This is a genomic window from Streptomyces albidus (ex Kaewkla and Franco 2022), assembly GCF_013870515.1.
GTDB lineage: Bacteria > Actinomycetota > Actinomycetes > Streptomycetales > Streptomycetaceae > Streptomyces > Streptomyces albidus.
This window is the reverse complement of sequence record NZ_JACBXA010000029.1, coordinates 1-41,663: the sequence shown is the minus strand read 5'-3', so window position 1 is coordinate 41,663 and position 41,663 is coordinate 1. Positions and strand designations below refer to the sequence as shown.

Genomic DNA, 41,663 nt, shown 5'->3' with positions numbered 1-41,663 from the left:
ACCTGCCTGACCGCATTTCAAGTGCACCCTCCAGCAGTACAGTTGAGGTGTGAGCGCGGTCGCTTCCCGCCACAGTCCACCCAAGGAAGGGAAGTCTGTGAGCAGTCTCAACAAGGGACTCAGAAAAGTCGAAGTCGCACTCAAGTGGGACCCCAGTCCCATAGGTGCGCCGGTGCATGATCTCGACCTCATCGCTGCCACGTACCAGGCGGAGGATCCGTACGGAGAGCCCGCGTACCTCGTCCACTTCGACAGCCGCTCACCGGACGGCACCATCACCCTCAACAGGGACAGCCGTACCGGCCAGGGCTTCGGTCCCGACGAGGCGATGACCCTCGAACTTGAGCGGCTCGCCCCCTCGTACGCGCGTGTCGTCGTGGGCGTCGTGATCCAGCAGAGCGGCGGGCGCATGACGTTCGGCGACATCGCGAACACGGCCGTCTCCGTCTCCGAGGGGTACACCTCCCTCGCGGACGACGACTTCGCGGGAGTCGCGGGCTCCACGGCGGCGACCGTCGCAGAGTTCACACGCTCCGAGGCGGGCGAATGGGAACTCCAGGAGGGCGTGGCCGGGTTCGACACCGAGCCGGAGTCCTTCACGGACGTCATGGGGAAGAAGAGGGCCTGAGCGCTCCCGGACGGCCCACCCGGGCCCGCCCGTCCCCCGGGGCCGCCCGCGCCGGTACGTGAGCACGCACTCGCGACGCACGACACGAGGTGCTGGGCCACGCCCCCGCCCCTGGGACAGACTTGCGAGATGACCGAGTCCCAGGGGCCCCGCACTCAGCTGACCGGCCGGACGCCCTGGGGGAATCTCCACGGGCCGCTGCGCCGGTTCCTCCGTACCGAGACCGGCAGCGCCGCGGTGCTCCTGTTCGCGACACTCGCCGCGCTGGCCTGGTCGAACATCGACTTCGCCTCGTACGAGCGCCTGTGGTCCACACAGCTCTACATCGGCGTCACCGACGACCGGATCTCGCTGGACCTCCACGACTGGCTCAACAGCGGCCTGATGACGTTCTTCTTCTTCGTCGTCGGCCTGGAGGCACGCCGCGAGTTCGACATGGGGGACCTGCGGGAACGCCGCCGGGTCACCCTGCCCGCGCTCGCCGGCGTCGGCGGGATGCTCGTCCCCGTCGCGATCTACCTCGCCTTCAACGCCGGCAGTTCCTCAGCTCAGGGCTGGGGGGCGGCGATGTCGACGGACACGGCGTTCGCACTGGGCATGCTCGCCCTCGTCGGGCCGCGCTTCCCGCGCCGGCTGCGCGCCTTCATGCTCACCTTCACGGTGGTCGACGACGTCATCGCCCTCGCCGTCATCGCGCTCGTCTACAGCGAACAGGTCTCCACCGTCCCGCTGTTGACGGCCTGCTCCCTCTTCGTGCTGGTCCTCGTGCTCCGCGGGTTCCGCGTCACCTCCGGGTTCGTCTACGCCGTCCTGGGCGTCGCCATCTGGGTGGCCATGCTCAAGTCGGGTGTCGACCCCGTGGTGACGGGACTGGCGCTGGGGCTCCTGACGTACGCCTATCCGGCGACCCGCGACGACCTCGAACGCGCCAGCGGCCTCTTCCGGCTCTTCCGTGAACAGCCCACCGGGGAACTGGCGCGCTCGGCGCGGGTCGGCCTGACGGCGGCGATCTCCCCCAACGAGCGTCTCCAGGAGCGGTTCCACCCGTGGACCAGCTATGTGATCGTGCCTCTCTTCGCGCTGGCCAACGTGGGACTGCCGATCACGGGTGAACTGCTCTCCCGTGCCTTCTCCTCACCCGTCACGCTGGGCATCCTCTGCGGATTCGTCCTGGGCAAGCCCGTCGGCATCGTCGGGGTCTCCTGGCTGGTGACGCGCCTCAGCCGTGGTCGGCTGAGCCCTCCGGTGGGGTGGGTGGCGGCCGCGGGCGGCGGAACGATCGCGGGCATCGGCTTCACCGTCTCCCTGCTGATCGCCGGAAAGGCCTTCCACGGCGAGCAGTTGGACGAGGCGAAGATCGGCGTGCTCAGCGCGGCGCTGTGCGCCTCAGCGCTCACCTGGGTGCTGTCCCGGGTGACGGGGATGCTGCCGCACCGCCTGAAGGTTCGCGCCCTGATGGGCGCGTCCGAGCCCGTCGTCGATCTCGTCGCCCTGGTCGACGACGAGCGGGACCACGTGCACGGCCCCGTCGACGCGATCGTCACGGTGCTGGAGTACGGCGACTACGAGTGCCCGTACTGCGGCAGGGCCGAACCCGTCATCCGTGAACTGCTGCGGACGATGGACGACGTCCGTCACGTCTGGCGGCATCTGCCCCTGACCGACGTGCATCCCAACGCGCAGCTCGCCGCCGAGGCGTCGGAAGCGGCAGCCGCGCAGGGCGCGTTCTGGGACATGCACGACCGGCTGCTGGACAACCAGGACGACCTGCGGGTGCCGGACCTCGTGGAGCAGGCGGAGTCGCTCGGTCTGGACACCGACCGGTTCCTGCGGGACCTGCAGGAGCACATGGGCGCCGACCGGATCGAGGAGGACCTCGCCACCGCCGAGGAGAGCGGCGCCTCCGGCACACCCACGTTCTTCATCAACGGGCGGCTGCACCGGGGCGGCTACGACAAGGAGAGCCTGCACGCGGCGGTACGGGCCGCGCGGGTACGGGCGAACCTCAACCCGTAGGCGTGTTCCACCGCGGGCGCCCCCGGACGCCTGCTTAACCTGCGAGGACATCAGCCCCGACGCAGGGAGAGACAGTGCGACGAGACGACCTGCCCGCCCCGGAGACCGGCATGCTCCTCACCCACTTCATCACCGTGCGGGACGTGGCTCGCTCACGAGCCTTCTACTCCGGCGTGCTGGGCGGAACGGTGGTGCTGGAAGAGAACCCGTGCATCGTGAAGCTCGCCAACGGCTGGATCATCATGAACCCCGGCGGCGGCCCCACTCCGGACAAGCCGGGTGTGACCCTGCACGCGCCCGAGGAGCCGGACGACGTCTCCAGCTTCCTCAACCTCCGCGTGGCCGACATCGAGAAGTGCCACCGCGAATGGAGCGCGAAGGGCGCCGAGTTCCTCACTCCGCCCATCGACCGCAAGGCGGAGGTGCGCTGTTACGTGCGGGACCCCGACGGATATCTCATCGAGGTGGGACAGGCCACGGGGATGCTGGAGGGGATCTTCGCCGACAGGCCGGGCGCGGCCGGTCAGTAGGGGCTGCCCGCCGGGGCCGTCAGTAGGGACGGCCAGCAGGCAGGTCAGCAGGGGCCGGACGGGCATCCTCCGGGGGGGGGATCGCCGTCACCCGCTGTCCAGGGGAATCTTCGGCGACCTCATCGAGGGCCGAGCCGTGTGCCCGTCCGCAGGTTCCAGCGTGCGGAGCGGCCGCTGAGCTCGGTCGCGGTCAGGGGTTCCACATCGGCCCGCCACAGGCTCCGCGCCGGGGCGCCCAGAGCGCAGACCACCGCCGCACGCACGACATCCGGCTCGACGACGGCCACCACCCGGCCCTGCTGCGCGGCCAGTTGGGCGAGCCAGGCCTCGATCCTCGCGCACAACTGCCGTACGGACTCCCCTCCATGGGGTGCGCTCGCGGCATCCGAGAGCCAGAGGCCTACGCCTTCCGGCTCGTCGGCCGTCACCTCTTCCAAGGACCTCCCCCGCCAGCGGCCCATGTCGCACCCGGCGGCCTGGTCCGCCGTGGTGACCGCCTCCAGACCGAGCGCTTCGGCCGTCTCGGCACAACGCGCGGAGGGCGAGACGAGGTTGCTTCCGGCGATCGGCAGCGACCCGGCCGCCGCTCGCGCCGCCCGCAGCCCCGCGTCGCTCAGGGAGTTCCCGGCGTCGAAGCGGATCCCGTCGGAGGCGTCGTTGCGGGCGGGCGAGATCAAAGTCACTCGCGTCGTCATGGGCCCCTCCTGCCCCGTGAACAGCTGCTTTCCGTACGGGAATTGATCACGCCGTCCCCTCTGTGCGCAGCTGTGCGGCCTTGGCCTGGAAGGCAGTATCGCGGTACGTTCCGCACGTATCGACGACGGCATGGCGGAAGCCGGTGAGATCCCGGCACGGTCGCGCCACTGTATGTCCCCTCCGATCCGCCGCCGCGTGCGGTGTACGGGCGGGGCGAGTCAGACCCGCAGTGCCGTCACGAGCTCCACCGACAGGGACGCGAGTTCCCAACAGGAGGTCCTGCCATGGCACAGTCCATCGCCCCGCCGAGCACCGGCACCGCAGTCCCGGCAACACTGCCCGTGAAGGCGATCCTGCCGTGGGCGTTCTTCTTCGGTCTTCTGATGCTGGTCCTGCTGTACTTCGTGGGTGCGGAGCAGGGGGCGACGTCCCTCATCTCCGGCACCGACGTCCACGAGTGGGTCCACGACGGGCGCCACCTTCTCGGCTTCCCCTGCCACTGACAGGGGAGGAACAAGCACCGATGAACTCCGCGACAGTTCGAAATCTGCTCGTGCGCGGCATGCTGGCCGGTCTCATCGCCGGCCTGTTCGCCCTGGTGGTCGCCTCGTTGCTCGGCGAACCGCAGGTCGATGCCGCCATCGCCTACGAGGAAGCCCATTCGCACGAGCACGGCGGCGTGGAGGTGGTCACTCGCTCCATGCAGGCGACCGCGGGTCTCGCCACGGGCGTCCTGGTCTACGGCGTGGCCATCGGCGGCATCGCCGCGCTCGCCTTCAGCTTCGCCCTGGGGCGGGTGGGCCGGTTCGGCCCCCGCGCCACTGCGGCGCTGCTCGCGGGCGCCGCCTTCGTGACCGTCTACCTCGTGCCGTTCCTGAAGTACCCGGCCAACCCGCCCTCCGTGGGCGACCCGGACAGTCTCGACAAGCGCACCGCTCTGTACTTCCTGATGGTGCTGCTCAGCGTGCTGCTCGCCGTCGCCGCGACGATCGTGGGCAAGCGCCTGGCACCCCGCCTGGGCAACTGGAACGCGAGCGTCGTTGCCGGTCTCGGCTTCGTCGTCGTCATCGGGCTGGCGTACGCGTTCCTGCCGTCGCTCAGTGAACTCCCCAAGCATTTCCCGGGGATGCTGCTGTGGCGGTTCCGGATCTCGACGCTCGCCGTTCAGCTCGTCCTGTGGACGGCCTTCGGTCTGACCTTCGGTCACCTCGCGGAGCGTGCGCTGGGGTCCGCCGTGCGCGGCGGCAGCAAGGAGGAGCCGGCGTCGACGGCGAGTCCCGCCGCCACCAGCTAGGCCGGTCCGAGCGCCGTACGGACAGAACGCCGTACGGCCAACAACACCGCCGCTGCCCCGGAGTCCTCGAAGGGACCCCGGGGCAGCGGCAGTTCGCGCGGGGCGCGTCACCGCCTGAGCGGCGTCAGCGCCCGGCCACCTCCGACCGTACGGTGACGGCCGCAGCAACCAGGTTCTCCAGCGCGGAGCGCACCTCCGGCCAGCCGCGGGTCTTCAGACCGCAGTCCGGGTTGACCCACAGCCGCTCGGCCGGGATGGCCGCGAGCCCCTTGCGCAGCAGTGACGCCACCTCGTCGGCGTCGGGCACGCGCGGCGAGTGGATGTCGTAGACGCCGGGCCCGACTTCGCGCGGATAGCCCGCGGCCGCCAGCTCGTCGGCCACCTGCATGTGCGAACGGGCGGCCTCCAGCGAGATGACGTCCGCGTCGATGTCGTTGATCGCCGAGATGATGTCGCCGAACTCCGCGTAGCACATGTGGGTGTGGATCTGGGTGTCCGCACGCACCGAGGCCGTGGCCAGCCGGAAGGACTCCGTCGCCCACCCCAGGTACTCCGCGTGGCCGTCGGCCCGCAGCGGAAGCGTCTCGCGCAGCGCGGGCTCGTCGACCTGGATGACCGCGGTGCCGGCCGACTCCAGATCACTCACCTCGTCGCGCAGGGCGAGAGCGACCTGCCGTGCCGTCTCCGCCTGCGGCTGGTCGTCCCTCACGAAGGACCACGCCAGCATGGTGACCGGTCCGGTGAGCATTCCCTTGACGGGCCGTGAGGTCTGCGACTGCGCGTAACGCGTCCACCCCACCGTCATCGGCTCGGGCCGCGAGATGTCACCCGCGAGGATCGGCGGACGCACGTAGCGGGTGCCGTAGGACTGGACCCAGCCGTGCTGCGTGGCGACGTAGCCGTCCAGGCGCTCCGCGAAGTACTGCACCATGTCGTTGCGTTCGGGCTCACCGTGCACCAGCACATCGATCCCGGCCTGCTCCTGGAAGGCGAGCACGTCGCGGATCTCCGCCGCGATGCGCTCGTCGTAGCCCTTCGGGTCGAGGCGTCCGGCACGCAGATCCGCGCGGGCGGTGCGCAGTTCGCCGGTCTGGGGGAACGAGCCGATGGTGGTGGTCGGCAGGAGCGGCAGGCCGAGCCGGGCGCGCTGCGCGGCGGCCCGCTCCTGATAGGGCTGCGAGCGCCGCGCGTCGGCGTCGGTCACCGCCTGGCTCCGAGCCCGTACGACCGGGTCACGGGTGAGCTGGGAGGACGAACGGGAGGTGAGGGCCGATGAGTTGGCCGAGAGCCCGCCCGCGATGACTTCGGTGCCCTCGCTCAGTCCCTTGGCCAGGGTGACGACCTCCTCCGCCTTCTGCCTGGCGAACGCGAGCCAGCGTCCGACCTCCGGGTTCACCTCTCGCTCGACGGCCGCGTTCAGCGGTACGTGCAGCAGCGAGCAGGACGGCGCGACGTCCACCCGGTCGGCGAAGCCGAGCAGGGAGGCCAGCGTCCCCAGCGACTTCTTCAGGTCGTTGATCCACACGTTGCGTCCGTCCACCACACCGGCGACGAGCCGCTTGCCGGGCAGGCCGCCCACACCGGCCAGGTCGTCCAGGTTGGATGCGGCGGGACCGGTGAAGTCCATCGCCAGGCCCTCCACGGGCGCCTTGGCCAGGACGGGAAGCGCCTCGCCGAGACGGTCGAAGTAGGAGGCCACCAGCAGCTTCGGCCGGTCCGTCAGAGCGCCCAGTTCGCGGTACGCGCGTGCCGCGGCGTTCAGTTCGGCGGCGCTGCGGTCGGCGACGAGCGCGGGCTCGTCGAGCTGCACCCACTCGGCGCCCGCCGCGCGCAGGTCGGCGAGCACCTCGGCGTAGACGGGCAGCAACCGGTCCAGGAGGGTCAGCGGTTCGAAGTCCGCGGCGACCTCCGGTGCGGGCTTGGCGAGCAGCAGGTAGGTGACCGGGCCGACGAGCACGGGACGCGCGGTGTGACCGTGGGAGACGGCCTCGGTCAGCTCCGCCTTCTGCTTGGCCGAGTCGGCGGAGAAGACGGTGTCAGGCCCCAACTCCGGGACTAGGTAGTGGTAGTTGGTGTCGAACCACTTGGTCATCTCCAGCGGCGCGACGTCCTGGGTGCCCCGGGCCATGGCGAAGTAGCCGTCGAGCGCGTCGGCTTCGACTGCCGCGCGGTGACGGGCGGGAACTGCGCCGACCATGACGCTGGTGTCCAGCACGTGGTCGTAGAGGGAGAAGTCGCCGGTGGGCACCTCACGTACGCCGGCTTCGGCGAGCTGCTGCCAGTTGTCCCGGCGCAGGCCCGCCGCCGTCGCATGCAGTGCGTCAGCGGTGACGCGGCCCTTCCAGTAACCCTCGATGGCCTTCTTCAGCTCACGGTCGGGCCCCTGGCGCGGGTAACCGTGAACAGTGGCCCGGGACGCCGCGGCTGCGGACTTCGTCGTCACTCAACTCTCCTTCGCGAGTTTCGCCGGTGACCTCGGGGAGGCGTTGAGCGAACAGGAGAGGCGACGCGGCGGCACGCGTCGTGCGTGTTCACCGCTACCGCCGACCCGCCCTCGAGGTCACCGAGATCGCCGCGCACGACCATCGTGCGCGGGCAGTGGCAGGTCTTCGGACTCGTGGGCGCGCCTCGTCCTGACGGACGGGCTCCTACTTGCCGTCGCTTCCCGGGCCCGCTCGGGCCCAGTGCGTATGACGGCGTTCGTTCCCACTCACCGCTGCGGGGCAGCTCCGGATTCACACCGGATTCCCTCTTGCGACGCACATGCCTGGCGGGCAGCGCGAACCGACTGCTCTTCCAGCGTACGGGCCCGCGCACTCGCCGACAAAGGTGCGCGGTGAGGGCTTCCTCATTCCCGAAGCCCGTTTACGGGCCCCTCGGCCCGCTTCCGGTCATGCCGGCGCACCCGCTGTTCGCGCGCCCGTTCACATGCGGCGGCGGATGCACCGGTCGAGGCAGGAAGGCCCCTCGTCCGGGGGCGTGCGGCGGTGTGGCACACACCCCCGCGGGACGGTCCCGATCCAAGCTGCTCCCGAACGGGACGACGACGTCCGTCGAGAAGCACAGGAGCGATCACCATGTCACTGCCCGCACAGTCCGCCGCCTCGGACGACGGCCTGCCGCCCGAGGCGAATCCCGCAGATCCGCGGTTCTGGCAGCTGCCGCACGAGAAGCGGCTGGAGGTCTTCGCGATGCTGCGCCGCCGGGAGGCGCCCGTCTTCTTCTCCGAGCCGCAGAACGCCTTGCGCAGGCGGCAGCCGCAGGGCTTCTACGCGCTGGTCAGGCACGAGGACGTACGGGAGGCGAGCCGCAACGCGGCCGTGTTCGGCAGTGCGCCGGGCGTCACCACACCTCAGCCGGCCCGCTGGGTGGCCGCGCTGTTCGGGCACTCCATGGTCAACCTGGACGGGCGGGACCACGCCCAGCTGCGGAAGATCGTCTCGCGCGCCTTCAGCCCCCGGCTGCTGGCCGAGGCGGAGAAGGACATCCACGAGGTCGTGTCCCGAGTGGTCGAGGACGCGGTGACGCAGCCGTCCCGGGAGTTCGTGACCGCAGTGGCCTCCCTGGTGCCCTTCGAAGTCGTGTGCAACATGATGGGCATCCCCGAGCGGCACCGGCCCCGCATCCTCGACCAGCTCAACGACGCATCGGAGAACATCGGCGTGGAGCGCGGTGCGGGCGCCAAGTTCCGCATCCCGGGGAAGGGGCTGCGTGCCCTCGCCCGCATGCACGTCATGATCGCCATGCTCGCGCGGGAGCGCCGCCGGCGCCCGACGGACGACCTCATCTCCGCCCTGATCAACGCCGACGTGGACGGGCAGTGCCTGGGGAACCGTCAACTCGGGGCGTTCTTCACGCTGTTGATGGTCGCCGGCGTGGAGACCACTCGTAACGCCATCTCGCACGGCCTCGCGCTGCTCAGCGACCACCCCGACCAACGGGCGCTCTGGGAGAGCGACTTCGACAAGTACGCCGACTCGGCCGTGGACGAGATCGTGCGTTGCTCCACCCCCATCATCCAGTTCAAGCGGACGCTGAGGACCGACCACGTCGTGGGCGGACGTACGCTGCGGCAGGGCGAGATGGTGGCTCTGTACTACGCCTCCGCCAACCGCGACGAGGCCGTCTTCGCCGACTCCGGCACCTTCGACATCACCCGCGACCCCAACCCCCATCTCGGATACGGCGGCGGCGGGCCCCACTACTGCCTCGGCGCCCATCTCGCCCGCCAGGAGCTCAAGGCGCTCTTCAAGGTGCTGCTCAGCGACCCGGTCGCGATGCGTGCGGTGGGGCCGCCCGAGCTGGTGCCCTCCAACTTCGACAACCGCATCCGTTCGCTGCCGTTCGGCCTCGGCCGCCCGGCCGGCGGCGGTCCGTCCGTAGTGGGGGACGCCGCGGCCAAGTCCCCGGCGGCCGACGGGTGACGGTCACGCCGAACCCGTCTCCGGCGGCTTCGGGGCTCTCCGTTCGCGGAGGGTCCCGAAGCCTGCTGCGGCGACTCTCCGCGGGGGACGTCTGCGGGGACGTCTGCGGGGGCCGCGCTTCGGGAGCACGGCGGCGCGAAATCCCGAAGTGCGGGCAGACCGTGTGCTTCTGAAAGGCCGTTCGCGGGACTGTTCCTCGCGGCGCACCGCCGTACGATGAATTCCATGAATGTGGTGGTGTTTCTTCTTGCACTCGGCATTACTTGTCGTATAACCCGATTCATAACCAAGGACACTCTCGCCGCGGGATTCCGGTCATGGACGGCCGACCGTTTCGGCGACGACTCGAAGTTGGCGTATGTGGTCACCTGCGGGTGGTGCACGAGCATCTGGGTCTCCGGCGCCGTCGTCCCCCTTGCCTATCTGGCGGGATCCACGGTCGCCTTCCAATCCGTCGCACTGGTTCTGACGCTGTCGTATCTCACCGGAGTGGCATCCAACTGGCTCGACTGAACATCCGTGAAATGAGCGGGGGTTCAGGGTGTGCTCAAGCGCGCAGGTGTCGGCCGGGGAAGAGGCGGGGACAATCGGTACGGAGGGGACCGGCCGGCACTCCCCCACTTGGCGTTCACCGATTCTTCGACACCGACTGCTGGACGCGGCGTGAGATCTCGGACCCGGGCAGTCGATCCGCACGTACGGCATGCCGCGGGAGCGGTCAGATTCCGGCCTGCTCAGAGCAGGCTCGGCCGAAGGAGGAATGCGCTATGGGATGCAATTGCGGCGGGCGGGCCCGCCGAACCGTCACCGTCTACAGGCTCATCCAGCAGAACGGCGTCATCCGTGACTACGCCACCCTGCAGGAGGCGCACGCGGCGAAGAACAGACAAGGGGGAGCCGGGAGGATAGTCGTCGTCAACCGCTAGACGGAGCCCGGGAGTCGGCCTCCCCGGCCAGCCCGTCTCCCTGCGAGGAGGACGGGCCGTACGCAGAGGCAGACCCCGATGAACCGCCGACGTGCCGCAGCTCAGCGCACGTCGGCGCTCTTGTGAACGAAGCCGGGTCGGACCGGCTCAGCCCTACCGCCCGCCTCCTTGGCTTCCGCAGCCGGTTCACCGCGGGGATCGAGAGTCCGACGCGGCCGCCGAGGTTCATGGCGTCGCTCCTCTCCCTGCCGCCCGTCATCGCCGGGTGCTTCGCCATGCCCGATTGCGCACCCTCCGGGGAGAGTTCACAGCTGACTCAGCTTGCTCCTCCCCTGTGGCCGGATGGCGGCTGCCCATTTTCCGGACACGGCGCACAAGCGGGACGGGACACCAGCGTGCGCAGCATTCCCAGTGCGCCCCCATTCCCCGTACCCCCGGGTTGACAAAGGCCGCAGATTTCTCTGCGCGCTTCCCGCTACGAAGAGCGACCGAAACGCGGAACTCCGAACGAGGACAAGGGACTCGGCGGACTTCTCAGAGCGAGCGAGAAGAGACGTCAATCCGCAAGCGGGGGAACTGATCCGCCTCTCCGGATCGGGGCGCACAGAAGTCGCACGGCCCGGGCGCGGGCGGCGCGAAAGAATTTCCCGGCACACTCGATCACTGCGACTCCCCGGTCCCGTCCCGCCGCGATTCGGTGTCGGCAGAGCCGAAAGGCCCCACACTTCGACGAGTTCCGGTCTGATCCGCACGATTTTCGGTCGTTCAGGGCTGTGCGCGGGAGTGCCGGCGATGTGGCGGATTCGCGCCCTCAGACCTCGGGTGCGCTCCGCCAACCGGGGGTCATCGCGTCCACTCACCTGGCCCAAGGGGGTACAAGAGGCGCTTACTTGACAGGCCATCAGGTGCTTTTCACCGAACTGCCCGTGCAAGGAACGGACATGAGCGATGCGCGGCTGCGGAAAGCCGCGGCGCGACTCGTGTACCGAGCCTTTCCAACGGGAGGTGAGAACACCGGATTCCGTCCACGGATTCCCCTGAAAGGGGTCTCAGCATGGCCAGTTCGACCACCTCGATAACCTCGGCTCCCGACCCGTCGGTGTGCGGCCAGGACGTCGTCTTCACCGCCATCGTCAGCCCGGTGCCTCCCGAGACGGCGACGCCGACTGGCGACGTCACCTTCATCGTCAGTGACGACGGACCCTCGATCGTCGTCCCGCTGGACGGCGCCGGCCAGGCCCAGGCCGTCTTCAGCGGCCTCGGCGTCGGCGTCCACCAGGCCGTCGCCGTGTACAGCGGCGACGGCACCTTCGACCCCTCGTCGTCGCCGCTGGACAACCACACCGTCAACCTTGCTGACTCGACGACCACCGTCGTCGCCGACCCGAACCCGTCGGTCTGCGGGGAGCCCGTCGAGCTCTGCGCCGTCGTCGTGATCGACTCCCCCGGAATCGGCATTCCGACCGGGACGGTCACCTTCACCGGCCCCGGCGGACTCAACCAGACCGCCACTCTCGACGTCGCCGGAGAAGCCTGCATCAGCACCGCCGTCCTGTCCGACGGCACCGTGACGGCCACCTACAACGGCGACGACTGCGCCGCCGGCTCGATCGGCACCGTCACTGTCGCGGTCGACCCCGCGCCGACCACGACCGTCGTCACCGCCGAACCGGATCCGTCCGTCTGCGGTGAGTTCGTCGAGATCTGCGCCGTCGTCACCGTCGATCCGCCTGGTGCGGGCCTTCCGACCGGGACGGTCACCTTCACAGGGCCCGGCGGCCTCAACCAGACCGTCACCCTCGACAACACCGGTCAGGCCTGTCTTACGTACAACCTCCTGGCCACCGGCACCATCACCGCCACCTACAACGGCGACGCCTGCGCCGCCACTTCGACGGGAACGGTGGGTGTCACCGTCAACCCGGCGGACAGCACAACGGCCGTCAGCGCGGACCCGGACCCGTCGGTCTGCGGCCAGTCCGTCGAGATCTGCGCCGTCGTCACCCCGACCGCGCCCAGCTCCAGCACGCCCACCGGAACTGTCACCTTCACCGGCCCGGGCGGACTCAACCAGACCGTCACCCTCGGCGGCGGCCAAGCGTGTCTCAACACGACCGCGCTGGCGACCGGCACCGTCACCGCCACGTACAACGGCAGCCCCTGCCACAACGGTTCCGTCGGTACGACCACGGTGACCGTCGAAGCGGCGGACACCACGACCGACGTCACCGCGACCCCTGACCCCTCCGTGTGCGGCCAGTCGGTCACCGTCTGCGCGACGGTAGCCGTCATCCCTCCGGGCGGCGGTACGCCCAACGGGTCGGTCACCTTCACCGGACCTGGCGGCTTCAACCAGACCGTCGCCCTGGACGGCATGGGTCAGGCCTGTCTGACGACGACCGCCCTGGCGACCGGCACCGTCGTCGCCACCTACAACGGCGCTGCCTGCTTCAACAGTTCGTCGGACACGGTCGCCGTGACGGTGAATCCGGCGGCGAGCACGACCGTCGTCAGCGCCGACCCGAACCCCTCGGTCTGCGGCCAGTCCGTCGAGATCTGCGCCACCGTCACCACCAACCCGCCCGGCTCCGGCACACCCACCGGGTCGGTCATCTTCACCGGACCAGGCGGACTCAACCAGACCGTCGCCCTGGACGGCATGGGCGAAGCCTGCCTCACCACCACCTCGCTGGCGACCGGCACCGTGGTCGCCACGTACACCGGCGACGCCTGCCACACCGGTTCGACTGGAACCTTCGGCGTGACCGTGGACCCGGCGGAGACCACGACCGTCGTCACGGCCGACCCGGACCCGTCCGTCTGCGGTGAGTCCGTCGAGATCTGCGCCACCGTCACCACCGACCCGCCGGGATCCGGTACGCCCACCGGGTCGGTCATCTTCACCGGGCCGGGCGGACTCAACCAGACCGTCCCGCTGAACGGCGCCGGCCAGGCCTGCCTGACGACGAACGTGCTCACCGACGGCACGGTCACGGCCACCTACAGCGGCGAGAGTCCCTGCTTCGCCGGCTCCGTCGGCACCGTCGCGGTCACCGTCGATCCCGCCGACACCACCACGACGGTCAGCGCCGACCCCAACCCCTCGGTGTGCGGCGAGTCCGTCGAGGTCTGCGCCCTCGTCACCACCAACCCGCCCGGATCAGGAGTTCCGACCGGCACGGTCACCTTCACCGGCCCCGGCGGACTGAACCAGACCGTCCCGCTCGACGGCGCCGGCGAAGCCTGCCTCACCACCGCGTCCCTGACAGACGGCACCATCACCGCCGTCTACAACGGCGACGCCTGCCACAACACCTCAACCGGCACACTCGCCATCACCGTCGACCCGGCGGCAACAACGACCGTCGTCACCGCCGACCCCAACCCCTCCGTCTGCGGCCAGTCCGTCGAGGTCTGCGCGCTCGTCACCATCGACGAACCGGGGTCCGGGACACCCACCGGCACGGTCACCTTCACCGGACCCGGCGGACTCAACCAAACCGTCCCACTCGACGGCAGCGGCGAAGCCTGCCTCACCACCACCTCGCTGGCCACCGGCACCGTCACCGCCACCTACAACGGCGACGCCTGCGCCGCCACTTCCACGGGGACCGTCACCGTCACCGTCAACCCGGCGGCGACGACGACAGTCGTGACGGCCGAACCGGATCCGTCCGTCTGCGGCGAGTCGGTCGAGCTCTGCGCGCTCGTCACCACCAACGCACCCGGCTCTGGCACACCCACCGGAACGGTCACCTTCACCGGACCCGGCGGGCTGAACCAGACCGTCCCGCTGAACGGCGCCGGCCAGGCCTGCCTGACGACGACCGTCCTCGCCGACGGGACCGTCACGGCCACCTACAACGGCGACAGCCCCTGCTTCGCCGGCTCGGTGGGCACGGTGACCGTCACCGTCGATCCCGCCGACACCACGACCACGGTCAGCGCCGACCCCAACCCCTCGGTGTGCGGCGATACCGTCGAGATCTGCGCCACCGTCACCACCAACCCACCCGGATCAGGAGTTCCGACCGGCACGGTCACCTTCACCGGCCCCGGCGGACTCAACCAAACCGTCCCGCTGAACGGCGCCGGCGAAGCCTGCATCACCACCGCGTCCCTGACAGACGGCACCGTCACCGCCGTCTACAACGGCGACGCCTGCCACAACACCTCAACCGGCACACTCGCCATCACCGTCGACCCAGCCGACACCACCACGACGGTCAGTGCCGACCCGAACCCCTCCGTCTGCGGCCAGTCCGTCGAGATCTGCGCCCTCGTCACCACCAACCCACCCGGCTCCGGCACACCCACCGGCACCGTCACCTTCACCGGCCCAGGCGGACTCAACCAGACCGTCGCCCTCGACGGCGCCGGCCAGGCCTGCATCACCACCGCGTCCCTGACAGACGGCACCGTCACCGCCGTCTACAACGGCGACGCCTGCCACAACACCTCAACCGGCACACTCGCCATCACCGTCGACCCGGCGGCAACAACGACCGTTGTCAGCGCCGACCCGAACCCCTCCGTCTGCGGCCAGTCCGTCGAGGTCTGCGCGCTCGTCACCATCGACGAACCGGGGTCCGGGACACCCACCGGCACGGTCACCTTCACCGGACCCGGCGGACTCAACCAGACCGTCCCACTCGACGGCAGCGGCGAAGCCTGCCTCACCACCACCTCGCTGGCCACCGGCACCGTGGTCGCCACCTACAACGGCGACGCCTGCGCCGCCACTTCCACGGGGACCGTCACCGTCACCGTCAACCCGGCGGCGACATCGACCGCAGTCAGCGTCACGCCGAACCCGTCGGTGTGCGGCCAGTCCGTGACCGTCTGCGCAACGGTGACCACCAACTTGCCCGGATCGGGGATTCCGACGGGGACAGTCACCTTCACCGGACCCGGCGGACTCAACCAGACCGTCACCCTCAACAGCGCCGGCGAAGCCTGCATCACCACCACCGTCCTCGCCACCGGCACCATCACCGCCACCTACAACGGCGACAGCCCCTGCTTCGCCGGATCCGTCGGCACGGCCGCGGTCACCGTCAACCCCGCCAACACCACCACGACCGTGTCCGCGTTCCCCAACCCGTCGGTGTGCGGTCAGTCCGTGACGGTCTGCGCCATCGTCGCCACCAGCCCGCCCGGATCAGGAGTGCCCACCGGAACGGTCACCTTCACCGGGCCAGGCGGACTCAACCAGACCGTCGTGCTCGACGGCTCGGGTCAGGCCTGCATCACGACCACCTCGCTGGCCACCGGCACCATCACCGCCGTCTACAACGGAGACACCTGCCACAACACCTCAACCGGCACCCGGGCGGTCACCGTCAACCCGGCCGCAACGACGACCGTCGTCACCGCCACACCGAACCCTTCCGTGTGCGGCCAGTCCGTGACCGTCTGCGCCACCGTCACCACCAACCCGCCCGGATCAGGAGTGCCCACCGGAACGGTCACCTTCACCGGACCCGGCGGACTCAACCAAACCGTCCCGCTGAACGGCGCCGGCCAGGCCTGCCTCACCACGACCTCGCTGGCCACCGGCACCATCACCGCCGTCTACAACGGAGACACCTGCCACAACACGTCGACGGGCACGGTCGCCGTCACCGTGAATCCGGCCGCAACGACGACCGTCGTCACCGCCACGCCGAACCCGTCGGTGTGCGGCCAGTCGGTGGAGCTCTGCGCCGTCGTCACCACCAACGCACCCGGCTCCGGCGTCCCGACCGGCACGGTCACCTTCACCGGACCCGGGGGACTCAACCAGACCGTCGCCCTCGACGTCACCGGCGAAGCCTGCTTCACCACCACCGCCCTGACCGACGGCACGGTCACCGCCACCTACAACGGCGAGAGTCCCTGCTTCGCCGGCTCCGTCGGCACCGTCGCGGTCACCGTCGATCCGGCACCGACGTCGACGGTGGTCACCGCCACACCGAACCCGTCCGTGTGCGGTCAGTCGGTGGAGCTCTGCGCCACCGTCACCGTGAACCCGCCTGGCGCGGGGCTCGCGACCGGGACGGTCACCTTCACCGGGCCCGGCGGACTCAACCAGACCGCCACTCTCGACGGCACCGGCGAAGCCTGCATCACGACGACGGTGCTCTCTACCGGCACGGTCACTGCCACCTACAGCGGAGACGGCTGCGCGGCGTCTTCGGCGGGGACCACCGCCGTCACCGTGAACCCGGCGGCCACGACCACTGACGTCACCGCCACACCGAACCCGTCGGTGTGCGGCCAGTCCGTGACGGTCTGCGCCACCGTCACCACCAACGCACCCGGCTCCGGCACACCCACCGGAACCGTCACCTTCACCGGACCCGGCGGACTCAACCAAACGGCCACCCTCAACGGCGCCGGCCAAGCCTGCATCACCACCACATCGCTGGCCACCGGCACCATCACCGCCACCTACAACGGCGACACCTGCCACAACACCTCAACCGACACCGTCGCCGTCACCGTCAACCCCGCCAACACCACGACCGCTGTCACCGCGACCCCCAACCCCTCCGTCTGCGGCCAGTCCGTGACGGTCTGCGCCACCGTCACCACCAACGCACCCGGCTCCGGCACACCCACCGGCACCGTCACCTTCACCGGACCCGGCGGACTCAACCAGACAGTCACCCTCAACGGCGCCGGCCAGGCCTGCCTCACCACCACCGCGCTGGCCACCGGCACCATCACCGCCACCTACAACGGCGACACCTGCCACAACACCTCAACCGGCACGGTCGCCGTCACGGTCAACCCCGCCAACACCACGACGGTCGTCACCGCCACGCCGAACCCGTCGGTGTGCGGCCAGTCCGTGACGGTCTGCGCCACCGTCACCACCAACGCACCCGGCTCCGGCACACCCACCGGAACGGTCACCTTCACCGGACCCGGCGGACTCAACCAGACCATCGCCCTCAACGGCGCCGGCCAGGCCTGCCTCACCACCACCGCGCTGGCCACCGGCACCATCACCGCCGTCTACAACGGCGACACCTGCCACAACACCTCAACCGGCACCCGGGCGGTCACCGTCAACCGGGCATCCACCACGACCGCTGTCACCGCCACACCGAACCCGTCGGTGTGCGGCCAGTCCGTGACGGTCTGCGCCACCGTCACCACCAACGCACCCGGCTCCGGCACACCCACCGGAACGGTCACCTTCACCGGACCCGGCGGACTCAACCAGACCGTCACCCTCAACGGCGCCGGCCAGGCCTGCTTCACGAGCACATCGCTGGCCACCGGCACCATCACCGCCGTCTACAACGGCGACACCTGCCACAACACCTCAACCGGCACGGTGAGCATCACCTCCACGGTCACCGCCACCACGCTGACGGCTCCGCCGGCGCAGGTCCGCCTGCGTACGAACGGTCAGTTCGTCATCCCGGCCATGAGCGCCACGCTCAAGGAGTCGGTGTCGGGCAACCCGATCGCGGGCAGGACGGTGCTCTTCACGGCCAACAGGCCGGGCGTACCGATCGTGCTCGGATCGGCGGTGACCGACGCCAACGGCGTGGCGACTCTCGCTCCGCCCAACTTCCCCGTGTCACCGACCGTCATCGCAGCGCCGACGTACACGGCCTCCTTCGCCGGAGCCGGCTGCCTCGGTCCGTCCTCGGCAACGGCATCGCTGACCTACGTGCCGATTCCGCTGCTGCCCTGACCCCTACGCCCATCCCCGCGACGACCACGCCGGGCCGCGTTTTCGCGGCCCGGCGTGGCCATGCCAAAAACATTCTCGGCGTTTCCGACGTTCCCAACGTTCTCGAAATATCCGGCTCTTTCGGCGGCGGGATCACCCTCCCCGCGCTCTTTGCGCATTTTGACTCGAACGCCCGGAGAGAGGCGAGAGGTTAACAGTGGTGCCTACGGACAGAGATTTTTTGGTCGCATTCCGCCACAACCGTTTTCCAGCCGAAGACACTCCACTACGTTGTCAGGCGCGAAACACCCCGCGAACCGGTCGGGTCAGACCAGCCCGTCTGACGGTTCTCCCGTTACGGGTCGGAGCTGCGCCGTGGAGCGCCACCCGTACGGAGAGGCAGCATGCGCTCACTGGAGACGCCCGCCCAACGCTCGTCCTCGCGTGGCGAAGACAGTTGAACAGCGAGTTCCGGCACCGCTGCGGAGCAGGCGTCCGTCCGTTCCACCCGCGCCTGTCCTGTTGCGACTGCTATGCGACAGCACTCCCGGCTCCACTGCGACCTCGGTGGATCGACGACTTCAGCACCCGCGAAAGCTGCCTTGAAAGAGAAATCATGAGAAACCCTCGAACTACGGCAACACCTCTGGCCGCCACCGTGCTTGCCCTGGCCATCACGGCAACGGCATGCAGCGGCTTGAACAGCTCCTCAGGCGATCAGGAGTTCAGCGGCAAGACGCTCCGGGTTGCCGGCACCTGGGACGGAGGGGAGGGGAAGGCGTTCAGGAAGGTGCTGGACGGCTTCACCGAGAAGACCGGCGCCAAGGTGAAGTTCGAATCGAGCCGGGCGACAGGTGTAGACGATTTCGCGGCTTTCATCCAGGAAAAGATCAAGACCAAGAAGGAACCCGACGTCGCGATGGTGCCGCAGGTCGGCGTGCTCCAGGATTTTGCCAAGAAGGGCTGGCTCGAGCCGCTGCCGCCGGAGGTCGAACTCGAGGCAGCGCGCAACTTCGCACTGGTATGGCAGAACTACGGGAGTTTCAGACGGATCTTCTACGGTCTGTACTTCAAGGCATCCCACAAGTCCACCGTCTGGTACAACCCGAAGACCTTCGACAAGGCCGAGGTGCTGCCTCCCACGAGCTACAAGGAGATGCTGAGGGTCGGCGAGAGGCTCGCCGCGACCGGCACTCCCGCTTTCTCCGTCGCGGGCAAGGACGCCTGGCCGCTCACGGACTGGTTCGAGAACATCTACCTCTCGCAGGCCGGCCCCTCCAACTACGCCAAGCTGGCCACCAATGAGATCGGCTGGACCGACCCCTCGGTCGTCAAGGCTCTGAAGACGTTCGGCGAGCTGTTCAAGGGCGACGACCTGGTCGTCGGCGGCGGCACGGAAGCGCTGCGTACCGACCTGAACGAGTCCGTCGGCGCGGTCTACGGCAAGGACCCCAAGGCGGGAATGGTCTACGAAGGCGACTTCGTGGCCGGGATCATATCCGGGGAGTTCAAGAAGAACGTCGACGACGACGCCAACTTCTTCCCCTTCCCCGCCATCGGTGAGGGCGAGCCTCCGGTACTCAGCGGTGGTGACGCCGCGGTCGCCATGAAGGGCGGCAAGAACAAGGACATGGCGATGTCCTTCATCCAGTACCTGGCCAGCCCCGAGGCCGCCGAAGTCTGGGCCAAGCGGGGAGGGTTCCTCTCCCCCAACATCAACCTGAACCTGGACGCCTACCCGGACGAGACCACTCGCAAGGTCGCCAAGTCCCTTGTCGACGCAGGCGAATCCGTGCAGTTCGACATGTCCGACCAGGCCCCCGGTGCGTTCGGCGGCACGCCGGGCAAGGGCGAATGGGCTCTCCTTCAGGACTTCATCCGCGACCCCTCCGATCCGGAGAAGACCGCGCGCAAGCTCGACGCGGCAGCGGCCAAGGCCTACCTCGACGCGTCGGCGTCCGGCACCGGGTGACGTTCCGGGCCGCAGGGACCCGGGAGCCCTCCCTGCTCGGCTGACCCTCCCCGACCCGACGGTCGGCCGATCCCAGCAGGCACGCCGCGGCTGAGCCGCGTGCACGCGCCTGCCCGACCACGCCAGGGGAAGTCACGTACCTCTCGCGGGAGTTCGCCGGTAGGGACCCGGCAGACCCTCGCGCCCTTGGCATGTCCGGCCGCGGCTGGAAAAGTCGCACCGCCACCGACTGTGACGTCCGACGTGTGGCGTGTCACAGACAACCAAGCGGCGCTGTGACAGCTTCAACTGCGTTACTCCTCAGTAGAGTTGAAGAGTTCCGGAGAGGATCGGATGAGCACTTCGGAAGCCATGGCCCTGGACGAACTGGTCGACACAGCGCGCTATCCCCTGTCGGATCTCGAGAGCTCAGCCGGAGCAGCGGTCGTCGACCGTGCCCGGCGCGAACTGGCGGCCGACGGCTGCACCGTGCTGCCGGACTTCGTACGCCGCTCGTTGCAGGAGACCCTCCAGCAGGAATGCGCGGCGATCGCCCCCAGGGCCCACTTCGACGTCGCGACCGTCAACGTCTACAACATGGCCGTGGATTCGGACCTTCCCGAGGACCACCCGGGTCGCATGGCCTTCGAGCGTGGCAACGCCTTCGTCGCCCGGGACCGCGTCCCCGCCGACTCCCTCATCAGCCGGCTCTACTCCCACACGCTCTTCCAGCAGTTCGTGGCCCGCTGTTTCGAACTGGACGAGCTGCACGAACTCGCCGACCCGCTCTCGGGGTTGGTGCTCAACGTCGTCCAGCCGGGGATGGAGCACCCCTGGCACTTCGACACCAACGAGTTCACGGTCAGCATGCTCACCCAGGAGGCCGAGGACGGCGGCATCTTCGAGTACTGCCCGAACATCCGCTCCGCCGAAGACGAGAACTTCGGCGACGTACGGGACGTACTCCAGGGCCACGGCGAGCAGTTGACGAGCCGTCTCCATCTGCGCCCGGGAGACCTCCAGCTCTTCAAGGGCCGGTACTCACTGCACCGCGTCAGCCCTGTCGCGGGCCGAGTGGCCCGCCATTCGGCGATATTCGCCTACAGCGAGCGCCCCGGCGTCATCGGGAGCATCTCCCGGACCGAGCAGCTCTTCGGCCGTGTCCTGGCCGAGCACCGGCTGGCCGCGGGACAGGCGGTGCGCGGCGACCGGCTGCTGGACTGAGAGCGAACAGCGTGACGGCACGGCTCGTCCGCGCTGCGAGTGATTCCCGCCGCGATCTCCATTGCGATCCCGACTGCGATCCCCACAGGAGCAATCCACGTGCGCTTCGACGCCACCGGAAAAGTCTCGCTCGACCACATCTACACCCAGCCCGATCCGCGCGCGTATTTCACGCAGTTGAGCCGCCTGGACTACTGCGTCCCGCAGCAGGCCAAGCCCTGGTTCGTGAAACTCATCGAGGAGTACCGCGAGTCCGAGAACGTCGCGGTTCCGAAGGTGCTGGACATCGGCTGCTCGTACGGAATCAACGCCGCCCTGCTGAAGTACGACGTGAGCATGGACGCCCTGTACGCCCGCTACTGCGACGACGGCACCGGGAGCGGCCCCGAGGAGACCTCCGGCGCCCTGCTGGCGCGGGACCGGAAGCTGGCACGCTCGCACCAGCCCGCGCGCCGCACCCGCTTCACCGGTCTGGACACCTCTGCCGCCGCCCTGGCGTACGGACTCGAGGCGGGATTCCTCGACGACGCCGTGCACGCGGACCTGGAGCGGGACGAGCCGACGGAGCGTCAGCGCGCCCAGTTCGCCGGGACCGATCTGGTGATCTCCACCGGGTGCATCGGCTACGTCACCGAGAGGACTCTTACGCGTATCGTCCGCTCCATGGGTGAACACCGGCCCTGGATGGCGCACTTCGTGCTTCGGATGTTCCCGTTCGATCCGGTCGAGCGCGCGCTCGCGGAGCTGGGTTACAGCACCATCCGGGTCGACGAGGTGTTCAAGCAGCGGCGGTTCGCCTCGGAGCAGGAGCAGGCGCTCGTACTGGAGACGATGAAGGAAGCCGGAGTGGATGCGCGGGGTCTGGAGTCCGAGGGCTGGCTGTACGCGCAGCTGCACCTCTCCCGGCCGGCCGGCACATCCGCGACGTAGCCCGGCCCGCAGGCCTCGCAGCGGGACGGGAAGCCCCACAGGTATCGACGAACTGAAGTGGAAGACGAATTGAACACCAGTCAGGGCAACGCCCACACCCCGACGTTCTCCCAGGAGGACCAGCTGCCGCGCGTGCCGCTGCCCACGCTCGAGGACAGCTGCGAGAGGTTCCTCACCTGGTGCGCGCCGCTGCTGGACGCCGACGAGCGGGCGGCGACGGAGGCCGAGGTGGAGGCGTTCCTCCGCCCGGGCGGCTGGGGGCAGGCACTGCAGTCCGCGCTGGAGGAGTACGACTCCAGGGAGGGCGTGCACAGTTGGCTCGACACGTTCTGGCCCTACCGCTACCTCGGGCGCCGGGACCGCATCGCGCTCAACGCCAACTTCTTCTTCCTCTTCCAGGATTCCGGCGAGTCGCAGGTGGAGCGGGCGGCAGGGCTCATCGCCTCGGCCGTCGCCTACAAGCGGCAGATCGACGAGGAGCTCATCCCGCCGGTGGCGCAGCGCGGGATTCCCCAGTCGATGGAGCAGCACAAGTACCTCTTCTCCAGCACCCGGATTCCCGGGCCGGAGCAGGACACCTGCCGCACGCCCTATTCCGAGGAGTGGCCCGGCCCGTCCCGGGCCCGGCACATCGTGGTCCTCTTCAGGGGCAACATGTTCCGGCTGGAGGTGCTGGGGGCGGACGGCGTCCCGCACAGCCTCGAGGACCTCGAGGCGGGGCTGCGCGCCGTGATGAAGGCCGGTGCCGAACCGGCCGCCCCCGACTCCTCGGTGGGCCACCTGACCACGATGGCCCGGGCGGAGTGGGCGGCGGCGCGTCAGTCGCTGATCGCGGGCCGCCCCGGCAACGCGGAGTCGCTCGAGGAGATCGAGACCGCGCTCTTCTGCGTGTGCCTTGAGGACTTCGCACCGGCGGACACCCAGAACGCCTGCGACGAGCTGCTGTACGGCGACCGGGGCAACCGCTGGTTCGACAAGGCGGTCTCGCTGGTCGTCTTCGAGGGCGGCCGGGCCGGTCTGAACGTGGAGCACTGCCAGCTGGACGGGACCACCGTCCTCAGCTTCACCGACGCCCTGCTGGGCACCCCAGCCGAGGAGCAGTCCAGGCAGTCCGGTGCGCGCTCCCAGGGCCAGCCGGCGCTGGAGCCGCTCGAGTTCGAGCTCGACGACACGCTGCGGACCCAAGTGCGCACCGCTGCCGACGCGTTCGCCGCGTACGGGCAGAGCACGGCGACGCGCACCGTCTCCTTCGACGACTTCGGCAGCAAGGCCGCCAAGGCGCTGCGGGTCTCCCCCGACGCGTTCGTGCAGGCCGCCTACCAGCTGGCCCACCAGCGGGCCAAGGGGCACCTGGGTGCCACGTACGAGTCCATCGCGACGCGTCAGTACCGCCACGGCCGGACCGAGGCGATGAGGGTGGTCACCCCCGAGATGTTCGACTTCGTGGCGGCGATGGACGACCCGGGAGCCGACGGGGACACACGCCGTTCCGCGTTCAGGGCGGCCGCTGAGAAGCACGTGGCCCGCGCCAAGGAGTGCCAGGCGATCCAGGCTCCCGAACAGCACCTGTGGGAGCTGGAGTTGATCCAGAAGCGGCGCGGCGACGATGTGGGCGTGCCGGAGCAGCCCTCGCTGTTCCGTACCCCGGGCTGGCTGACGATGCGGGACGACTACCTGAGCACCAGCTCCGCACCGTCCGTCAACATCCAGTACTTCGGCTTCGGTTCGACCAGCAGCCGCTGCATCGGCGTCGCCTATGTGCTCCTGCCGGACCGCTTCAACCTCTACCTGAGCACGCCGCTGAAGGTGGCGGACCAGATGCACACGTTCGCCGACCGCCTGCGCGAGGCGGTCTCCGAGCTGCGCGAGCTGCTCGCCGGAGAGCGCCCCGCGGACTGAGCTCCCCCGCTGCCGGACCGGCTGAGGCGCGGCCTCCCGGTCCGGCGGCGGAACGGCCTCAATCCCGTCAACTTCACCCGGGGCTCCGTCCGGCGCCAAGACGCTGCCCGAGCCCGGTACGACGACCGGCTCCGTCTCGACCGGCCCTGCCCCAACGGGGCACGGCTTCCGCTGCCCACGTGCGCCCCTGAATACGCGGGGCCCCTCGCCAGTGGCGACACATCCATACAAGTCGTATGCATCCACGGCATTCTGAGCCTGCTTTGCCCTGCCCTTCTGCACTTCTATTGACCTCCTGAAACCGGACTGCCAACATCGCCCATCACAGAGCGGCACGCGCGTTTCACCAGGCGGACCGCAAGGGCTTCCGGAGGGAAGATCAGGGATGTGGGTTCGCCGGATCCGTACGTCGGCGGTCGTAGCCGGGTGTCTCGCCATGACCGCGTGCGGCACCACGGGGACCGGACCGCACGAAGCGCTCGTGGTCGCAGACCTCTACACGCCCAGCCACTCCATCAGCGAGGCGGGGTTCCAGCCGTACATGAAGCAGGTCGAAAAGCAGTCCGGGGGACGGCTGAGCTTCGACTACCGCGACTCCGAGCAACTCATAGCCGTCGAGGACAACCCCTGGGCCGTGCGCACCGGGGCGGCCGACGTCGCGAACATCCTGTACATGGACAGCCAGATGCCGTTGATGTACGTCCCGCAACTTCCCGGGCTCTTCGAGGACCGGAACGTCGTGGGTGCGTCGAAGGCCTTCTGGAAGTACGTGCAGTCGAATCGGCGGATCCAGTCGGACTTCCGGAAGTGGAACATGAAGCCGCTGTTCTGCTTCACCACGACGAATTACCAGATGCAGTTCTCGGACAAGTCCGTCGACTCGGTCTCGAAGCTCTCCGGAAAGCAGATCCGTGCCGCCGGCACCATCCTGCCGCATTCGATCGAGGCCACCGGTGCCATCTCCACGGACCTCAACGCCGCCGAAGCCTATGACGCGTTCAACCGCGGGGTGATCGACGGGCTGAGCCTCTCGGTGACGAGCATGCGGGACTACTCGTTCTACGAACTCATCGAATCCGCGGTCATCGGAGTGGATCTGGGCGCGTTCCCGGTCTGCTACACGATGAACCTCGACCGCTGGAACGCCCTCCCCCGGGAGGACCGGCACACCCTCGAGGAAGCGGGCGACCGGGCCGTCGTGAAGGCGTCGACGCAGCTGCGCGACCAGGTCACCTCGGAGATCGAGCAGTGGAAGCGCGACGGGATAGACGTGCACACCGCGGAGCGGAGCCCGCGGCTCAAAGCGGAACTGGCGGACGTGGAAGGCGAATGGACTGACCAGTTGGTCGGCGACGGGATGAAGCGCGAGACCGTCGAGGACGCCATCGCCCAGTGGAAGCGGTTGCTGTCGCGAGAAACGAAGAAGTGAAGCCTGGCTTCGAGTCGGCACATCTCGAGAAGAGGGACCATGGCCAATCACGACGCACGTCCACCTGAGAAACGGGCCGCCGTCGACAGAGTTCACGATCTCGCGGCGAACCTCGCCGGCGCGGTTCTCATCGTCATCGCGCTCATCGTGCTCGCGGGCATCGCCTCGCGGGCTCTCTTCGGGCGGCCGATCCCCTCGAGCAACGAATTCATCAACAGCTGCCTGATGATCGCGCTCATCTATCTCTCCTTGTCGGCGGCCAGCCATCTGCGCATCACCGTGTTCACGAGGCGGCTCCCCCCGAAATGGGCGGTACCCGTGGAACGCGTCGTCCTCGGCGTCTGCGTCGCCGGCCTCTCGGTCACAGCGTGGGCGGCGCTCACGACCGCCGTCATGTCCGCGCGTACGGAGGAGTCGACCGTCGGTCTGTACACCTTCGACATCGCCCCGTTCAGGTTCCTGATCTTCGCCGGAATCTGCCTGCTGCTGCTCCGGGTGGTGCGCGAGGGCCGGGCCTGGCTGGCCGAGGAGAGGCCCCAGACCGGCGAAGCGATCGACGAGGACTCCGGTCGCGGTGGGCGCGACGAATCCCCTGCCGGGGCCGGCAACGCCGCGAAAGACACATGACATGGAAACCCTCGGCATTCTGACCAGCCTCATCTCCCTGATCGTCCTTCTCGGCATCGGTACGCCTGCCGGCCTCGCGATGCTGGTTTCGGGAACGTGCGGTTCGCTGCTGGCCTTCGGGCCCGACATCGCGATGACCTACCTGGGCACCTCCGTCTACCGCGAATCGGCGAACTTCGTGCTGCTGTCGATTCCGCTCTTCGTCTTCATGGGCGCGCTCGGGACACAAGGCGGCCTGTGGGGACGGCTGTTCGCCTGGGCCTACTCCCTCGTGGGGCGCATCGGCGGTGGGCTCGCCATGGCCATCGTCGGCGCCGGAGCGGTGCTCGGCGCAGCCTCCGGGTCCTCGACGGCCAACGCCGCCGCCCTCGGCAAGGTATCGATCAGGGAGTCCAAGAAGTACGGCTACGAACAGCGCACCGTCCTCGCGTGCATAGCGTCGTCCGGAACCATCGCGGTGATGATCCCGCCCAGCATCACTCTCATCGTCTACGCGCTGCTGACCGAGACATCAGTGGCGCGGCTCTTCGCCGCCGGCGTCGTTCCCGGACTGCTCACGGCGGTGGCACTGATCGGCGCGGTGGCGGTCATCGCCAGGGTGCGTCCCGAAAGCCTCCCGAAGGGACCCAGGTTCACCGCGCGGGAGCAGCTGACCGCGACGGGGCAGGCCGCTCCCATCCTGGCGGTGATCGGCCTGGTGATCGTGGGGATCTACGCCGGTCTCTACACGCCCACCGAGGCCGCGGCTGTGGGCGTGCTGGGCATCGGCATCCTGGCGCTGGTCTTCGGAAAGATCCGCTTCCCCCACCTGTTCGCCGCCGCCCGTGAGGCCGCGGAGACCACCGGCATGATCTTCATGATCATCGTGGGCGCCTTCATCTTCGGGCGGTTCATGTCGGCGACCAGGATTCCGCAGAGCTTCGCCGACACGGTCGCGGGGCTGCCGCTCGGCCCCTACCCCATCCTGGTCATCCTGCTGTGCGTCTACATCGTGCTGGGCGCCTTCATGGACCAACTCGCCATCCAGGTGCTCACCATCCCGATCGTCTTCCCGCTGATCGAGACCTTCGGATTCGATCCGTACTGGTTCGCGATCATCTTCGTCAAGACAGTGGAGATCGGACTTCTCACTCCGCCCCTGGGGCTCAACGTCTACGTCGTCAGCGGAATGGCGAAGGTCCCGGTTGCCGAGGCCTTCCGCGGCATCTGGCCCTTCCTGGCGGCGGACGGGGTGATGCTCGTCGCCCTCGTGGCGTTCCCCGAACTGTCGCTGTGGCTCCCCGACCTGCTGCTGGGAAAGGCATGACATGAAGCTCGCCGTAGCACTTCACGGGGGAACCCGTGCGAGCGGCGCGGAACTCGCCGCCGACGCGCTGCGCACCGCCCACACCGCCCACGACGAGGGGTACTCCGCGGTGGTCGCGGGCCAGCACTTCCTCACCGGGCCGCGTGCCTATCTCCAGCCGCTTCCACTGCTGTCCCGGCTGATCCCGGAGACCGGCGAGATGCAGCTCGTGGCAGGGGTGTTGCTGCTGCCCCTGCTCCACCCGGTGCAGCTCGCCGAGGAGTTGGCGACGATCGACGCCATGTCCGGAGGGCGCCTGGTCGTGGGTGCGGGGCAGGGCTACCGCGACGTCGAGTTCGCCGCGTTCGGCGCTCCCTGGAAGTCGAGGCTCCAAGCCCAACTCCAGGCCCTGGACAGCATGATCGCGTGGTGGAGCGGCGCTGCCGTCGGAGACACGGACGCCACTTTGGCCATGCGGCCGATGAACGAGCCGCACCCGCCCGTCTGGTATGCGGCCGGCAACCGCCGCGCGTTCGGCCGCGCGGTCGACCGCGGCTTCACTCCTTTCATCGGCCCGCAGGCACCGCCGTCGCGCATAGCGGATCTGCTGTCACAGGCGCCTCGCCCCGGGCGGGTCGCCCTGCGCCGTGACGTACTGGTCACCGACGTGACGGGCCGGGATGCCGCCGACCGCGCGGTGCGTGAACGCACCGCGCTGTACGGCGAATGGGGATACGGCAGCGGCGCGGCCGGACCTGGCGAGCACCCCTATCTCGTCGGTACGGCCGAGGAGTTGCGCGGACAGATGCAGGAGCTGTCGGCCATGGGGATCACCGACCTCGTCATCCGTACGAACTGGCCCGGGATCAGCAACGACGCGAGCCGGGAGATGCTCACCGCGGTGGCGCGGTCCGCCCCCTCCCCCTCGCCATAGGCGCAGCAACACCGCTCCCTCGGCCGCCCGGCTCGGACGCGGGAGCGTAGACCACAAGGACCACTCTACGGAACGTTTGATCCGTAGAACGAAACACTGTTAGGCTCCGGCACATCCCGGAACCGACGCCACGTAAGAGGAGACCGCCCTGGACACCGCGTACTTGCTGCGTCGGGCCGCACGCAGTCACCCGAACTCGGTCGCGGTGGACGACGGCCGCGTCTCCTGGACGCTGCAGCAGCTGCTGGCCCGAGGCGAACGGCTCGCCAACGCCCTCGACTCACTGGGCGTCCCGCCCGGCGCAGCGGTCGGCATCCTGTCGCACAACCGCACGGCCTACGTCGAGGCGGACGTCGCCATCGCCCTGGCCCGGCGGGTCCGGGTCGCGCTCAACGCCCGGCTGCATCTGGAGGACTTCCGCTACGTCGCGGCCGACGCCGGCCTGCGAGTGCTGTTCCACTCCGCGGAGTTCTCCGAGCAGGCCGCCGCGCTGCGCGAGGAGTTCGGGATCGTCACCATCTCGTTCGATCCCCCGCTCCCCGACGAGATCTCCTTCGAGCAGCTCGTCGAAGACGGTTCCGGGGAGGTCCGGGTCCGCGAGATGGACCCGGAGCTGCCCGCCTGGGTCTCCTACACCTCGGGCACGACCGGCCGGCCCAAAGGCGTGCAGCTCTCGCACCGCGCCGTGCGCGAGGTCGCCTTCAACCTTCTGCTGGAGCTGGGCCCCGTGGTGCCGGGAGAGCAGATCGTCCTCACCCAGCCCGTCTCACACGGCGCCGGCTACTTCACGCTCCCCTACCTGCTCAGCGGTGCCGGCGTGCACGTACAACCGAAGTTCGACCCCGAAGAGGTGTGGAGTCTCTCGACGCGGGAGCGGGTCAGGACCCTCAAGCTCGTTCCGGCCATGCTCGAGCCGGTGCTTGCGGCGGAGAAGGGCAGTTGGGGCTACGAGACGATCGTCTACGGAGCCTCGAGCATTCCGGCACCCGTACTCGACCGCGCCGTCGAGCGCTTCGGCCCGACACTCGTCCAGGACTACGGGCAGTCCGAGGCGCCCATGACGATCACCTGCCTGCACAAGGACGACCACCTCGACCCGAAGGCACGCCTGTCTGCGGGGCGGCCGTGGAGGACGGTGGCCGTGGAAGTGCGCGACGAGGACGGCGGTGCCGTCGGCGTCGGCGAGACGGGTGAAGTCTTCGTCCAGGGCTCGCACATGATGACGTGCTACCTCAACAAGCCCGCGGAGACCGCCGAGGTGCTGCGGGACGGCTGGCTGCGCACCAAGGACCTGGCCGTCGTGGACGAGCGTGGCTTCATCCATCTGCGTGGCCGCCAGGACGAAATGATCATCTCCGGCGGGTTCAACATCGCGCCCCGCGAGGTGGAAGAGGTGCTCTGCACGCACAGTGCCGTGGACGAAGTAGTCGTACTCGGAATGCCGGACGAGCGCTGGGGGGACGTGGTGACCGCGGTCGTGCGTCCCCGCGCGGGAGCCGCTCTGACCGAGGAGGAGGTCCTGCGCTTCGCCCGTCCGAGGCTCGGCATGCGCGCGCCCAAGCAGGTGGCCGTGTGGTCGGAGATCCCCCGCAACTCCTACGGCAAAGTCGACAGGCAGGGCATCAAGTCCCTGCTGAGGCAGGAGGTTCGCTGTGACCGATGACGTGGTGATCGCGGGTGTCGGGATGCATCCGTTCGGCCGCTTCCCGGAGTTGTCGCTGAAGGACCTCTCGCGCGTCGCGACCGTACGGGCCCTCGTCGACGCCGGGATCGGCGTCAAGGACGTACAGGCCGCCTACAGCGCCAACGCCATGGCAGGGTTGCTCCAGGGGCAGGAAATGGTGCGCGGGCAAACGGTGTTGCGCGAGACGGGCATCGACAGGATCCCCGTGGTCAACGTCGAGAACGCCTGCGCCAGCGGATCGAGCGCACTGGCACAGGCGGTCATGGCCGTACGTGCAGGCGCGGCCGACGTCGTGCTGGCGGTCGGCTTCGAGAAGATGTTCGTCTCCGACCTCTCCTCGACACTCGACGCTCTGGAGTCCGCCGCCGACCTCGATGTGGTGCAGGGCCTGGGCATCCAGTTCACCGCCATCTACGCCATGCGTCTGCGGCGCCTCATCGCGGAAGGTTCGCTGAGCCTGGACGACATCGTCGATGTCGCCGTCAAGAGCCACGCCAACGGGGCTCTCAACCCGTACGCACAGCACCGCAAGGAGGTCACACCCGAGCAGGTGCGGGAGGCGCGCGTCATCGCCGATCCGCTGACGCTGCTGATGTGCAGCTCCATCTGTGACGGGGCGGCAGCGGCGGTCGTCGCGCGCGAGGGCGCGCTGCCGGCCGGCAGCCGGGCGACGGTGAAGGTGGCCGCCTCCCAGGGAGCCTCCGGTTTCACCGCGGACCCCGACGGCGAGAGCTCGCTGTCCACGATGTGCGCCGAGAAGGCCTACGGCGAGGCCGGGTTGGGGCCGGGCGACATCGACCTGGCCGAGGTCCACGACGCCATGGCGCCCGCGGAACTGCTTTACGCGGAACAGCTCGGCTTCTGCGATTCGGGACGCGCCGCCGAGTTCTTCCGCAGCGGAGCGACCAGGATCGACGGTTCCATGCCCATGAACACCAGCGGCGGGCTCTCCTCACGTGGCCACCCCGTGGGAGCGACCGGGCTCGCCCAGATCTGCGAACTGGTCTGGCAGTTGAGGGGAGAAGCCGGTGAACGCCAGGTGGCACGTCCCCGGTTCGCCCTGGCGCAGAACAGCGGCGGCTGGCTCGAAGGGGAGTCGGCGGCGGCGAACGTACACATCCTGGAGAGGGCGGAACCATGGGACTAGAAGAAGCGCTCGCCCGGACGCCGACCGGTGAACGCCCACGATTCGACACTTCCCGCGGCTCCCTCGTCGGGAGCCGGTGCACCGGCTGTTCGACGACCGTGTGGCCCGGGCGGGCCGTGTGCCACCGCTGCGGGAGCTGGGACGTCGAGGACATCGCCTTCGCGGGCACCGCTTCGCTGCTCACCTTCACCGAGGTGCACGTCGCACGGCCCGGGCTGGAAGCGCCGTACACGCTCGGACAGGTCAGGGTGGACGAGGGAGGGCCTCTCCTGTTCGGGCGGGTACGCGGGCTCACCGAAGCCGTTCGACTGCCCTGCCCCGTACGGATCGTGGTGAGCGGAACGGGGAGCGGGAAGCCGACATACTGGTTCGAACCGGCCGCCTGAGCGAGGGTGTTCAGTTCGGGCGCGTACGGCCGGTGATCTGCTCGGCCGTCTCACGGACGAGCTTCTCGAACTCCTTCAGCCGCGCGTCGCCGAGACGGGAGGCGGGCCCGAGGACGCTGAGCGCGGCGACGACGAATCCGGCGCCGTCGAAGACAGGAGCGCTCACCCCCACGGCCCCCGAGACGCGCTCACCGGAGCTGAACGCCGTGCCCCGCCGTGCGACCTCGTCGAGCTGCTCACGCAGGACGTCCATGTCGGTGATCGTGTCGGGCGTCATGGCCCGCGGCTCCAACGCGCGCAGCAGCGCTTCGCGTTCGGACGGCGGCATGAAGGCGATCAGCACCTTCCCCGCCGACCCGACGTGGATGCCCGCGCTCACTCCGAGCCCCGCCGTGTACCGGATCGCCTGAGGGCTGGGCAGCTCCTGGATGCAGATGCGCGAGTAACCGGCACGCACGTGCACGGTCACGGTCTCCTGGGTCTGCTCGCGCAGCTGCTCCAGGTTGAGGTCCGCGTCGAAGGGAAAGCCGGCACGCCCGCTGACGACGCTGGACATCACATGGAAGCAGGCCGGCCCGAGCCGGTATTCACCGCTGGTCTCGTCCTGCAGCACCATGCCCTTCTGCCTCAGCGTGGACAGGATGCGGTACGCGGTCGTCTTGGAAAGGGCGGTCTCGCTGCTGACGTCCCCCAGCCGGCGCGGACCGTTCCCGAGCGCCATGAGGATGTCGATCGCGCGCGCCACCGACCGTACGGGTGTCGCGGCGGATGAATCGGCTTCAGGCTCCACTGGACTAGCACCCTCCTGGCGTCGCCGCCCAATCTAACAAGGCCCCGGGTCCGCACTCCCGGCCCTGGCGTCCCGCGCGGAGACGAAGGCCTCGACGACCTTCTCCCTGCTGGAGCCGGGGCCGAGATGGCGATGGACGCCCGCGCTCAGCATCTTCTCGATCTCGCCCGGCTCGTCGATACCGCCGGCGATGACGGGGATGTCGACGCCCTCTTCGCGGAGACGCTCGACCACGTTGACGGCGAAGTGGCCGAGCCCTCCGCTCAGGCAGCTGACTCCGATGAATTCGGCGTCCTCGTCGACGGCCGTACCGACGATCTGGTCCGTGGAGACCCGCTTGCCGAGGTAGACGACCTCGAACCCGGCGTCGACCAGGGTCTTCGCGACCAGATTGACACCGACGTCGTGTCCGTCCAGGCCCACCTTGGCCAGGATGACGCGCCCCATCGCCCCGGTCATCGCCCGAACCCCGCGCGGGTCGCCGTGACCAACTCCTGCGACGTGGCGCCCGCCTTGAGAGCGGCGATCGTCGGCGGGAGGAGGTTGTCCGTGCCCGCCGCCGCACGCTCGAGAAGATCCAGAGCAGCACGCACCGCCTCGTTGTCCCTGCTCTCCTTGTGGAGCTTGAGCCGCTCGCGCACCTGCTGCTCGACGGCTGCGAAGTCGACCTCTCCCGCGCTCCGTCCGGCGAAGAGATGCCTGTGCTGCGGACTGCTCAGTACGTTGCCGCCGACCATGTCGCGTTCTCCCTCCTCGAGTTGGCGCTGCCGGATGCCCCGTCCGTCGTCGATGCGCTGACTGATGTAGCCGTTGCGCAGCGCTTCGAGGGCGCCGCCGTTGTCCTCGATCCGGAGCATCTCCTCCTTGACCTGCCGCGCGAGCGTTTCGTCGAGGGCGGCGAGCTTCTCGCTGCCGGCGAGCGGGTCGTGCGAGGCCGTCGCGCCGTGCTCGTAGCCGACGACCTGCATCGTTCGGAGGGCCAGGGCAGCGGCGTCGACCGAGGGGATGCGCAGTGCCTCGTCGTAGCCGGTCGCACAGAGGTAGTCGACCCCGCCCATCATCGAGCCGAGGACGCTGAGGGTGACGCGGGGGACGTTCACCAACGGTTCGTCGGCCGATTCGAGACCGTGGGCATAGCCCATGACCGTCATCACTGGCTGGCGTTCGACCGCGAGGCCGTAGCGGTCCCGCACGAGCTCCGCCCACAGGACGCGGGCGGTCCGGAACAGCGACGCACTGACGAACACGTCGCTGCGCTCGTTGAGGAAGAACATCATCTTCCCGAGCACGTCGGCGACTTCGTACCCGCGCCGCACCAACTCGTCGACGTAGACGAGTCCGTTGGCGAAGGCCAGAGCGACGGCTGCCACCGGGCCGGCTCCTGCCACGTCGTAATGGTTGGAGCAGACCGTGATCGCGGCTCCGGGGATGTCTTCGTCGATCGCGTAGGCGACGCAGTCGCAGGCGATCCGAAGAGCCTGCTCCGGGGTATGGATCTCGGTCCCCCGCGCTGTGAACTCCTTGAGCGGATCGTTCTGCATGACGAGCCGGACGCCGGTCGCGCCTCGGTCCCGAAGGACCGAGACCACCATCGCGAGGCCGATGTGCCCGACGGAGTTGGCCAGCATTCCGAGGCTGTCGGCGGCGTCGAGGTCGAGCCGGGAGGCGATGGTGGCGAAGTCGTCGAGCGTCGTGCACGAGACGCCGGCCCTGCCGACCTGGGCGAACGCCAGCTCGTGATCGGCGTCGTACCCGAGCTGGGAGGGCAGGTCGGCCGCCAAAAGGAAGGATTCGGCGCCGAGTTGCTGGAGCACGGACAACCGCTCGGCGGTCGCCTCCGGTGAACCGAGCCCGGAGTAGACCATGAACCTCGGACGGTAGGGCCCCGGTGATCGCGTGCGCTCCTGGGACCAGGTGCGCAGCGGCAGCTCCCCCGGCGAGTCGTACGACGCGTAGGTTCGCATGATGGGGACTTGGGCGTCGTTGGCCCACGTCCCGGGGTCGGGCGGCTCAGCCATGCTCGCGTCACGCTCGCTTCGTACAGAGTTCTTTCCGAGCGAGTTTCACACCATGGCACCGCTATTTCAATAGGTGGTCTCGGGGAGTGAAGCCCCCCTCGTCAGCGAGAGGTCCCGGCCCGGCGCCGCCTCGCGGCGGCGTCCGCGAACGACGCGTGCAGCGGTTCGAGGCCGGAAAGCAGGCAGCCGAGGGCGAGTTCGAAGCTGTCCTCGTCGATCTCCTCCGCATGGTCCGGGATGAGGTGGGCCTGGACCAGGTTCGGGTAGCGGTCGAGATAGACGCGGGTGTCGTCGGCGAAGCCGCTGCCGAACGGCGTGGTGGCCGCGCCGATGACGAGGTACTTCACCGAGGCGGCGATCATCGTCGCGTGGCGCGGGGGCCAGCCGTCACCCACGAGGCCGCCGTGTACGGCGTCCGCCATGGCGAGGAAGTCCTCACGCCTGCCGGTGCCGGCGGCCACCACGGGTGCGGCGCGGGGATGGGCGCTCAGCGCGGCGTAGTAGGACCTGCCCCACGTCTCGAGACCGGCACGCCAGCCGCTCCTGAACCCTGAGGTGTCCACCCGCTGGGTGAGGAGGTTCGCCACCGCGTCCAGGACGGCGTCCTTGTTGGGGAAGTGGCTGTAGAGCGAGGCGGCCTTCACATCCAGCTCCAGGGCCAGCTTCCGCATGGAGAGCGCGTCGATGCCTTCGGCGTCGATCAGCTCCAGGGCGGTGTCTCGGATGCGTGCGCGGCTGAGCAGCGGCGACCTGGGACGGGCCATGTCCTCACCGTCCTCCCTTCCCTCGAAATCCCCCGGCCCCGGCCGCCGGGTGGCGTCCTTGTCAAACCTAACGCTGTCAGGTTAGCGTCCCGGAGACCTGACGTCGTACGGTGACGAGGAGATCTTCGTGCCCCCCGTGACACCCCAGACCCCGCTCGGACTGTTCGGCACCGACTCGCTGATCGGCGAGGAGGACCGCGCCATCCGGGACACCGTCCGCCGGTACGTCGAGGACAAGGTGAAGCCGAGGCTTGCCGACTGGTACGAGGCCGGCACCGTCCCCGCCCGGGAGCTGGCAAGGGAGCTGGGCTCGCTCGGTGTCCTCGGGATGCATCTGACGGGGTACGGCTGCGCGGGCACGAGCGCAACGGCATACGGGCTGGCCTGCATGGAGCTGGAGGCGGGCGACTCGGGGCTGCGCTCGCTGGTCTCCGTACAGGGGTCCCTGGCGATGTTCGCCATCTGGAAGTACGGCAGCGAGGAGCAGAAGCAGCAGTGGCTGCCGGCGATGGCTGCCGGCGAAGCGATCGGCTGCTTCGGCCTGACCGAACCGGACTTCGGCTCCAACCCCGCGGGCATGCGCACCCGCGCCGTGAGGGACGGCTCGGACTGGGTGCTCAACGGCAACAAGATGTGGATCACCAACGGCTCGGTCAGCGACGTGGCCGTGGTCTGGGCGCAGACCGACGAGAGGGTCCGCGGGTTCGTCGTGCCCACGGACACTCCCGGGTTCTCGGCACCGGAGATCAAGAAGAAGATGTCGCTGCGCGCCTCGGTCACCTCCGAGCTGGTGCTCGAGGACGTACGGCTGCCGGAGTCCGCGGTGCTGCCCGGCGCGGCGGGGCTCTCCGGTCCGCTGTCCTGCCTGAACGAGGCCCGCTACGGCATCGTCTTCGGCTCGCTCGGCGCCGCACGCGACTGCCTCCAGACCGCCGTGGACTACGCCCGGCAGCGCGAGATCTTCGACAAGCCGCTTGCCGCGTACCAGCTCTCCCAGGCCAAACTCGCGGACATGTCGCTGGAGTTGGGCAAGGGCATGCTCCTGGCGCTGCATCTGGCCCGGCTCAAGGACGAGGGCTCGCTGCGGCCCGAGCAGGTCAGCCTGGGCAAGCTCAACAACGTGCGTGAGGCGATCGCCATCGCACGGGAATGCCGCACGCTGCTCGGAGCCGCCGGCATCACGCTGGAGTACCCGATCATGCGGCACGCCAACAACCTTGAATCCGTGCTCACTTACGAGGGCACGTCCGAAGTGCACCAGCTGGTGATCGGCCAGGCGCTGACGGGCGAGGCGGCCTTCCGCTGACGGCTCGGTCGGCGATCGCCCTCTCCGGGGACGGCAGTTGAGGGCGGACTGCCCGAGTTGGCTGACGAGGGGCTGTCGTCCGCAACACATGTCGCGGACGGCAACCCTCATCCCTCGCACAGGGAAGTGCCCGAGCCGGAACAGGCGGGTCCGTGGCTCACCCCTCTGTCGGCCTGAAGGCGAAGAAGACGGACACCGCTGCTCCTAGGGCCTGTCTGACAAATGGCGTCGTCCGCCGCGCAGGCGGCGCTCGCGGCGGATGGTGCGTGCAGCCGCAAGGCGGAGGATCGCCCTCGTAGTGCGCTACTCGGTCGATGCGACAACTGGGGGCACCTCCCGCGAAGCGGGGGAGGATGAGTCGTCGCGAGCAAGGCGAGATTTGTCAGACAGGGCTTAGGGCCGGTTCACCCGTCGTCCTCCAGCTCGCCCTCCGTCTCCAGGAAGACCTCGCGCAGCTCCTCCAGGACCTTCGGGTCCGGCTTGGCCCACATGCCGCGGGACTCCGCCTCCAGCAGGCGCTCCGTGATGCCGTGCAGCGCCCAGGGGTTGGCCTCCTGGAGGAAGGCGCGGTTGTCGGCGTCCAGGACGTAGGTCGCCGCGAGCTTGTCGTACATCCAGTCGGCGATGACGCCGGTGGTGGCGTCGTAGCCGAAGAGGTAGTCGACGGTGGCGGCCAGTTCGAAGGCGCCCTTGTAGCCGTGGCGCTGCATGGCCGCGATCCAGCGAGGGTTGACGACACGTGCACGGAAGACGCGGGAGGTCTCCTCCACCAGGGAGCGGGTGCGCACGGTCTCCGGGCGGGTGGAGTCGCCGATGTACGCCTCGGGTGCGGTGCCGCGCAGCGCACGTACCGTCGCGACCATGCCGCCGTGGTACTGGAAGTAGTCGTCGGAGTCCGCGATGTCGTGCTCACGGGTGTCGGTGTTCTTGGCGGCGACGGCGATGCGCCGGTAGGCCGTCTCCATCTCCTCGCGCGCCGGGCGGCCTTCGAGCTCTCGGCCGTAGGCGTAGCCGCCCCACGCCGTGTAGACCTCGGCCAGGTCGGCGTCGGTGCGCCAGTCGCGGGAGTCGATGAGCTGGAGCAGGCCCGCTCCGTACGTGCCGGGGCGGGAGCCGAAGATCCGTGTGGTGGCGCGGCGTTCGTCGCCGTGCTCCGCCAAGTCGGCCTGGGTGTGCGCCCGTACACGATTGTCCTCGGCCGGCTCGTCCAGGCCCGCGGCCATGCGCACGGCGTCGTCCAGCAGCCCGACCGCGTGCGGGAAGGCGTCCCGGAAGAATCCGCTGATGCGCAGCGTGACATCGACGCGCGGGCGGCCCAACTCCTCGAGCGGCACCGGCTCCAGACCGGTGACGCGCCGCGAGGCGTCGTCCCGGACGGGCCGGATCCCCAGCAGCGCGAGGGCTTCGGCGATGTCGTCACCGGAGGTGCGCATCGCGCTGGTCCCCCACAGGGACAGTCCGACGGAGGCCGGCCATTCGCCGTTGTCCGCGCGGTAGCGCTCGAGCAGCGAGTCGGCGAGGGCGACACCGGTGTCCCAGGCGAGCCGGCTGGGGACCGCCTTGGGGTCGACGGAGTAGAAGTTGCGCCCGGTCGGGAGCACGTTGACCAGACCCCGCAGCGGCGAGCCCGACGGGCCCGCCGGCACGAATCCGCCGCGCAGGGCGTGCACGACGTGGTCGATCTCCTGCGTGGTGGACGCCAGCCGCGGAACGACCTCGCGCGCGGCGAAGTCGAGGATGTCGGCCACGGGACCGGCCTGTTCGCGCCGCTCCTCGGGAAGTCCGGCGACCGCGGCGGTCACCGATTCAGGGTCCCAGCCGGCTTCCTCCATCGCTTCGACGAGCACGCGGGCGACTCCTTCGACGGCGTCGGCGTCTGTACGCACCGCCGCCGACTCGTCCAGCCCGAGGGCTTCGCGCAGCCCAGGCAGCGCGGCCGTCCCGCCCCAGATCTGCCGGGCCCGGAGGATCGCGAGGACGAGGTTGACGCGTTCGGGGCCTGTCGGAGCGTTGCCCAGCACGTGCAGGCCGTCGCGGATCTGCGCGTCCTTGACCTCGCACAGCCAGCCGTCGACGTGCAGCAGGAAGTCGTCGAACCCGTCGTCGTCGGGACGTTGCTCCAGGCCCAGGTCGTGATCGAGCTTGGCCGCCTGGATGAGCGTCCAGATCTGGGCGCGGATCGCGGGCAGCTTCGCCGGGTCCATGGAGGAGACCGCCGCGTACTCGTCCAGGAGCTGCTCCAGACGCGCGATGTCCCCGTAGGAGTCCGCGCGCGCCATGGGCGGCACGAGGTGGTCGACGAGAGTGGCGTGCACGCGGCGCTTGGCCTGCGTGCCCTCACCCGGGTCGTTGACCAGGAAGGGGTAGATCAGCGGCAGGTCCCCGAGGGCGGCGTCGGGCGCGCAGGCGGCGGAGAGACCGGCGTTCTTGCCGGGCAGCCACTCCAGGTTGCCGTGCTTGCCGAGGTGGATCATCGCGTCGGCGCCGAAACCTCCCCCGTCCCGCGGAGCGGAGAGCCAGCGATAGGCGGCCAAGTAGTGGTGGGAGGGCGGCAGATCGGGGTCGTGGTAGATCGCGATCGGGTTCTCGCCGAAGCCGCGCGGCGGCTGGATGAGGATGATGAGGTTCCCTCGGCGCAGGGCCGCGAGCACGATGTCCCCGTCCGGGTTGCGGCTGCGGTCGACGAACATCTCCCCCGGTGGCGGCCCCCAGTGCTCCTCGACCGACTCCCTCAGTTCGGCGGGGAGTTCGGCGTACCAGCGGCGGTAGTCGGCCGCCGGGACACGCACGGGGTTACGGGCCAGCTGCTCCTCCGTCAGCCACTCCTGGTCGTGGCCGCCCGCCTCGATCAGCGCACGGATCAGCTCGTCGCCGTCCCCCGACTCCAGGCCCGGAACGGGCTCGGCCTCCGGGCCCTCGCCCGCGTCGCCGAAGTCGTAGCCCTCCTCACGCAGCCGTCGCAGCAGAGCGACGGCGCTGGCCGGGGTGTCGAGGCCGACGGCGTTCCCGATGCGGGAGTGCTTGGTCGGATACGCGGACAGGACCAGCGCAATTCGCTTGTCCGCGGGGGCCGTTCGCCCGAGCCAGGCGTGGCGTACGGCGATCCCCGCGACCCGGGCGGCGCGTTCGGGATCGGGGATGTACGCCGGGAGACCGTCCTCGTCGATCTCCTTGAAGGAGAAGGGCACGGTGATCAGACGGCCGTCGAACTCGGGCACCGCCACCTGGCTCGCGGCGTCCAGCGGCGAGACGCCCTCGTCGTTGTCCTTCCAGGCGCTGCGCGGGCTGGTCAGGCAGAGCGCCTGCAGAACCGGCACGTCGAGCGAGGCGAGCGCGCCGGCGTCCCAGGCCTCGTCGTCGCCTCCTGCCGACGCCTCGGCCGGCTTCGTCCCGCCGGCTGCGAGGACGGTCGTCACGACGGCGTCCACGGGCCGCAGCGCGTCGAGCAGTTCGGGCTCCGGTGCGCGCAGCGAGGCGACGTACAACGGGAGCGGCCGGCCCCCCGCCTCCTCGATCGCAGCGCACAGGGCGTCGACGAAGTCGGTGTTGCCGCTCATGTGATGGGCCCGGTAGTAGAGCACCGCGACCGTGGGGCCCGTCACGTCCGGCTTCGCCTCGCGCTCCAGCGGCCCCCAAGTGGGCGCCGGTGAAGGGGGCTCGAAGCCGTGACCGCTGAGCAGGACGGTGTCGGAGAGGAAGCGGGCGAGCTGTTCGAGGTTCCCGGGGCCGCCGTGTGCGAGGTAGGCGTGGGCCTCGGTCGCGATGCCGATGGGGACGGTGGAGTTCTCCATCAGCTGTGCGTCGGGCGCCTGTTCACCGGTGAGGACCACGACGGGACGGCCCTGCTCCAGGACCTTCGCCAGGCCGTCCTCCCAAGCGCGGACCCCGCCGAGGAGCCGGACGACGACGAGTTCGACGTCCTCCAGCAGAGCCGGGAGGTCCTCGAGTTCGATCCGGGAGGGGTTGGCGTACCGGTAGCCCACCGGACCGGCCGCGGAACGCGCGCTGAGCAGGTCGGTATCGGACGTGGACAGCAGCAGGATCATGCGGCAGGCCTTCCTCGGGGTCCGCGCCCCAGGCAGTGAAGAGAGACGGCGGGAGTTCCTGGCTCGCCCGGCCGTGCCGGGCTCACAGTGGCGGGACCGCGCCGGATTCACACCGGCTTCCTCCCCTGACGCCGTCGCTGACGGTGGCGGGCCCGGGGGGCCCACCGCGGAACATAGTAAGGGTCACATCAACGGCGCAGGTGAGGCCGGTGCGCGAGGCCGTCGGTATGCTCCGGCCATGCCGCAACTCACCTCGACCGGTCCAGATCGGGCCGAACCGGCGATACAGCCCGTACGTGACCGCGGCGACGCCTGCCCCGGGGCGCTGCGCCTCCACCCCGCCGACGACGGCGCGCTCGCCCGCATCCGCATCCCCGCAGGTCTGTTGAGCGCGCGGCAGGCGCTGGCACTCGCGGACGTGGCCGAGGAGCTGGGCGACGCGCACCTCGACATCACCTCACGCGGCAACCTCCAGCTCCGGGGCCTCGACGAGAGGGAAGCGCCACAACTGGCCTCCGCGCTCGACGGCTTGGGGCTGCTGCCCGCCCCCCGCCATGAACGCGTCCGCAACATCGTCGCCTCCCCGCTCAGCGGGCTCGACGGTGCGGGGAACGCCGAAGTGGTGCGCTGGGCGACCCGGTTGGACGAGCTGCTGTGCGCGAGTGAGGCCGCCACGCAGTTGTCGGGACGCTTCCTCTTCGCCCTCGACGACGGGCGCGGCGACGTGGCGGCGCTCGATCCGGATGTGACATTGATCGCTCTGCCGGGCGACGAGGCTCTGCTCCGCGTGGGAAGCGAGACGGAAGCGGTGCTGGTGCCGGCGGCGGAGGCCGCGTCCTCGGCCCTGCTCGCCGCCGACGCCTTCCTCGCCGTCGCCGCAAGGGAGAGCGACGAGCCCGCGTGGCGCGTGCGCGAACTGCCGCACGGGAAGGGCCTGTTCGCGCACGGACTCGCCGAAAGGCTCAGCAGCCGCGGTGTTCCCGCCAGGTGCGTGTCCGAGATCCCGGTGCCCGTCGGGGCGGCGCCCGCGCCGGGCGTCGTCGAGGGACCGTCGAGC

28 protein-coding genes, 1 pseudogene and 3 riboswitches are annotated in these 41,663 nt (G+C 69.4%); of the genes and pseudogenes, 22 read left to right on the top strand and 7 right to left on the bottom strand.

Annotated elements, in window-relative coordinates; all coding sequences use genetic code 11:
- The first annotated feature begins 97 nt into the window (after window positions 1-97).
- The 3 genes from H5J26_RS07840 (at window position 98) to H5J26_RS07830 (ending at window position 3,174) form a co-directional block, all read left to right on the top strand.
- The gene (locus H5J26_RS07840) at window positions 98-628 is read left to right on the top strand and encodes a TerD family protein (RefSeq protein WP_181764997.1); all 531 of its coding nucleotides are present in this window, start codon (window positions 98-100) and stop codon (window positions 626-628) included.
- Between the two features lie 129 nt (window positions 629-757).
- Window positions 758-2,644 (top strand): Na+/H+ antiporter NhaA, encoded by a 1,887-nt coding sequence (gene nhaA / locus H5J26_RS07835; protein WP_181764996.1) that lies wholly within the window; start codon window positions 758-760, stop codon window positions 2,642-2,644.
- Between the two features lie 74 nt (window positions 2,645-2,718).
- The gene (locus H5J26_RS07830; RefSeq protein ID WP_181764995.1) at window positions 2,719-3,174 is read left to right on the top strand and encodes a VOC family protein; all 456 of its coding nucleotides are present in this window, start codon (window positions 2,719-2,721) and stop codon (window positions 3,172-3,174) included.
- A 119-nt stretch (window positions 3,175-3,293) separates the two neighbouring features.
- Here the strand turns inward: H5J26_RS07830 and H5J26_RS07825 are convergent, their stop codons facing one another.
- A complete protein-coding gene (locus H5J26_RS07825; protein WP_181764994.1) occupies window positions 3,294-3,869 on the bottom strand; it encodes a histidine phosphatase family protein in 576 nt (191 codons plus the stop codon).
- 84 nt (window positions 3,870-3,953) lie between these two features.
- A riboswitch (cobalamin riboswitch) is annotated at window positions 3,954-4,117 on the top strand.
- 37 nt (window positions 4,118-4,154) lie between these two features.
- Between H5J26_RS07825 and H5J26_RS07820 the strand changes: the two genes are divergently transcribed.
- Both H5J26_RS07820 and H5J26_RS07815 read left to right on the top strand, forming a co-directional pair.
- Window positions 4,155-4,373: a CbtB domain-containing protein gene (locus H5J26_RS07820; RefSeq protein ID WP_181764993.1), complete on the top strand. Its 219-nt coding sequence runs from the start codon at window positions 4,155-4,157 to the stop codon at window positions 4,371-4,373.
- Between the two features lie 20 nt (window positions 4,374-4,393).
- Entirely contained in the window at window positions 4,394-5,164 is a 771-nt protein-coding gene (locus H5J26_RS07815; protein ID WP_181764992.1) for a CbtA family protein, read from the top strand.
- Window positions 5,165-5,288: 124 nt separating this feature from the next.
- Here H5J26_RS07815 and metE read toward each other — a convergent pair whose 3' ends face one another.
- Window positions 5,289-7,607, bottom strand: a complete 2,319-nt coding sequence (gene metE, locus H5J26_RS07810) for a 5-methyltetrahydropteroyltriglutamate--homocysteine S-methyltransferase (RefSeq protein ID WP_181764991.1) — start codon at window positions 7,605-7,607, stop codon at window positions 5,289-5,291.
- Window positions 7,608-7,746: 139 nt separating this feature from the next.
- Window positions 7,747-7,968, bottom strand: a riboswitch (cobalamin riboswitch).
- Window positions 7,969-8,241: 273 nt separating this feature from the next.
- Between metE and H5J26_RS07805 the strand changes: the two genes are divergently transcribed.
- The 15 genes from H5J26_RS07805 to H5J26_RS07735 all read left to right on the top strand — a co-directional run bounded on the left by H5J26_RS07805 (window position 8,242) and on the right by H5J26_RS07735 (window position 31,682).
- Window positions 8,242-9,588, top strand: a complete 1,347-nt coding sequence (locus H5J26_RS07805; RefSeq protein WP_181764990.1) for a cytochrome P450 — start codon at window positions 8,242-8,244, stop codon at window positions 9,586-9,588.
- A gap of 225 nt (window positions 9,589-9,813) precedes the next feature.
- A complete protein-coding gene (locus H5J26_RS07800; protein WP_181764989.1) occupies window positions 9,814-10,101 on the top strand; it encodes a hypothetical protein in 288 nt (95 codons plus the stop codon).
- A 254-nt stretch (window positions 10,102-10,355) separates the two neighbouring features.
- Complete coding sequence (locus H5J26_RS07795; RefSeq protein ID WP_181764988.1) at window positions 10,356-10,514, top strand: DUF7196 family protein; 159 nt, start codon at window positions 10,356-10,358, stop codon at window positions 10,512-10,514.
- A gap of 1,054 nt (window positions 10,515-11,568) precedes the next feature.
- Window positions 11,569-18,207: an Ig-like domain-containing protein gene (locus H5J26_RS07790; protein ID WP_181764987.1), complete on the top strand. Its 6,639-nt coding sequence runs from the start codon at window positions 11,569-11,571 to the stop codon at window positions 18,205-18,207.
- Between the two features lie 595 nt (window positions 18,208-18,802).
- A complete protein-coding gene (locus tag H5J26_RS07785; protein WP_181764986.1) occupies window positions 18,803-20,158 on the top strand; it encodes an ABC transporter substrate-binding protein in 1,356 nt (451 codons plus the stop codon).
- 333 nt (window positions 20,159-20,491) lie between these two features.
- Complete coding sequence (locus H5J26_RS07780; protein ID WP_181764985.1) at window positions 20,492-21,361, top strand: arpA protein; 870 nt, start codon at window positions 20,492-20,494, stop codon at window positions 21,359-21,361.
- Between the two features lie 99 nt (window positions 21,362-21,460).
- Window positions 21,461-22,291 carry a class I SAM-dependent methyltransferase gene (locus H5J26_RS07775; protein ID WP_181764984.1) on the top strand — a complete coding sequence of 277 codons (831 nt, stop codon included), beginning with the start codon at window positions 21,461-21,463 and terminating at the stop codon, window positions 22,289-22,291.
- 69 nt (window positions 22,292-22,360) lie between these two features.
- Window positions 22,361-24,190, top strand: a complete 1,830-nt coding sequence (locus tag H5J26_RS07770) for a choline/carnitine O-acyltransferase (RefSeq protein ID WP_210771101.1) — start codon at window positions 22,361-22,363, stop codon at window positions 24,188-24,190.
- Between the two features lie 436 nt (window positions 24,191-24,626).
- Entirely contained in the window at window positions 24,627-25,619 is a 993-nt protein-coding gene (gene dctP / locus H5J26_RS07765; protein ID WP_181764982.1) for a TRAP transporter substrate-binding protein DctP, read from the top strand.
- 39 nt (window positions 25,620-25,658) lie between these two features.
- The gene (locus tag H5J26_RS07760) at window positions 25,659-26,246 is read left to right on the top strand and encodes a TRAP transporter small permease (protein ID WP_181764981.1); all 588 of its coding nucleotides are present in this window, start codon (window positions 25,659-25,661) and stop codon (window positions 26,244-26,246) included.
- A 1-nt stretch (window position 26,247) separates the two neighbouring features.
- Complete coding sequence (locus H5J26_RS07755) at window positions 26,248-27,552, top strand: TRAP transporter large permease (RefSeq protein ID WP_181764980.1); 1,305 nt, start codon at window positions 26,248-26,250, stop codon at window positions 27,550-27,552.
- A 1-nt stretch (window position 27,553) separates the two neighbouring features.
- The gene (locus H5J26_RS07750; RefSeq protein ID WP_181764979.1) at window positions 27,554-28,465 is read left to right on the top strand and encodes an LLM class flavin-dependent oxidoreductase; all 912 of its coding nucleotides are present in this window, start codon (window positions 27,554-27,556) and stop codon (window positions 28,463-28,465) included.
- Between the two features lie 163 nt (window positions 28,466-28,628).
- On the top strand, window positions 28,629-30,128 hold the full coding sequence (locus tag H5J26_RS07745; protein ID WP_235980479.1) for an AMP-binding protein: 1,500 nt from the start codon (window positions 28,629-28,631) through the stop codon (window positions 30,126-30,128).
- Window positions 30,118-31,296, top strand: coding sequence for a thiolase family protein (locus H5J26_RS32220; RefSeq protein WP_181764977.1), 1,179 nt, complete (start codon window positions 30,118-30,120; stop codon window positions 31,294-31,296). Before H5J26_RS07745 ends, H5J26_RS32220 begins: the two co-directional genes overlap by 11 nt.
- Window positions 31,287-31,682, top strand: coding sequence for a Zn-ribbon domain-containing OB-fold protein (locus H5J26_RS07735; RefSeq protein ID WP_181764976.1), 396 nt, complete (start codon window positions 31,287-31,289; stop codon window positions 31,680-31,682). Before H5J26_RS32220 ends, H5J26_RS07735 begins: the two co-directional genes overlap by 10 nt.
- A 10-nt stretch (window positions 31,683-31,692) precedes the next feature.
- On the opposite strand, the gene H5J26_RS07730 is transcribed toward H5J26_RS07735, so the two are convergent.
- From H5J26_RS07730 to H5J26_RS07715, 4 genes are all read right to left on the bottom strand, one after another.
- On the bottom strand, window positions 31,693-32,472 hold the full coding sequence (locus tag H5J26_RS07730) for an IclR family transcriptional regulator (protein WP_181764975.1): 780 nt from the start codon (window positions 32,470-32,472) through the stop codon (window positions 31,693-31,695).
- A gap of 33 nt (window positions 32,473-32,505) precedes the next feature.
- Window positions 32,506-32,931, bottom strand: coding sequence for a cobalamin-dependent protein (locus H5J26_RS07725; RefSeq protein WP_181764974.1), 426 nt, complete (start codon window positions 32,929-32,931; stop codon window positions 32,506-32,508).
- Window positions 32,928-34,490, bottom strand: a complete 1,563-nt coding sequence (locus tag H5J26_RS07720) for a methylmalonyl-CoA mutase family protein (RefSeq protein WP_181764973.1) — start codon at window positions 34,488-34,490, stop codon at window positions 32,928-32,930. The genes H5J26_RS07725 and H5J26_RS07720 overlap by 4 nt, the downstream gene beginning before the upstream one ends.
- Window positions 34,491-34,591: 101 nt before the next feature.
- The gene (locus tag H5J26_RS07715; RefSeq protein ID WP_181764972.1) at window positions 34,592-35,254 is read right to left on the bottom strand and encodes a TetR/AcrR family transcriptional regulator; all 663 of its coding nucleotides are present in this window, start codon (window positions 35,252-35,254) and stop codon (window positions 34,592-34,594) included.
- A gap of 127 nt (window positions 35,255-35,381) precedes the next feature.
- Here H5J26_RS07715 and H5J26_RS07710 point away from each other — a divergent pair, with 127 nt between their 5' ends.
- The gene (locus H5J26_RS07710) at window positions 35,382-36,560 is read left to right on the top strand and encodes an acyl-CoA dehydrogenase family protein (RefSeq protein WP_181764971.1); all 1,179 of its coding nucleotides are present in this window, start codon (window positions 35,382-35,384) and stop codon (window positions 36,558-36,560) included.
- 404 nt (window positions 36,561-36,964) lie between these two features.
- Here H5J26_RS07710 and cobN read toward each other — a convergent pair whose 3' ends face one another.
- Window positions 36,965-40,606, bottom strand: a complete 3,642-nt coding sequence (cobN, locus tag H5J26_RS07705; RefSeq protein ID WP_181764970.1) for a cobaltochelatase subunit CobN — start codon at window positions 40,604-40,606, stop codon at window positions 36,965-36,967.
- A 32-nt stretch (window positions 40,607-40,638) separates the two neighbouring features.
- Window positions 40,639-40,787, bottom strand: a riboswitch (cobalamin riboswitch).
- Between the two features lie 57 nt (window positions 40,788-40,844).
- Here cobN and H5J26_RS07700 point away from each other — a divergent pair.
- Window positions 40,845-41,663 (top strand): annotated as a pseudogene (locus H5J26_RS07700) (cobalamin biosynthesis protein CobG); the annotation flags it as partial.

Bases quoted from the DNA above. Each gene is read 5' to 3' on its own strand.
- nhaA (WP_181764996.1), top strand. From the start codon at position 758: ATGACCGAGTCCCAGGGGCCCCGCACTCAGCTGACCGGCCGGACGCCC.
- H5J26_RS07825 (WP_181764994.1), bottom strand. From the start codon at position 3,869: ATGACGACGCGAGTGACTTTGATCTCGCCCGCCCGCAACGACGCCTCC.
- H5J26_RS07820 (WP_181764993.1), top strand. From the start codon at position 4,155: ATGGCACAGTCCATCGCCCCGCCGAGCACCGGCACCGCAGTCCCGGCA.
- H5J26_RS07815 (WP_181764992.1), top strand. From the start codon at position 4,394: ATGAACTCCGCGACAGTTCGAAATCTGCTCGTGCGCGGCATGCTGGCC.
- H5J26_RS07805 (WP_181764990.1), top strand. From the start codon at position 8,242: ATGTCACTGCCCGCACAGTCCGCCGCCTCGGACGACGGCCTGCCGCCC.
- H5J26_RS07800 (WP_181764989.1), top strand. From the start codon at position 9,814: ATGAATGTGGTGGTGTTTCTTCTTGCACTCGGCATTACTTGTCGTATA.
- H5J26_RS07795 (WP_181764988.1), top strand. From the start codon at position 10,356: ATGGGATGCAATTGCGGCGGGCGGGCCCGCCGAACCGTCACCGTCTAC.
- H5J26_RS07790 (WP_181764987.1), top strand. From the start codon at position 11,569: ATGGCCAGTTCGACCACCTCGATAACCTCGGCTCCCGACCCGTCGGTG.
- H5J26_RS07785 (WP_181764986.1), top strand. From the start codon at position 18,803: ATGAGAAACCCTCGAACTACGGCAACACCTCTGGCCGCCACCGTGCTT.
- H5J26_RS07780 (WP_181764985.1), top strand. From the start codon at position 20,492: ATGAGCACTTCGGAAGCCATGGCCCTGGACGAACTGGTCGACACAGCG.
- dctP (WP_181764982.1), top strand. From the start codon at position 24,627: ATGACCGCGTGCGGCACCACGGGGACCGGACCGCACGAAGCGCTCGTG.
- H5J26_RS07760 (WP_181764981.1), top strand. From the start codon at position 25,659: ATGGCCAATCACGACGCACGTCCACCTGAGAAACGGGCCGCCGTCGAC.
- H5J26_RS07755 (WP_181764980.1), top strand. From the start codon at position 26,248: ATGGAAACCCTCGGCATTCTGACCAGCCTCATCTCCCTGATCGTCCTT.
- H5J26_RS07750 (WP_181764979.1), top strand. From the start codon at position 27,554: ATGAAGCTCGCCGTAGCACTTCACGGGGGAACCCGTGCGAGCGGCGCG.
- H5J26_RS07735 (WP_181764976.1), top strand. From the start codon at position 31,287: ATGGGACTAGAAGAAGCGCTCGCCCGGACGCCGACCGGTGAACGCCCA.
- H5J26_RS07725 (WP_181764974.1), bottom strand. From the start codon at position 32,931: ATGACCGGGGCGATGGGGCGCGTCATCCTGGCCAAGGTGGGCCTGGAC.
- H5J26_RS07720 (WP_181764973.1), bottom strand. From the start codon at position 34,490: ATGGCTGAGCCGCCCGACCCCGGGACGTGGGCCAACGACGCCCAAGTC.
- H5J26_RS07715 (WP_181764972.1), bottom strand. From the start codon at position 35,254: ATGGCCCGTCCCAGGTCGCCGCTGCTCAGCCGCGCACGCATCCGAGAC.
- cobN (WP_181764970.1), bottom strand. From the start codon at position 40,606: ATGATCCTGCTGCTGTCCACGTCCGATACCGACCTGCTCAGCGCGCGT.